Here is a 57671-nt window from a genome sequence, read left to right on the forward strand (position 1 = left end):
GCTCCTCCTCTTGGGCTCGAACCAAGGACCCTCTGATTAACAGTCAGATGCTCTAACCAACTGAGCTAAGGAGGAATTCCAATACGTCTTCAGTGTTATTTTAAAAGGTCACTAACACCCTTTTTATTTTTGCTCCTCCTCTTGGGCTTCCCTCGACTTAGCCTACGGCTTCACTCGGGATAGGCTTCTCGCCCAACAGAAATTTGCATTTCAATTTAAGCTCCTCCTCTTGGGCTCGAACCAAGGACCCTCTGATTAACAGTCAGATGCTCTAACCAACTGAGCTAAGGAGGAATTTCGCAACCATTTTTGCGGTTGCAAATATAGTCGAAAATTTCTATTTCACTAAATAAAGAGTCAAAAAAGTGCGTCGGAATGAAATATTTTATTCCTGTTTATTTTCCGGCCTGGATTCAATAAAAATCTACTCTCTAAAAACCTCGTAAAATTACAAATTCCTGAGGCTATCATTGAGTCGATTTAAGTCTTTAACTGTAAATCGACTGAATAAAATCCTGGTACTTCTCTATGATCGTTTTTCTTTTCAGCTTAAGGGTAGGAGTTAATTCCCCGCCTTCAATGGTCCACTCATTTGGAATTAACCGGAATTTTTTGATCTGTTCTACCGGATTAAAATCCTGGTTGAATTTCGTGACAGATGCGCTAATCAATTCCCTCGCCTCGCTATCGTGCAGTACCTTGTCGTTTCCGGGATAAGGTTTTTCCTGTTCTAAATACCATTTTTTCAAGGCTTCAAAAGCCGGGACCACCAGGGCTCCTACAAATTTTTGTAGTTCCCCTACCACCATGATCTGCTCGATCCAGGGGCTCTCTACCATTTTATTTTCAATAGGCTGAGGTGCAACAAATTTTCCGCCGCTGGTTTTGATGAGTTCTTTCTTTCGGTCAGTGATCTTCAGGAATTTTCCATCTATTATTTTTCCAATGTCGCCGGTACGCAGCCATTCTCCATCCATTACCTCTTCAGTAAGATCGGGTCTTTTATAATAGCCAATCATCACGTTTGGTCCTTTGCACAGAATTTCGCCATCTTCGGCTATTTTGACCTCAACATCCTTCAGCAGTGGTCCCACAGTGCCAAACATCCTGTTCTTTTCGTTGTAACGATTCCCGCTAATTATAGGTGAGGCTTCGGTGAGGCCGTAACCTTCCTGTATCACGATGTCGGCTGCAGTAAAGATCTTCAGCAAACGTACCTGGCATGCAGCAGCTCCTGTAATGATAGATTTGATCTCACCACCAAGGGCCTCTCTCCATTTGCTGAAGATAAGCTTGTTGGCCAACGCGAGCTGCAACTTATAACTCAGGCTTTTTGGCTGATTGATCTCAAAACGCTCTGCCAGGTCCAGCGCCCAAAAGAATAGTTTCTTTTTAATTCCGGTTAGCTGATTTCCTTTGGCGAGAATGCCTTCGTAAATTTTCTCAAGAAGACGGGGGACAGTAGTAAAAAGAGTGGGTTTTACTTCCTTAAGGTTTGCAGCTATTGTATCCATACTTTCGGCATAATAGACCGCTGCCCCGCTGTAAAAGAAGCAATAGGTCGCCATGCGTTCAAAAGCATGGTTAAGCGGCAGGAAACTTATCACCCTTTTTCCCTGAACTCCCACCTCCTGAATAACATCGGCAGCACCAAGGGAGTTACTAACGATGTTGCGGTGTGACAACATAACGCCTTTTGGAGTTCCCGTTGTTCCTGAAGTATAAAGAATACTGGCAAGATCTGTTTCTTTTACAGCCGCTTTTAGCTGTTGAACCTGAGACTTCATCTCTGGTGTAAGCTCCTTCATTAATTGAGTTAGTTGAGGTAGCTCGGGCACTTCCTTAAAAGAATAGACCTGCTGTAAAGCCGGTAAATTCTCCCTAATTTCTTTTATCTTTTTATAAAGAGATTCATCTCCAACGAAGATCATTTTTACACCTGCATCTTCCAGAATGAATTGCAATTCTTTAGTGGTAATATTTGGATAAACGGGAACAGACACAGCCCCAATCTGCTGAATTGCCAAATCCACCATCATCCATTCGGGACAGTTCTGGCTAATGATTCCAATTTTGTCTTTTCCTTCTATGCTGTTGTCACCTGCGGAAAATCCCATTTTCAAAAGTGAGGCACTTATTTGATCTGCTTTTTCACTCACTTCCCGGGTGCTGTATTTTCTCCACTCACCATTTTCTTTAGCAGCAAGCATATCGGGTAGGGGAAAATTCTCAAGTTGATAACTAAGGCAGTCAAAAAGCCGCATTGGATTTTGTTTAGATGCCATTTGGTTCATTTATCATTTAAGTTATAAAAAATCTATTTTCTCCGGGCAGTTGTTTGGGACTATTCCGGGAGTGTAAAAATATCACATATTCAAATTAATAAGGCAGGGCAGCGCCTTTAAATATTGGAGAAAAAAAAGCCGGCAACGTTTTGAATAAAACACTGCCGGCTCAATATAGTTCTAAATTTTTCTAACTCTCTTCTCCAAGTTCTACTGCCCGGTCAAAAGCAGCATAGGCAGCCTCTTTGATCAATTCCTTTACATTATTGTCATCCATGGAATCCAGCGCTGCACGGGTAGTTCCTCCTTTTGAGGCCACCCTGTCCATCCATAGCGTAGGGGAAAGATCATTTTGGTTGAATAATTCCACTGCTCCTTCAAAGGTTTGGCTTACCAGTACCCGGGAATCGTGTTCCGAAAAGCCCATTTTAAGAGCTGCTTCCAGCATAGAGTTCATAAAGTAGAAAACATATGCGGGACCACTACCCGATATTCCTGTCGAGGCATCAATAAAGTTCTCGTTTTTAACATGAATGGACTCTCCGGTTGTATCGAGAAGATTTCTTATCATAAGCAATTCCACTCTTGAGACTTCTTTACTCTCGGTGTAGGAGGTAACTCCTTTTCCTACCTGGGCAGGTAGATTTGGCATTGACCTTACAACTTTTGAAATTCCAAGGCCTTCCTGAATCCTGCCAATGGTAACTCCGGCCATTAAAGAAACAGCAATTTGTTCTTTATGCATCAATGGCTTCATTCTCTCAAATAGTTCTTCGCTGTGAAAAGGTTTTACAGCAATAAAAACCACATCGGCTTCGGGTAAGGCGTCTTCGAGTTTTTCATGAACATCAAAAATTCCCATATCCTTCAGCAGAACGGTCTTGTCTGGCGACACATCATAAATCATCAGCTTTCGCCTGTTTAAAAATGTCGATGATGCCATCCCTTCTGCGTAGGTAAGGCCCATATTTCCTCCTCCAATAACTAAAACTTTCATTACTTTAATATTTTGTAGAGTTTGTGCAAAGACTGTACAGGATCGCTCCTGAAGATAATAAATTCCGAAGTTTCTTTTCTGAATTCCCTTAATCCCTTTAATAATCAGGCCTATACCATATTTTTCTCTTCTAATCTAACCCCGACATTTCGTCAATAACCTGAAAAGGCGTCAGTATCTGAAGCACTTCAGCAGGAAAACTTATGAGTTTAATTAATATATTTGGTCAAAACCGAATAAAATCTAAATTTCACATGAAAAAAATTTCAGGAATTCTATTTTTCTGTTTTCTCCTGATAGGAAACATTTCCGTAGCACAGGAAGATCCTGTGATTGCAAGAATCATACAGGAGGCTGAGGAAAATTCAAAATTGGAAAATCTTGCACATTCGTTAATTGACAGCATTGGTCCCAGACTTGTAGGCACGCCAGAGATGAAAAACTCTCACGATTGGGTGGCAAAGAAGTACAAGAGCTGGGGTATTGAAGCCGAAAATCAGCAGTATGGTACCTGGCGTGGTTGGGAGCGTGGCATTACTCATATTGACCTTGTAGAGCCAAGATTACGCACGCTGCAAGGGAGGCAACTGGCCTGGAGCCCTTCAACCGGAAAAAAAGGTGTAACCGCTGAGGTGGTACTACTGCCTGAAGCTTCTGATTCTACTGCTTTTGCCAATATGCTTTCTAAGGTTAAAGGAAAATTTGTAATGATCTCAGTAAACGAAGCTACCGGAAGGCCTCCATATAACTGGGAAGAATGGGCTACTGAAAAGTCCTGGGAAAAGATGCAGAAGACTATAAAAGAAACCGATTCCCTTTGGAGAGATCGAATTGAAAAAACAGGTTATGGCTACCGGGAATTACCTGGAGCACTTGAAAAGGCAGGGGCTGCAGGAATTGTAACTTCAAACTGGTCTCATGGTTTTGGTGCGAATAAGATTTTTGGTGGATACACCAGTGAAATCCCCACTATAGACCTTAACTTGGAGGATTATGGCTTGCTGTACCGACTAGCCGAAAATGGTAGCGCTCCAAAAATAAAAGTAGTTGCTGAATCTAAAGATCTTGGAGAAGTACCTACGTTTAATACTATTGCAAGAATTAAAGGCAGTGAAAAACCTGAGGAATATATTATTCTTTCAGCGCACCTTGACTCCTGGGATGGAGGAACCGGTGCTACAGATAATGGTTCCGGCACAATAGTAATGATGGAAACCATGAGAATTCTTAAAAAACTTTATCCCAATCCAAAACGCACCATTATTGCCGGGCATTGGGGAGGTGAAGAGCAAGGTTTGAATGGTTCACGCGCTTTTGTAAAAGACAATCCCGAAATTGTGGATAATGTTCAGGCCTTATTCAATCAGGATAATGGCACCGGAAGAGTTAAGAATATTAATGGACAGGGTTTCCTTCACTCCTACGATTATATAGGAAGATGGTTGGAGCCGGTTCCGCAGGAAATTAAGGGTGAAATTGAAACTACCTTCCCCGGGATTCCATCAAGTGGGGGAACTGATCACGCTGCTTTTGTAGCAGCCGGTGCGCCTGCATTTATGCTTAATTCCTTAAACTGGTCTTACTGGGACTATACCTGGCACACTAATTTAGATACTTACGATAAGCTCGTTTTTGATGATGTTAGAAGCAATGTGATCTTAACTGCAATTTTAACTTATATGGCGAGTGAAGACCCTGAAACGACTTCCCGTGAAAGGAGGATTCTTCCGGTTAGCAGAAGAACCGGAGAGCAAATGACCTGGCCTGAGCCTAGAGATGCTAACCGTAAGGGAGGATTGGACTAAAAAGAGTCAAGAAACAAGAATTTTATGAAAGCAATTAAGCTGCAGAAAAATTAAATTTTCTGCAGCTTTTTTATTTCTGTTTGAGAGCCAGATTTGTCAAAGTTTTATCCGTTATGAACGAAAGCATATTTTATAATCAGATTTCATGAAAAGGAACTTTGGTAAATCTTTTAGCAGGCTTCAGGGAAAATCTAAAGCTGCTAAGGTGTCAATAATGGCATTTTTTGACTAGCTCATTTTATTTCAGGTTGAGAGCTTTCTTGCCTTCGCTGACTTCTTTACACGCTTTTTCAAAAAGGATTGGATCGCCACCTACAAGAACTCTGGTGAGTTTATCCATTTCGGAGAGATATTTAGGGCCGAAGCTGGGATTGTTTTTAACGATGTCGGGAGTATTATCAATGACATCTGCCAGTTTAATGGTCTTTGCCTCATTGCTGATGGTTGCCTGTCGCTCCACCTCCTTATCTTTTCTCCTGCGCCGGTTTAAATGGGGATATTTCTCTGTTACATATTCATCTGTAAGTTCTTCTACCAGCTGAGCCACTTTATTTCCAAACTTCTTTTTGATCTCTTCAATTTCCACCGGCGTATCTTCCACCACATCATGCAGGTATGCCGCGCAGATCATTTCGGTAGTATGAGAAACAGTACGAACGGTCTCTGCAACTCTTTTAGGATGTTCTATGTAGAGTTCTTCAGAATATTTTCGCAGTTGTTCTCCATGTGCCTTCCGTGCAAACTCTAAGGCTTTCTCTTCCATATCTTTTATTTTTAAAATAGGGAATTTTTTTGAAGTTGGAAAAGAGGGAATAAGAAAGAGGCCCTTAAAAAGTGAGTAAAATCGTTATTCTGAATTTATTTCAGAATCATTAATGCACGAGAACCTGAAATTAGTTCAGGCTCATACATAATTTGATTTACTTTTTAAGCACCTCCTAAAATGTCATTTTGGGAACTATTGGTTTAGAGGCGCTCCCACAGGAATTGAACAGTCATGCCCCGGTTCTCCATGTGCAGGATTCACGCTTGGGGTTTGATCTACCCTAATAGGCGAAACCGAAGTTGATGGCAACTGGCTGGTAGGAGTAGGGTTGGGAGTACTTCCCGCACTGGCATTCAATGGTGCCCCAACCGGAAGATCACACCTGTGGCCCGGCAAACCATGAGCAGGGTTCACCTGTACTTCTTCGGTTCCTTCGGCTTTAGAAGTGGTTTCGGTAGTTTCCTGTGGTGTAGCTTCGGCAGTCTTCTCTTCGTCTTTGCAGGAAACCATAAGGATCAATCCCAGGACAACTATGATGTAATTAAGCTTTAAATTTTTCATTTCAATTTATTTTATGAGGTTCAGTAATTCTTGTGACGGGATGTTAAGGAGCCCTGCAGACGGTAATCTACGGGGCATTTCCTTCCAGTTTTCATCTTCTTTAAAAACAGCTTCAAAAATGGGTTTTGCTTCGTCCATTCTTCCGCTGTTTGCGAGTGCTACTGCAGTCCAGTACTGCATTTCCAGGTTATCGGGAAACAATTCCATAGCATTCCCATATTCTTCCAGGGCTTTGTCTACTTTATTCGCTTCCATTGCCAGGTCACCCCGGTTCATGAATTCATAGGCGCGGGCAACCTTCAGCAAACGTTCAAGTTCTACCAGGGGTTGTTCATGATCGTCCACGCGAAGGTCGATCTTTTTTTCTTCCCATGCATTCTCCACTTTCTTGGGACCAACAACCAGGATTGCAGCCGACTGACTTCCGCGGATATCTCCCCCGGCAGCCTCGGCAGCCTGAAGCACTTTTAAGACTCTTTCGGCCAGTGGTAGTTTGGCATTGTCTAGGAATGCCTTTTGCATAGCAGGAACTACAGTGGCATTGAGCATCATATTAGCCTGAACGGAATAATTTTGTCCGGTGATATGATCTGCAGCTTCCACGCAGTTTTCGCCCGTATGTGCAGCAGTGTTTCCTGAAGTATCCAAAAATGCCACCTGGCGGTACTCTTTTCCTTCATCTTGTGCCAGCAAAATACCTAATGCTTCTGAAGGTTGTTTCCCCTGTTCCATTAGCTCCAGCCCTTGAGGCCCATAAGCCGGGTTGACAAAGGATTGGGTTGCAACCACTCCCACCCCCGATTTTCCCCAGGACACAATTGAACCAACAGAAAACCAGTGACTCTGTACTCCCACAGCCATTTCTCCGGTTTCCGCATCTCTTGCCACTATGGAATAAGTATGTGCAAAAGCATCTTTCATGATCTCAGGATTTTTAGTCTGAGAATATACGGAAGTGCAGCAAAAGATGGCAAGTAGAGAAAGGATCTTCATGATCAAATAATTTTTTTAAATGTAATAAATATTCCTTTATCGGCTTTTCATACTTCCTTCTCTAAAATTTTAGGATTAAAGACCGATAACTTATCGGAAGTTTTTAAATTTGCACCCCATCCGGCCTCGTAGTTCAATGGATAGAATAGTAGTTTCCTAAACTGTAGATCCAAGTTCGATTCTTGGCGAGGCTACTTTAATTTTTAAAGTTAATACAACCCTGTTGATCTTGTTTTGACAGGGTTTTTTATTCTGAACAGTTGAGAGTTTCACAAGAAAATTTACATCTAATTCCTTACATCCTCCAATAGCCACTCTTCAACTTGCTTTTCTTCCTCCTGATGATGTAATACTGAAATATCTCCTGTAGTTTCAAAAACTACTGCCTTTACCTGTGACAGCCTTATTACATTTGCTTCCCGCAGTTTTGCACGCAGGTCACCTTTTGTAACCCTGGCCTTTTTCAAATTTTCTTCCAGAACCTCTGACCCGTTCATTAATAGAAAAGGTTTATTCTCTACAATATGTCCAAAAAAAGGAAACCTTCTGAAGTAAGCGACCAACTGTTGCAGAAGGTAGATTGATGCCAAACCAATAATTCCCGTTGTGAGGCTTACAGAAGCTAAAAGAAGCGTACTGCCTACAATAGATCCAATTGCGATGGTCATGGCAAAGTCGAAACTCGACATCTTTGAGAAACTACGTTTCCCCGCGATCCTGGTGAAAAGTATCACTGTAAAATAGATGCCAACTGCCGATAAAAATACAGCCAATAAAGATCCTGCTGATACGCCGAAGTACTTGTCCATATCCAAAAGTTTATTCCAAGATAGTAATTCTAATGTTCAATGGAACAAGTCTTGGAGAGGTCTTTGGCTAAATTCATATGTTGAACAGACAAATTGATATATGTCATGTATTAAAATGTCACTGCTCCTTAATTTTAAGTTCTTTATTCTCAATAAATGGTTTTAAGTAAGAAAAGAGCATTACTTGCTACTTTAAGCGCGGTGTTCTTCGGGATCGTTCTCTGGTATTTTTCCTTCCCAACGACTGGAATTAAACATAATTTCCAGCCCCTGCTGGTCTATGGCAGCCAGGTAGTTTCTGTAGCGGGCTATACCCTTTTTTCCCTCTCATTTGTGTTTTCAGTAAGACATAAAGTATTGGACAGGCTTTTTGGAGGACTGGATAAACTTTATCACTTACACCACAGTACAGGAAAACTTGCATTTTTCGTTTTGTTGATTCATCCTTTACTTCTTGCGCTAAGATGGATTCCTGAAAACAATGAAAAAGCATTGACATACTTTCTTCCTTTGCACCAGAAACCGGAAATAGACCTGGGCAGTTGGTCTTTATTAGGACTAACCCTTTTAATCCTGTTAACTATTGTGATCAAATTGCCATACGATAGATGGAAGGTCACCCATAAATTCATGGGTCTTTTTTATGTGCTGGGAATTATGCATGTATTTTACATCGATTCTTTTTTTGAACAAAACACGCTTCTGGCTGTTTACCTGTTGCTGCTCTCTGTTTTAGGAGTACTTGCTTTCCTCTATATGTCGATTTTCTACGGAATACTCTCTAAAAAACATCATTTTGAAGTAAAAGAAATTACCCGTCACAGCTCCCGGATTATGGAAATTTCTCTTGTTCCTCAGGATACGCCATTGGAATTTATTCCAGGACAATTCTGCTTTTTCCGGTTTAAACAAAAAGGTATTAGCAGGGAAAGCCATCCCTATACCATTTGTAGCACATCATCAAATTCTTCTATAGAAATACTTGTGAAGGATCTCGGTGACTATACAACTAAACTCCATAGCCTCCTTAAGACAGGGACCCCTGCCATCTTGGATGGACCTTACGGATGTTTTAATTTTAGGCAGGGAAGTGAAAAGCAAATTTGGATTGCCGGTGGGGTGGGAATAGCCCCATTTATTAGCTGGGCTGCAGTCTTGAATTCAGCTGAAAATACAGGGCTGGAAATTGATCTTTATTATTGCTTTAAGAATAAAAATGATGGTCTCTTTCATGTGGAATTCCAAAAGCTGGAAAAAAAGCATAAGAACTTTCGGATACACAGAATATGCTCAGAAGAGTCAGGTCATTTAAAAGCATCAGACATCCAACAACCCGAAAAAAAGTCCATTTTTATCTGTGGTCCTAAAAATCTGCGTCAAACTTTAGTGAAGGATTTCCGGACCCTTGGAACTCCCGCAAAGAATATCCATTTCGAGGATTTCGATTTCTCATAATAACCTATATGGAGCCTTAAAGACTGAAGTTAGGCTGAATTTGGAGAGAAATGTTCTCTTTTACCATCATTTTTAAAACCTCAGCCTTGTTAAGATAGCTTCTCCGGAATTTGTCTGTTATCCTTAAATAGTAGTAAATTACTGAGGTTTTAGTTTTCCAATATCTTAAAAACGCATTTATATGAGCTTCGGCAAGATCATAATCTTTTTCTTTTTTATTTCAGCAATCCTTTTCAGTAGTTCCGTCCGGGCACAGGAGGATTCTCTTTTTTTTGAAGAAGGAAAGGAACTCATAGTGGGACTAAATCCCGAACCTCCTTTTGTTATTCAGGGTGAAAATGGCACCTGGGATGGTATCAGTATAAGGCTGTGGCGGGCGGTGGCCGATAGTCTGAATATGACTTATCAATTTGCTGAAGTAAATAAGGAAGGAGTGGCGGTAGAACTACTTAATGGAGATGTTGATGTCCTGCTGCTGGGAGATGTAACTTCAAAATCTGAAGCCGATGTTGACTTCAGCCATATTTATTACACCTCAGAGCTTGGCCTGGCTACTTCCAGTTCGATCTCTCTCTCCCGTCTTTCCAAAGCCTTTTTTAATGAACGTTTTTGGAAAATCGCTATTGCATTATCATTTCTATTGCTCATTGTAGGTTCTATTATTTATTTAGTGGAGCGGGGTTCTAATGAAGATCACTTTGGAGGGGATCGCTCTGTGGCTAAGGGAATTGGATCTGGATTTTGGTGGGCAGGAGTGACCATGACAACTATCGGGTACGGAGACAAAGCTCCGGTTACTTTCCTGGGACGTGCACTTGCATTGATCTGGATGTTGATAGCCATGGCTGTTACTGCCGTTCTTACGGCTTCCCTTGTATCGGTCGTTATGGGTAGTTCGGGAGGCAAAAAAATTGAGGCCCCCGGAGATCTTCGGAATATAAAAATAGCTGCGATAGAAGGTTCTGCTGCTTCGCAGTATCTGGATTCGGAAAGAATTGCTTATAAAGCTTTTTCCAATCTTTCAGAAGCTCTGGAGGCTGTAAATAAAAATGATCTCAAGGGAGTGTTTCACACGGTACCGGCATTGAGGTACCATATAAACAATGACCCCGATCTTTCTTTGCGGGTGCAGCCACTAAAGCTCGACCCTCACTATTATGCTTTTGCTGTAGCTCCAAAAAGCCGTTTACGGGAGGAAATTAATCTGGGGCTTCTTACCATCCTCAACACTGCCTTATGGCGGCAGGAGCTGGATCGCTTCATTCCCGAAAAGAAGTAAATTTAAACCTAAAGAAACCTTAAGGTTTCGTGAAATAACTTGCGGTTAACAGTCTAGGAGGGTATAATTGAGTAATTTGAGATCATAACCTTAAAAATAATACAGTTATGAGACGAATTTCTTACAATTTATATAGCGGACTTATAGTTCTGATGTTACTCCTGGCTTCGGGAAATGTAAATGCTCAGGATCAGGAGATGCTCATGGACATGGAAAAGCGAGAAGTAATTAAAACTGATGCAATGGACTCCAAAATGGCCTTTATGAGAGCAAACCCCGAGTTAGAAGGAATGCTTTCTGATGCCGCAGGATATGCTATTTTTCCTAATGTAGGAAAAGGTGCCTGGATCCTGGGAGGAGCTGCCGGGAACGGTATTGTTTATGAAAATGGACAAGTTGCCGGTTATGCCGAACTAAGACAAATAGACATTGGCTTCCAGTTTGGAGGTAAAGCCTTTAGAGAACTTATAGTATTTGAAACTCAGGAAGCTCTTGATAAATTCAAAGAAGGAAATTTTGAATTTGGAGGAAGCGCTTCTGCAGTAATTTGGGATGAAGGTAAAGGAAAAGCCATTACCTTTGAAAATGGAGCCGGAGTTGCAATTATGCCAAAAGCCGGAGCCATGGCAGGTATTTCTGTAGGTGGTCAGGAATTTGATTACCGTGCAGTAGAATAATAATAGTCCATAAAATTAACGAAACCGGATCTTTTAGGTCCGGTTTTTTTTGTGCCTAATTCGGGGTAGAAAAAGTTAGGTTGTGTAACAAAAGTTGCATAAAAAAAGAGTTGGTGGTCTTAAATTTACATTATTATTTAAACCCTTAGTCATGAAGAATTTAGTAATCCTTGGAGCTGGTACCGCAGGTACTATGATGGCAAATCATCTACGTCCAAAATTAAAGAGCTCAGATTGGAATATCACCATTATAGATCAATATAAAACTCACTATTATCAACCCGGATTTTTATTTCTTCCTTTTGATATTTACACCGAAGAGCAAGTAAAAAAACCTGGAAAAAAATTCGTTCCCAAGGGAGTGAATTATGTTCAGAAAAGAATAGAACAAATCTTTCCGGGAGAGAATAAGGTGCAGCTTGAGGATGAAAGCCTTCAGTATGACCTTTTAATAATAGCCACTGGTTCAAAAATTGCTCCTGAAGAGGTTGAGGGCATGAAAGGGGAAAACTGGCATAAGAATGTTTTCGACTTCTACACCTATGAAGGAGCACTTGCACTTCGGAATAAACTAAGAGACTGGAAGGGTGGACATATGGTGGTCCATCTTACCGAGATGCCTATCAAGTGTCCTGTAGCTCCACTGGAATTCGCTTTTCTTGCAGATTCATATTTCCACAAAAAGGGTATGCGGGATAAAGTGAAACTCACCTACGTAACACCACTTTCTGGAGCGTTTACCAAAGAGAAAAGCTCCAGTGCCTTAGGATATTTGCTGAAAGAGAAAAATATCAACCTGGAGATCGATTTCGCCATAGAAAGTGTAGACAATGATAACAATAAGATCATTGACTACGGGGGGCGGGAGGTACCATATGACCTTTTGGTAACTATCCCAACAAATATGGGGGATGATGTAATTGAACGCTCCGGTATGGGAGATGATCTCAACTTTGTACCAACAGATCATCATACGCTTCAGTCCAAAGAATACGAAAATGTGTTTGTAATAGGAGATGCTACTAATGTACCTGCCTCAAAAGCCGGCTCTGTAGCTCATTTTGAAGCAGAAACCCTTACAGATAACATTTTGCTGTACATCGAGGGAAAACCTCTAAAAGCAGAATTTGACGGGCACGCCAACTGCTTCATTGAAACCGGAAAAAATAAAGCTCTGCTTATTGATTTCAACTATAAGCAGGAGCCTGTGGAGGGGACCTTTCCCATTCCCGGTTTGGGTCCGTTAAAATTGCTGAAGGAAAGCGTTTTTAATCACTGGGGAAAACTGGCCTTTAGGTGGATCTACTGGAATATGTTGTTAAAGGGAATTCCAATTCCCCTGGTAAGTCGAAATATGAGCACCAAAGGCAAAAAACTATAGAATTTATAATTTAAAATTTAATATCATGGAAACTTTAATTGCAGGATCAAACGTAAAAGTTAACGAAGAAGGTTATTTACTAGATTTTTCTCAATGGAACCGGGGGGTGGGAGAAGAAATCGCCACAAAAGAAGGAATCACAATGACCCCCCGGCACTGGGAAGTGATCGAATGGATCCAGGAACAGGTAAAGGCAGATAAAGCTCTGTCTATTAGGGGCATTAAAAAAAGTGGTGTACTCGATATAAAAGAATTCTACGCTCTATTCCCCGGTGGACCTTTAAAGATCTCAACAAAGATCGCAGGGGTGCCTAAACCCAAAAGCTGTATCTAATTTAAACCTACTAAAATGAGCAAGACAAAAGTGAAAAAGATGCTCTTCATCTTATCAAAGGCTACCATTGAAAATGTATATGCAGCCTTTATAATGGCCAATGGCGCCAGGATGGAAGGCATAGAATCTGAAATTTTCTTTACCTTCTTTGGTCTGGAAGCCGTACAGAAGAAAAAGTTGAATAAACTACGGGTAGCAACCGTGGGTAATCCAGCCATGCACATGCCCACGATGGTAGGTGGACTTCCAGGGATGGAAGCAATCGCTACTAAAATGATGAAAAAAGAAATGGATAAGCTGGATATGCCGCCGGTAGATGAATTTCTTGAGATACTTTCGGCTTCAGGAGTAAAACTCTGGGCCTGTAAGCTGGCTTATGATATGTTTCATCTAAAAGAAGATGACCTAATCGATGAGCTCGACGGAATTCTGACCATAGGCGATTTTTATAATCGTGCAGATCAGGATGGAGTACAAATGTTATTCATCTAAAGGATCCTAAAACATAGAAAGCAGTAGAAGATCATGCCATTTTTACATGTCTAACCTCACCCTGGTATAAGGAGAATAATTTTCCAGTTACTGTTTTCATGATCGACAGGGTGGTTGAAGCCGGCTGAGAAATCAGCCGGCTTTTTTAGATCCTGCTCAAAAATGCCATTTTTGACTGCTTCTGTTCGTGTTTTATTTTGACCCTTTGCAATCATAAAATACTGTTTTGGACTTGCTGGCCACTAATCATTGTCTACTGGAATCATGCTCCCTGGCCAACATTTTGCATCAATCCGCCGTCCATGACGTAAGTGGAGCCGGTGACATAATCTGAATCTGAGGAAGCAAGGAAAACTGCAAGCTTCCCTATCTCTTCGGGCTTTCCTGCTCTTTTCATAGGGATGTGTTGTACCTGTTCCTCTCTTGTCTTCTTATCCTCAATAGCTTCCTGATTCATGGGAGTAAGGATCATTCCGGGAGCGATATTATTAACATTGATACCTTCTTCGGCCAGTTCCAGTGCAAGCACCCGGGTGAAATTTCGCACCGCACCTTTGGAAGCACAATATTCTGCAGTGCCGGGAGCAGGAATTTCCTCATGGACCGAACTCACGTTAATAATTTTTCCTTTGCTTTTTTGCTTTTTCAGCTCCTTGATAAACCTTCGGGTGCAAAAGAATGTACCGTAAAGATTGATTTTTATAGCCTTATCAAAATTCTCGGTTGGCATTTCGGCAACTTTAAAACCCTGCCCGTCAATGGCAGCATTATTCATTAGGATATGGATCTTCCCAAATTCTGCCAGTGCTTTGTCGAACATGCTTTCAACTTCTTTTTCTTCGGAAATATCCACTTTTAAAACAATTCCTTTTCTTCCCTGCGCTTCGATTTGCTGAAGGGTTTCTTTGGCTCCTTCTTCATCTGTGTGATAAGTGACCACCACGTTTGCTCCTTCTTTTGCGAAGGCTATTGCTGAAGCCTGCCCAATTCCCGAATCAGAGCCGGTGATTAATGCTACTTTTCCATCAAGTTTTCCCATAACTGCTTTTTTTTTGCTGATTTACAATACCTTATTAAGCTAGTAAGGAATTTCTAGAACCTGCGTTAAGGAAACTGTAATATCAAAACCGGGACAAGTAATTCTAATATTTAAAGTTGAGCATAACGCTTATACGGTTTCCGTCACCACCGTGATAGAGTCCGATGTTTCCGGTTAGGGCCAAACCGGCACTAACCCAGAAAGAACCACCATAGTTGTTGTGCCATTGTTCTGAATCTTCCCCGGGTGTCCAAACCCGGCCGTAATCGAATCCGGCAGTGACACCATACACAAAGGGAACAAAACTATTTTCCCAGATTCCGAGCGCTGTTCTCAAATCTGTACTGTGGTAAAATGCCTGTTTTCCATTGAAACGGTGATTTCGATAACCCCTAAGGCTGCGATTTCCTCCAATTGTGGCAGCGTGGTAGATTTCATAATCATCTCCAAAGATCACTTCTCCTCCAAGTTTTGAGGCAATGACTGCGTAACCGCTGGGAATAAGCGGGTAATTAAAAGAAACGGAAGGCTCCAGGTAAGCAAATTCATTTCCAGTACCGTCTATACTCTTTTTGTAACCTGTTGTAACCCGAACATTAGATCCCAGACTGGGATAGGCTGCGTTGTTTTTGCTGTAGAACCTGTAATTAGCTTCCGCTCCGGCATATAACTGCCTGTCAAAAATGTCATTTTCGGGAGATAATAATTGTCCCAGATAAATATCCTGCTCATATTTTACCTTGATGGATTCGATCATGGTTCTGAAATCAAAAACACTTCCGGCGTCATTTCGCCAAATTAATGATGGGGAAAAATGCCATTTTTCGATCCTTATTCGGTTGAAGTCTTTGTCTACTTCATTGCTGTAGTATTGGCTTTCCGATCCACTTCCGAAGTAATTGAGCGTGTAGTTAGGACTGTTATAGCGTGCAGTAATGCCAAAGTTCCAGTTATTGAAGAGGTGGGCAAACTCTCCATCATACCGTAGAGAAAATCCATTGGTAGCAAAGTAGTAATTGGCCAGAAGTTCATGTTGTGTTTGGAAAGGGTTGTTCACCAGCCCATACTTCGTCCAAACCGCTTCTGCACCGAGAGTAAAACCTGCATCGGTTTCAAAGTTGACATAGGGCATCGCTTTGAACGTGCTGTATTTGAATTTTTTATAGTAGAAGTTGTTGATCTCGTATGAATCTACCAACAACTTTCGCGATCCCGGCTGTAAAATTTCACTTTCTGAACTTTTAAAGTCATAGAGCTTTACCTTTCTTTTATTCTGAAAGTCGTAAACATCCTTTCCCGGACCTCCCAAAGTTCTTATCCTTACCAGATCATCGCCAGAACCGGTGACACTAAAAGTGTCCTCTCCTGCCATGCCGTAGATCCAGATGTCCTCTGTCTCTTCTGAATTATATGTTTTTCTGAAGATCTCTTCGCCTTCAGATATTTGGACGATTTCGGTATTTCCATCTTCCTTTCGTGTGATCTTGAAATTCTCATCTTCATCTGTACCTGTGATCACAGTAAATTCATGCATGTGCTCGTAGTATTCGCGGGCGATATCCATTAAATTCCCACGACGACCCTTCAGCTTTTGTTTGATCTCTTCTATACTCTGGTCCTGTGCTGCTGCCGGTAACTCGGCAAAAGCAGCTTCAATTTGTTCATCTGAAATCGTGTTTTGAATGAGTTCCACCTGCTCCTCCCATTGTTCCCAGTTACTTTTAAACAGGATCTGAAGGTCTAAAGGATAACCTGACCAGTTGAACCATTCCACACTGTCAATATCTTCGTCAAAAGTCTGCATCTTTCGAAGGTTTGGCACCGCAAGCTTAATTAACCGAATGAGCGGGCCATCATATTTTGAGAAAGATTGATCCCGGTCCCTGGGAATAGGCACATAAAGCTTTTCCCCATTTTCTTCATACTCGGCCCAACGCCAGTTGTCCTGGTGACGGTCCCAGTCGCCAATCAACATATCAAACAACCTGGCTTTTATATATTCACTTTCAGCAACGCTGGCCTGAGGATTTTCCCGAAGCTCTTCTAAAAGATCAAATGAACTCAGGATCTCCTGTGGCTTTTCGAATTGTGCAAATGACTTGTTCTCACTCCCCGCATGGGCCTGCAATTCATAAAGCTCATCGCCATATTCATCATTATGAATATCCAGTGCAGGCTGGCGCGGCACATAATAGATATCGGGTTTTATGTGAGGCAGGTCAAGAGCTTCAGCAAAATTATCGAGTGCAAATTTTGCATATGGATGGGAGGTGGTGAAGTAGTCTTTAACCAACCTTTCCGGCAGCGTGTTGTTGATCCTGTCTCCTACATAGGAGGTAGGAAGAAGATCGGCTTGTATGTATTGCGAAGGACTTTTTCTCAGGGCCCGTAGTGTATATTCGTTTTCATCTTCATTTATAAACCTAATGGAACGGGATTGTTGCCCGCCTCCTTCTTTTAGAGGAGTGAGGCCGCCATGAATGGTATCAAGGAGCAATACAGGAACTTCGATCCTGGTGTTGTAAACCTCCCGGTAGTGGTCCCCCCATAGAAAACGATAGACTCCGCTTTTGCTGGTCTCTTCGGAAGTATAAATAGAAGCTGAAAATGTATCTTCCAGTTCTTTCCATTGCTCCCCTTCCAGGTCTATTTTGGTATTTCTTTCCCGCGGAATTGTTGTGCTAAATAAAAGCTCTTCAGCTGATTCTTCAACTTTAAAGAACTTCACTTCAGAATTGCCATTTTTGAAGATTGTTAATTTTGCGTAGCCGGGTTCTTGAGAGGCGAAATGACTATCTTCTTTAGCTTTGGCAGATTCTGTTTTTGCCGCAGTAGCGCTTATGATCTGGGGATTTCTGTCATTGGTGAGATATTGCAGGTTCCGATCATTTCCAGAGACAAAGATCACGTCGTCAAACTGGCTTGCAAGGGTTTCGAGTCTTTTCCGGAGTTCACGATACAAAGGATTGTCAAAATTTTGACGGGAAAAAGGAAAGACGTTATTTAAAAAGCCTGAAGTTGATGAACTCAGCATCGGGTGATGTACAGCAACTATTTTAACCTTCCCAAAATTATCTTTTAAGGCATCTTTTACTTCTATGAAAAATCTCTCTTTGGTTCTAATGTCGCAATCCACATTAAAATCACTACTGCTGTCCCAGTCTTCCAGGTACCATTGAGAATCTACAGTAATGAGGGCAATCTCTTCGTTAATTTCAACGTCTTCAACAGGACAACCATCATCTGGTATAAACTCGCGGTCGCTGTTTTCCTGTAAAAAACTTTCCAGGTCGTCCAGACTTTGAGGGGCAGATTCGTTCCATTCGTTTACTCCTGGTACAAAAATGATGTTTCCATTAAAGTTTTTGAGAGGTTGTAAAAGTTGCTTTCTAAGAAATTCCTGTGCCTGTTGCCTTTTTTGATCTCCCTCGGGATATCCCATTTCTTTTGTTATATTTCCCAAAAGTAGAAGGGAAGCGCAGGAATCATTCCTGGACGCTTCTGAAATTTTTTCCAGAAGAGCAGGAGTGGCCATGTCTGCACCCGGTCCTGTGTTTGAAAGAATATAAAAGGAACGGGAAATAGCTAAAGAGTCGTCTTTTTGTTCTTGTGCCAGGGAAGAAACCGACAACAAAAGGAAGAAAAAAAAGGGAATATAAATAGTTCTGAAAAATAGAATGGGGGATACCATGTTTGGGATCATAAGGAACTTTCAGTTTATGTTTTTCTTTTATAAAATCTAATGCCAGACAAATGTTCCAATTTCAGAAAAAAAGCTTCCATTCTACTGGTATTTAACCCGTTTATAACAATAAAAACAGAAATTCCTAAAGAAAATCCTAACCTGCAGGGGTTAAAAGATTAAATCAAGGATTCTCTTTTGAATTTTTGTGGATTGAATATTTCGGAAATTATAATTGTGGAACAGGTTTTCAACGTTTTCACAGTGAAAAAAAAGGTTGGTTTCGGTTTACTTAAGAAAAAATCACTAATAGAGCTTTTGGGAAAAATGCCGGGTAAAGTCTAGGAGGATATTATCAGAAAATTTAAATGCTTTCTTTAAAAATTTCCTTAAATATAAATTGCTGGTATATTTGTTTGAAATGAACTCAGACTTCTTGTGTTGAAGAAAATATTCTTTGTTTTCCTGTTTTTTAGCCTGGCAATAAACGCTCAGGAACTACCTCCTGTCACTAATTTTTCTCCCAGCGAATACGGGGCTGGCAACCAGAACTGGATGATCTCGCAGGGTCCAGATAAAATGATTTACGTTGCTAATAATTCCGGACTGCTTCAATTTGATGGGGAGCATTGGAATCTCTATGAGGTTCCCGGTAAAACCGCAGTACGTTCGGTAATGGTATCAGGTGAAAATATTTACACCGGGGCCTATATGGAATTTGGATATTGGCGCACAGGGAAAGATGGAATACTACAGTATACATCTCTAAAAGATTCAGTCTCAGAAGGACTCATTGACGGAGAGCAATTTTGGGATATTAAAGAGGTTGATGATCATGTTATTTTTCAAAGTCATCAAAGACTTTACAGCTTTAACAAGATATCCGGTAAGGTGACAACTATAGTTACCGAAAAAAATATATCAAACCTTTTCGGGGTTTGGGATAAAATATACTATCAGGTTGCAGATAAAGGTCTGTTCGTGATCGAGCAGGGAATAGGGAAAACATTTATTTCAAATGTAAAAATTGAGAACAAGCCTATTGTAGGATTATTTCCTTACTCATCTGACAAGATGCTGGCAGTGACCCGGGATGACGGAATATTTATTATTACCGGGAACCAATGGGAAGCTTTACCAATAGAAAATTATCCCATGTCTGTAAGTTTCTTTTCGGCGATCTACTTAAAAGATGGAAGCCTGGCGTTGGGAAGTATAGGGGGAGGCTTATACTTGCTCAAAATGGAGGGTGGGGTGGAGTATCATTTGTCGCAGCCTACGCTCCTCAATAACACGCTACTGGCAGTGGCGGAAGATTCTGAAGGGAATATTTGGGGAGGACTGGATAATGGGATTGCGATAATTAATAAAGAAAGTGCTTTTCGCATTTTCGTGGATTTCTTCGGAAAGATTGGGACGGTTTACTGCAGCTTGGTGGTGGACGATCTTATGTATTTAGGTACCAACCAGGGGTTATACTATAAAACAGTAGACTCCGATGAACCATATCGGTTGGTGTCCGGTACAACAGGACAGGTTTGGAGTCTTAATTATCTGGAAGGAAATCTTTATGCAGGACATGACAGGGGCACCTTTAAGATAGAAAAAAAGGATGCTGTGCTAATCTGGGATGGACTTGGGACATGGACCATGGAGGAAATAGGAGATGGAATTTTACAGGGGCATTATAATGGTCTTAGCTATCTACCTTCACATTCAAAAGACTCTACTGCCAAGTACATTAAAAATTTTGATTTTTCTGTACAGCATATGATTGTTGAGAGTGATTCTGTGGTATGGATGAGCCACTTTCACAGAGGAATTTTCCGGATCAAACTTGATGAAAATTTTTCCAGAGTAAAAGAAATTCGGAATTATGAGATCAGTGAGAATTCTGGGCTTGTTCCGCAGATCTTTCAATTTGAAGATGAAATATATTATGCTACTGAAAAAGAAGTTTTTCTATATGATAAGAATTTAAACAAATTTACCAGGGACAATGATCTAAACAGATTGACCGGGAAAGACAATAGGATTAGTGGTGCTTCGGTAGTTCTTGAAGATGGTAGCTGGTGGACTTTTGGTGTAGATAACCTTTACTATGTTAAAAGAGATCCTTTTGAGCAAAAATTAATAGCAAGAGAAGTTGCATTGCCTCTAGATGATCGAAACATCGGGAAAGGATTCGAAAATATTTCATTAATTGGAGAGAATCGTTATCTGGTTGGTTCTAATGGTGGATATATCGAATTTTCTTTACCCCTTGAAAAAGAAGTACTTTCTGGCTCCGTAGTGATAAACAATGTGCGCACATCTTCAAAGAGGGAGGACATCAGTTATCAATCATTGAATGAACCAGATCTAAGGCTCGAGAGCCAAGATAACAATATTCTCTTTAAATACAGTATTCCAAATTATCAAAAACTTGCGAAAACAGAATATAGTTATAGACTTGAGGGCTATTCCTCTAATTGGTCCAGATGGGAGCAGACAAGTACCGCAAATTTTGAGAATCTTTCAGCTGGAGACTACACATTTCAGGTAAAAGGAAGAATTAATGGCAGGGAAACTGCTGTTGAAGAGTATTATTTTTCGATTTCAAGACCTTGGTACAACAGTAATTTGGCTTTGGTTAGTTATCTTATACTGTTTGTCCTGGGGCTTACATTAGTTCACTATTCATATAAAAGGCGCCACAAAAAGATCCTGGAAGAGCGGGAAAAGAATCTTAAAATGAAAAACCTTGAAGCAGAACAGAAGATCATAAAACTTCAAAAGGAACACCTTGAAAAAGACATGACAGAAAAGAATGGGCAGTTGGCAGCTTCCACAATGTCGCTGGTGCGGAAAAACGAATTTCTCTCCAATCTTAAACAAGAGCTTAAGGGAGCGGAAAGTTCCAAGGTTAAAAATGTTATCAAAACAATAGATAATGAATTGAGAGAAGAAGACAACTGGAAGATGTTTAAAGAGGCTTTCAAAAATGCCGACAAAGAATTTTTTGATAAAATTAAAACCAAACATCCCGGACTCACTTCCAATGATCTTCGTCTCTGCGCCTATCTTAGGTTAAATCTTTCTTCTAAAGAAATTGCTCCCCTAATAAATATCTCCGTGAAAAGCGTCGAAATAAAGCGATATCGATTGAGAAAGAAACTTGATTTACCTCGGGAAACCAATTTGACAGATTATATCATGAATTTGTAGCCTATACAAGGAGGTAGGTTACCTATACAACACCTCTACATGTTCTTTATTTAATACCAATTCATCTTTTTTTTAGAGCGCCGAACTATTTATGTTTTCCTGTTTACGTCCCTTTATTTGCGGGTTCATTGTAATCTATACAAGGAACTTTGCTTATGTAGGTTTTTTGTAAAGGTGATTTTTATATTGTCTGTTACATTACTTAATATATTGGTAACATAATTTTAACAACGTATGGAATGGCTGAAATGCATTTTCGACAATCGAAATCGATTTCGATTTTTCAAAGTGCACTACGGCAAAAAGTAAATTTTAAAATTAAATGCACCAACAACTAAATTCAACAGTCAATGAAAATTAAGAATTATTTAGTGATGTTATTTTTGTTCGTTCTGGGTTCAGCGATGGCTCAAACGCAAGAAGTAGCAGGTACCGTAGTAGATGACAAAGGTTTGCCTTTACCGGGTGCCAATGTTATAATCAAAGGTACTACAACAGGAACCCTTACAGATTTCGATGGAAGATTTGCAATTACCGCCTCTCCGTTGGATGTACTCGTTTTCTCCTATGTAGGTTTTGAAACTATCGAAACTGTGGTAGGAGACAAACAAGATTTAAAGATTACTCTTACGCCCAGTGCTGCTGCTCTAGATGAAGTTGTGGTAGTAGGTTATGGTACTCAGAAAAGAAGTGTGGTAACAGGAGCAATTTCTAGCGTGAATGCTTCAGATTTAGAAACGCTACCAATTAATAATGTTGGAGACGCCCTACAGGGTCGTACTTCCGGTTTGACAGTAGCCTCTTCGAGTGGACAGCCTGGATCTGGTTCAACCATTAGGGTTCGAGGAATTACCACCCTAAATAACAATAATCCTCTTTGGATTGTCGACGGGGTTGTTGTGGACAACGGTGGTATTGGTTATTTAAATCAATCTGACATTGCGTCTATTGAAGTTTTAAAAGATGCTGCTTCCCAGGCTATATATGGAGCAAGGGCTGCGAGTGGGGTGATCCTAATTACTACCAAATCTGGAAAAGAAGGTAGAATAAAGGTGAACTATAACACTTATTTTGGAGTCTCTGAACCTGATTCGAGAGTTGACCTGGTAAATGCTACCCAATATGCCGGTTTGAGAAATGAAGCCAGCGTAAATGATGGTGGCCCTATTCTTTTCCCCGACCTAAGTATCTACGGTGAAGGAACAGATTGGCAGGATGCAATTTTTAATGACTCTGCTATACGCCAAAACCATGAACTTAGTATAAGTGGGGGTAATGAAACTTCTACATTTTATCTTTCTTTTGGCTATTTAGACGAAGAAGGTATCGTAGCAACAGATATTTCAAATTTCGAAAGGACTAACCTTCGAATCAATTCTACTCATAAGATCACTCCGTGGTTAACCTTTGGTGAAAATGTTGGTTTTTCGAGAGAAAAAAGTATTGGTTTAGGAAATACTAATAGTGAGTATGGAGGTCCTTTAAGTTCTGCTCTAAACCTTGATCCTCTTACCCCACTTGTTGTTACAGATCCAGTGAGATTAGGCCAATATCCATACAACCAGGATCTTCCCCTTATGAGAGACGCAAACGGAAATCCTTACGGAATTTCAGACTATGTGGGACAGGAAATGGTAAATCCGCTTGCATATATACAAACACGTTTAGGAAATTATGGGTTTGGTGACAATATTGTGGGAAATGCCTTCGTAGAAGCTGAACCAGTTGAAGGTCTTGTGTTTAGGTCAAACATAGGTGCAAAATATTCCTATTGGGGAGGTGAGGGTTTTACTCCAGTAAGTTTTTTAAATACTTCGACAAGTACTGCAGAAACATCTTTTTCCCGTAGTTATAATGATAAGCTTGATTACAACGTTGAAAACACAGTTTCCTACTCCGATGTGATTGGAGAGCATAACTTTACAGTCCTTTTAGGACAGGGTGCATATAAAGAAAATGAAGCCAAAGGAACTTCAGTTACCAAATTTGGTATTCCCGTTGATAATTTTGACGATGCCTCTTTAAACTTTAATGTTCCAGAAGAAGATATTAGTGCCGGAGGATATGAAAATGTACCCCATAAGGTTTCTTCACTTTTTGCAAGGGTTAATTACAATTATGCAGAAAGATATCTTTTTAGCGGAGTCGTAAGGCGAGATGGTTCCTCTCGTTTTGGTGCAAATAATAAGTATGGGGTTTTTCCTTCCGCTTCCGTAGGATGGGTGGCTTCAAGAGAAGATTTTTGGGGACCTGATAATCCGGTGAATTTCTTCAAGTTAAGAGGTAGTTATGGTATAGTAGGTAATGACAACGTGGGTGACCTTACATTCCTTTCTACAATTGGTTCTGGAAGAAATTATGCGTTTGGTGATCAAACTACCCGTTACGATGTGGGATACAGCCCTAACGCTCCTGCTAACCCAGATCTTAAATGGGAAGAGACCAGTCAGTTGAACATTGGGTTTGAATCAAGATTCTTTAAAGGCTTTTCTTTGGAGGTAGATTGGTATAAAAAAATCACCACTGACATTTTACTTTATCCTAGAGTTGCAGCTTATGCAGGAGTTATTGGCAACCCGGCAAGCAACGTGGGTGATATGGAAAACACCGGGGTAGAGATAAATCTTGGATACAAAAAATATATGGATGATTTCGGTTTTTCCATAAACGGGAATGCTTCATTCTTAAAGAATGAGGTTACTTTCCTAGGTGAGGGAGTTGAGTTTCTTGATGGAGGGGTACCTTTCCAGGCCAGTACTTACCCTATTACCAGAACGGCCGTTGGACAGGCAGTAAATTCCTTCTTTGGTTTTAAAACTCTTGGGATTTTTCAAACCCCCGAGGAAGTAGATAATTATCGTAATGAAGGAGGAGGTTTGATTCAACCTAGCGCAGTACCCGGTGATTTTAAGTGGCAAGATTCCAATGGGGATGGAACTATTACAGAGGAGGATAGGGTCTTTATTGGCGATCCAACTCCCGACTGGTCTTTTGGTATAACTTTAAATGCTTATTATAAGAATTTTGATATTACCATTTTTGGACAGGGAGCAGGTGGAAACCAAATTTACCAGGGACTTAGAAGGCTGGATATAGCAAATGCAAATTATCCTGCTAAGGCTTTACAAAGATGGACCGGTCCCGGAACGTCAAATAGTTATCCAAGAATGACAGATGCCGATCCTAACAACAACTATTCTAATCCATCAGATTTCTACCTGGAAGATGGAGATTATTTTAGAATCAAAACAGCTCAGTTAGGTTACTCCCTTCCTGAAAATACATTATCTTCAATAGGATTTGAGAAGGTAAGAGTGTATGTGATGAGTGAAAATCTTTTAACCCTTACAGATTATACGGGATATGATCCTGAAATTGGAGGCGGAGTACTTAGTATAGACAGGGGTATTTATCCTCAGGCCAGATCCTATATGCTTGGAGCATCTATTGGCTTTTAATTGAAAAAGAAAAATTAATTATAATATTATGAGAACAAAAATTAAACTTACAGTACTTGCCTTTTTTTCAGCAGTCGTTTTGATTTCTTGTAGTGATGAATATCTGGAGGTGGAACCTCGTGGAACCAGTTTGGAAGCAAACTACTATAGAAATCAACAAGAGGCATATGCAGGTCTGGTTGCCGCATATGATCCTGTGGGATGGATAGGTGGAAATTATGTAGCAAAAGAATTTGCCTTAAATGTGGCTTCCGACGATTTTTATGCAGGAGGAGGAAATTCACAAGATGTTCCAGCAATTCAAGCCTGGTCAAATTATACTGTTGATCCAGCTGTAGGACCTCAGGAGGAACTTTGGAGAAAAGGTTTTTCGGGTGTATACAGAGCCAACGTGTTGCTTTCTAAATTGCCAGATACTAATATGGATGAACAGTTGAAAGAAAGATATGTGGCCGAAATGAAATTTCTAAGGGCGTATTACTATTTCGACTTGATTAGGTTATTCTACGAAGTTCCTTTATTTACCAAGCCATTAGGCGCTGATGAAATAAATAATGCTCAGCAAGTTGAAAGAGCAGCAGTTTATGCACAGATTGAACAGGATTTAATGGAAGCTATTCCTAATCTTCCTACCTCATTAGACCTTGCTACTGAAGCCGGAAGGGCGACTCAAGGTGCTGCTAAAGCATTACTTGGAAAAGTTTATTTGAATCAGGAAAAATTTGGTCAGGCAGCAGAACAATTTCAAGATGTTAATGGAACCCCGGGAGAAACCAGCCAGTACGGCTATCGTCTTCTGGATAACTTTGGGGACCTTTTTGAAAATGAAAATCAATTTAATTCCGAATCCATATTCGAGGTTGTTCACACTTCGGCTTCAAACTGGGGTGACTGGGGTTGCATTGGATGTACCGAGGGTAACTTCTTAAATCAAATGTCGGCACCTAGGGGATATTCCATAAATGAATCTGGACGTGGTGCTCCAGACTTTATTGCCGGATGGGGCTTTAATGTTCCAACGCAAAGATTGGTTGATGCCTTTATTGCTCAAGATGGTACCTACGACCAAAGGTATAAACATACAATAAGTAACATAGACAGTCTCGCAGGTTTAGGAGTAGTTTCTTATGAAGAGAGTTACCAGGGTACTGGATATTTCTTAAAGAAATTCGCCGGTACGCAGGACGACAGGCATACAGGTGCCGGTAATTATGAAGGAAACTGGCCTCAGAACTTCTATGACATTAGATTGGCCGACACTTATCTATTAGAGGCAGAGGCCCTTGTAAGAGGAGGTGGTGATATGAATAGAGCGCAAGCTTTATTGAATGCAGTTAGGACAAGATCTGGAAACGCTCCTGTAACTGTGAATTTTGATAATATTCTTCGGGAGAGACGTCTTGAATTGGCAGGAGAAGGACATCGCTGGTTTGACTTACAAAGAGCTGGCTTGGCCCCAACATATCTTGAATTTAAGGGATATGTTAGAGAAAAGCACGATAAACTTCCTATCCCGCTGCTGGATCTTACCAATACTTTACTGGAGCAGGATCCTGCTTATCAATAGATAAAGATGATTTTATTAAGGTTATTAAACAGAAAATATGAAAAGTAAAAAAATAAGTTTTGGGATGCTCCTCTTGCTGGTTTTTGCAATGGGATGTAGCGATTCAAGCGGTCTGGATGAGGATACGTCGTTCTTAAATACAGTTAACACTGAGAATATCGATGCAATCTTCGATATTACAAATGATAACTCAGGAAACGTAACAATTACACCTACCGGAGAAGGTGTAGTAAAATACACCGTAGTTTATGGAGATAATTCTGAAATGGACGAATCTGTTACTTTAAATCCGGGAGAAAGTACTACTCATTCTTACGAGGAAGGTTCATATACAGTTAATGTTGTGGCAAAGAACCTTGCTGGAGAAGAAGTTACTGCTGAATTTCCTTTGACCATGACATATCGTGCACCGGAAAACGTGGTCATTAATACCGCCGGTAACATGAGAGTTTCGGCAAGTGCAGATTATGCTGAATCTTTCCTTGTTTATTATGGAGATGTAGAAAATGAAGAAGGTACTCCTCTTGCTATTGATGAGGAATTACCACCTCATACTTACCCTGCAAATGGAGGACCTTACACTCTTCGTGTGGTTGCACTAAGCGGAGGTGCTGCGACTACTGAGGAGACTAAGGAACTATTCGGATTGCCTATTACCTTTGAAAGACCGGGAGTGGCATTCTTTGGTACTTTTGACGATTGGGGACAACAAGCTTTTGAAGTAGTCGAAAATCCAGATCCTTCAGGAAATAATACCAGTACTACCGTTGGCAAATACACTAATGGACATGCTCCATGGAGCGGTACCTATAGCCCATTAAACATTCCTATTGATTTCGGGCAAGGTCAGGTGATTACCATGATGGTCTATAATCCAGACCCTGCTAACATTGGAAAAATGTTTAATATGGAACTTGAGTGGGCCATTGGAGCAAGTGAAGCAAATCCTTATGGAGCTGTAGTTAAAACACCAATTACTACTTCGGGAGAATGGGAATTGCTAACCTTTGACTTTAGCGACATGGAGTCTATTCCAGATGATGCCATGTTTACCCAGATGGTGTTCAGGTTTAATGACTCAGCCGAAGGACAGCAGGAAGTTATCTTCATGGACAATATAACGCTAACAAACGACTAATATGAAAACGAAATTAATAAAGGGAATAAGTCTGATTTTTGCCAGCCTTTTAATTCTGGGTTGTTCAGACACAGATTATGAATTTGGTGATCTTGCAGCACCGTCAAACATTGAACTTCATGCAGATATTGTAGGAGCAGATGACGAAAATCCTTACGGAGGAGGATCGGGGGAGGTTGTCTTAACAGTAACCGCAGATAATGCCATGACCTATGAAATCGACTATGGCACCACTACAGATCCAAATTTTGTGCCTTTTAAAGGTCAGGCTTATAAAAGATTTACTCTACCTGGAGTAAACACATATACTATTTCCATAATTGCCTACGGTCGTGGTGGAACTACTACGTTCGTTACCCGTGAACTTACAGTAAATAGCGTGTATAATCCAGACCCTGAAATCATCACCGCCTTAACAGGTGGAGATTATATGGAAGAAGAAGGTGATGGTGCCAAGACGTGGGTGGTAGATAAATCTGTAACAGGCCATCTGGGAGTGGGACCATGGACAGGTTCAGTTGTTCCCGAATGGTGGGCTGCCGGAGTAGAGGAGAAAGTTGGATCTGCAGACTGTTTATATTCTGCAACCTATACCTTTACTCAGCAAAGTGAAAACAGCTTTACTTTATCTGTAGATGCGCCAGAAGGGGCTTTTACCAAGACCGGTGATCTTACTACACTTCCCAATATTCCAGATTCAGGAGAGGAAGCTTGTTATGACAGTTATGATGGCGGTACCTCCGAATTAACTTTTGGTCCTTCAACAACAGGCCTAGATGCTTCGACACCTTCAACCCAAACAAGTATCAATCTTGTGGGGACTCAGACCTTCATTGGTTATGGAGCAGTACAGAAAGAATATGAAATTCTTGAGATCACACCAGATTACTTGTATCTAAGAGTTCAGGGTACTGAGGTAGGCAATGCCTGGTATATGAAGCTTGTTCCGGCGGAAGAAGTGCCGGCTGAATAATTGCCGAAGAAACCTGAAGATTTCCGGAGGAAATTAATATCCTCCGGAAATTTACCAGGTTTGCATCATCAACTTTATACTTTAAAAATGAATTATCGAAAGCTATTTTTGAAGCTCGGGCCATTCTTTTGCCTAATTTTTTGGATTATTCCAATGAGCTGCAGCAGTTCTGACCCCAATGAAAATGACACCTCGAAGCTTTCTGATCTTACGGTTGAGGTGGAAATTGTTGGTAGTTCTGCTTCCAATCCAAACGGAGATGGCAGTGGAGAGATCAATGTCTCTTTTTCAGCAAAATATGCCAAATCCTATAAAGTCAATTTTGGTAATGGTGAGGTGTTAGAAACTACTTCAAATAAACTTTCCTACACTTATGTAGGAAGCGGAACTAATACCTACCAGTTATTTGTTTCTGCTTACAATGGGAGTGAGTTTATCTCTAAAGGAGAAACAGTGACCATTTTTGTTACTCAAAGTATGATCTTTTCTGAAGAATTCGATTACAGTGGCGCACCCGATGCAACCAAGTGGACCTATGATATTGGCAGGGGCGATAATGGCTGGGGTAATAGTGAATCTCAGTTTTATACAAACCGACCTGAAAACGTCGAAGTAAACAATGGCATACTGAAGATAACTGCCAAAAAGGAAAATTACGAGGGTGCTTCCTATACATCCACTCGTATGAAAACACAGGGTAAATTTAATTTTAGGTATGGTAAAGTTGAGGTAAGAGCAAAATTGCCTCAGGGCGGAGGTACCTGGCCTGCTATTTGGACTTTAGGCTCAAATATTACCTCTGTTAGCTGGCCTGCTTGCGGGGAGATTGACATTATGGAACATGTAGGCAATAATCCTAATACGGTGATTAGTGCTATCCACACACCTTCGAGCTACGGGAACACCCAAAATAAAGCTACTACATCAGTACAGAATGCTACTACAGAATTTCATGTCTATGGTCTGGAGTGGACTCCCGAGAAACTGGTTTTTTCGGTTGATGGTAAGGTGCATTACACCTACAATCCAACAACTAAGAATCCAAGTACCTGGCCTTTTGATTCTAATCAATTCCTAATATTAAATATAGCTGTAGGAGGCACTTTAGGTGGTACAATAGATCCCGGTTTTGTTTCCAGTACCATGGAAATAGATTATGTAAGAGTATATCAATAGAAATTTTTCCTCACAAAAGGGTAAAAAAAGAAAATAATGAAAGGGTTAATAACAACTTTACTTTTGCTCTTCATCTGCGTTGGTTGTAGCGGTGATAGTGAAACAGATCCACCGGCACCTCCTCAACCTCCACAGGTGGAAAATGAGGTGGATTTCTACCTTACCACCGGAGATCAATCCCAAAAATTTAAAAAGCAAACAGGACTTCTTGCTTTTGGAACATTAAATAATACTTATCCTTCTATCGAGATAAGTACGATAGAAACTTATCAAACTGTTGAAGGTTTTGGTTTCACCTTAACTGGAGGTAGTGCAGATGTCATCAACTCCCTCAACAACAGTAAAAAACAGGAATTGCTCCAAAAACTATTTGGGAGTAATGAAGACGGAATTGGAATTAGCTATTTGCGCATTAGCGTAGGTGCCTCAGATCTTGATGCCTCTGCTTTCACATATAATGACCTTCCTGAGGGCCAAACAGATGAAGATCTTTCAGATTTTAGTCTGGAACCCAATATGGATAATGTTATCCCACTCTTACAGGAGATCCTGAAGATTAATCCCGATTTAGGTATAATGGCCACACCCTGGTCCCCACCTGTTTGGATGAAGGACAACGACAGTACTATTGGAGGAAATCTCCAGCCAGAATATTATGATGTCTATGCAGATTATTTGGTAAAATACATTCAGGAAATGAAGAAACTGGGTATACCTATACATGCCCTTACGCCTCAAAATGAACCTTTACATGCGGGGAATAATCCCAGCATGCATATGACGGCATCAGAACAAGCAGATTTTATTAAAAATGCATTGGGACCTGCCTTCGAAAATGCCGGAATAGAAACAAAGATCATCATTTATGATCATAATGCAGATAATCCCGATTATCCTATTTCTGTTCTCAATGATCCTGATGCCAGACAGTATGTTGCAGGTTCAGCTTTTCATTTGTATGGAGGTGATATTTCAGCATTGTCTACAGTACATGATGCTTATCCAAATAAGGATATTTACTTCACCGAACAATACACTTCTTCACAAGGTGAATTTGGAGGTGATTTAAAATGGCATTTGCGGAATGTGATCATAGGATCTATGAGAAACTGGAGTAAAACTGCGCTGGAATGGAATCTTGCTAATAATGCTAATTATGGCCCACATACCGATGGAGGTTGCACCACCTGTAAAGGAGCAGTAACAATAAGCAGTAGCTCTTCCTATACCGAAAATGTTGGTTTTTATATCATAGCACATGCCTCGAAATTTGTTTCTCCCGGCTCCGTGCGCATTTCCAGTAATATTATTGGTGATCTGTACAACGTTGCTTTCAGGACACCATCAGGAGACAAAGTGCTCATTGTACTTAATAATGGCAACAGCTCTCAACCTTTTAATATAGAATTTAAGGGGGAGTGGATCACCAGTTCCCTTAATCCGGGTGCGGTAGGTACTTATGTGTGGGAGTGACCGGGACTAAAAACTACAGCAATGAAAAAATTCATACTTTCTGCCTTTCTTGCAATTTCTCTTGCAGGATTCTCACAAGGAACGAAATCTTCGGAATTTCTTCACACCCGTAATCAAAAGATTGTAGACAGTAATGGCGAAAATTTACTTCTAAGAGGAATAGGCCTGGGAGGTCACATGCTGCAGGAAGGATATATGCTAAAAGTGCCATTTTCAGGACAACAGTATGTGATAAGGGAGCATATTGAAGAATTGATAGGACAGGAGAAAACTGAAGAGTTCTACGAGGCCTGGCTGCAAAACCACACCCGAAAGATAGATATAGATTCCATGAAGAGCTGGGGCTTCAATTCGGTCCGCCTTCCTATGCATTACAATCTTTACACCCTTCCGATAGAAGACGAGCCGGTGAAAGGTGAGAATACATGGCTGGAAAAAGGATTTCAAATGACCGACTCCCTCTTGAGCTGGGCAGAGGCGAATGAAATGTACCTTATTCTGGACATGCATGCTGCTCCGGGAGGACAGGGGCATGATGTAAATATTTCGGACAGGGACCCTTCCAAACCTTCTCTTTGGGAAAGCGAAGCAAATCAACAAAAGTTGGTGGCATTGTGGAAGAAACTGGCAGAAAGATACAAGGATGAACCTTGGATTGGAGCCTATGATATCATCAATGAGCCTAACTGGACCTTTGAAGAAGGGAAACATAAACATGGAATTCAGGATACTTTAAATGCACCTCTTAAAAAGCTTTTAGTTGACATAACACGAGCTATTAGAGAAGTAGACAATAACCATATTGTCATCATTGAAGGTAATGGTTGGGGGAATAATTACAACGGGATCCTTCCGCCGTGGGATGATAACATGGTGATTAGTTTTCACAAATACTGGAACTACAACGACACCGGTTCCATTCAGCAATTCCTTGACTTCAGGGAAAAATACAACACTCCTGTGTGGCTCGGGGAAACCGGAGAAAATTCCAATGTCTGGTTTACAGATGCCATAAGGCTGATGGAGGAAAACAATATCGGATGGGCCTGGTGGCCTCTCAAAAAATTAGGATTTAATAATCCCCTTGAAGTGCTGGTAAATCCGGGATATCAACAAATTCTCGATTACTGGAGAGGAGAAGCTGAAAAGCCTTCCGAAGAAGAAGCTTATGCGGCCTTAATGCAACTCGCCGAAAACACTAAACTCGAAAATAATTATTTTCATAAAGGAGTCGTGGATGCGATGATTAGACAGCCGCATTCAGAAAAAGCCATTCCTTTTGAGAAGATTACGCTCCAAGATGAGGCAGTTCTTAAAGCTGCCAATTATGATATGGGAGAGCTGGGAATAGCCTACCACGATAATGTTGCAGCCAACTATTATATCTCAACGGGCGGAGAAAGGCAAAGCTGGAACAATGGCCGCATCTATCGCAACGATGGAGTTGATATATATCCAAAGGAGCCCAGAACCCAATATGATGACGTCTACGTAGGTGACATGGAAGCTGAAGAGTGGCTACAGTACACTTTCCAGGTATCCAAAAATGGCAATTTTGAGCTCTCTTTCAAAACTGCTGCCGATGCTCCCGGAAAAGCTGCCGTTGAGATCAACGGAAAGAGATATCCGGCTTTTGTTGTTCCCGACAGCGCCGGAAAATGGATTGAAACAGCTATAAAAGACATGTCCCTTCAAAAAGGACAAAACAGGCTGAAAGTTCTAGTCGTAGACGGGGGCTTCAAGCTGGAAAAGATAAAAATAAACCGTCAGGAATAAATTTTTGGACATTTCTGAAAAATGAACAACAAATGAAAATTACACACATAGTTTTAGGATTTGGAATTTTACTAACTACCGGCTGTGGCGTAAAGGCCCAGGATAAGATAACTGCGCCATCAAAGGCAGAAATTGAGACTAAGGTAGATGAGCTTTTGTCTAAAATGACCCTTGAGGAAAAAGTTGGACAAATGACCCAGGTAACCCTTGATGTTATTGGGAAAGGTGACGACCGCTTTACCAGCTATGAGCCTTTTTCTCTGGACCGGGACCTCGTCAAAAAAGCAGTTTCTGAATACCACGTGGGTTCTTTCCTAAACACCGCAAATAACCGCGCCCTTCCAAAAGAGAAGTGGTATGAGGTGATAAAGGAACTTCAGGATATCAACAAAGCTGAAACCAGGTTGGGAATTCCTATAGTATATGGAGTGGATATGATCCACGGCGCAACTTACACCGCCGGGGCTACTATGTTCCCCCAACAGATAGGGCAGGCTGCAAGTCGTAATCCTGAGCTTGTCCAACGCGGGGCTGAGATCACGGCTTATGAAACACGTGCCAGCGGAATTCCGTGGAATTTTTCTCCGGTACTGGATTTGGGAATGGATCCGCGTTTCTCAAGAATGTGGGAATCTTTTGGAGAAGATCCATATTTGGCATCTATTCTGGGAGTAGCGATGATAGATGGTTATGAAGGCAAGAACAACAACATTGGCCATCCTGAGCATGTTGCTTCAACATTGAAACATTTCCTCGGCTACCATGCTGTAACTTCGGGTAAAGACAGAACTCCGTCGTACATCCCTGAAGATGCTCTTAGAGAATACCATCTGCCTCCCTTTAAGGCTGCAGTAGATGCAGGTGCACATACGATTATGGTGAACTCCGGGATTATAAATGGAGTTCCTGTACATGCCAATTATGATCTGCTTACCTCTCTTCTTAAGGAAGAATTAGGTTTTGAAGGATTGGTGGTGACCGATTGGGCCGATATTGAAAATCTGCATCGTCGCGACCGTGTAGCTGAATCTGATCGCGAGGCCATAAAAATGGCTATAAATGCCGGAATCGATATGTCAATGGTGCCTTATCAATATGAGGTGTTTGTAGATAACCTGGTGGATCTGGTAAAGTCGGGTGAGGTTGAGGAGTCGAGAATTGATGATGCCGTGAGAAGGATCCTTAAAGTTAAGCTTGCTCTTAACCTTTTTGAAACTCCTGTAACGCATTACAAGAACTATCCAAAGTTCGGAAGCAAAGAGTTTGAACAGGCTTCCTATGATATGGCTGCGGAATCTATCACGCTGCTTAAAAATGAGGAAAACATACTTCCGCTTGAGAAAAATGTGAAAGTGCTCGTAACAGGTCCGAATGCTAATTCAATGCGTACGCTTAACGGGGCCTGGACCTATTCATGGCAGGGAGAGAAAACACCTGAGTTTGCGGAATCCTATAACACAATCCTGGAAGCGATTCAGAATGAGATTGGAGAGCAGAACGTGACTTTTGTTCCGGGCGTATCTTATGTTGAAGGAGGCAAATATTATGAGGAGGAAAAAGTGAATTTTGAGAAAGCTATTTCCGAAGCTAAGAACGTAGATTACGTGATCCTTGCTGTAGGTGAAAATACTTATACTGAAAAGCCGGGGGATCTTAATGATCTCTACCTGTCTGACCATCAAACGGAATTAGCCAGAGAACTTGCAAAGACCGGTACCCCCGTGATTCTTGTCCTTAACGAAGGGCGCCCCCGGATTATCAGTAAATTCGAAAGAGAAATGGAAGCCATCGTACAAACTTACCTCCCCGGAAACTTTGGAGGAGATGCACTGGCAGATGTTCTCTTTGGAGATGTCAATCCTTCCGGAAAACTGCCGTATAACTATCCTCGTTATCCAAACGCACTGATACCTTACATTCACAAACCTTCTGAAGAACAAGCCAAGGCTGAAGGAGTTTATAACTATGAAGCCGATTACAATCCGCAGTTCTTCTTTGGAGACGGGTTAAGCTATACCACATTTGAATATTCAGATCTTAAGTTGGATAAGAACGAGATCAATACCACCGGAAGCGTCACTGTAGAAGTAAAAGTTACCAATACCGGAAAAAGAGCAGGAAAGGAAGTTGTGGAGCTATACACTTCAGATCTTTATGCCAGCCAAAGTACACCCGATGTAAAAAGATTGAGGAGGTTTGAAAAGATCTCTCTTGAACCTGGTGAAACAAAAACCGTCACCTTCACCCTTAACGCAAATGATCTTGCCTACGTCACTCCAAAAGGAGAATCGCTGGTAGAGCCGGGAGATTTTGAGCTAATGGTGGACGAACTCAAGACCGGGCTTGAGGTGACCAACTAAAAATATTTTTAATCCCTATTACCAAATAAACAAAATATGAAAAAGCGAATATTACTCCTGGCTTGCCTTTTTCCGGCCTTTACAGCCACGGCACAGGATGCTGAAATCAAAAGTTCAGTTAAGAACGTAGAAGCAAAAGTTGATTCTGTACTTTCACTTATGACCCTTGAAGAAAAAGTGGGTCAAATGGTGCAGTATAGCGGCACCTGGGATCTCACAGGCCCGGCAACCGGAGATCAAAACCAGTATCGCAAGGAACAGCTTAAAAAAGGACTCGTAGGCTCTATGCTCAATGTTCTTTCAGTTGATGCCACCCGCGAAGCACAAAAGCTGGTGATGGAAAATTCCCGCATCAAGATCCCTCTTATGTTTGGTTATGATGTGATCCATGGATATAAAACCATGTTTCCCGTACCTCTTGGCGAAACCGCCAGTTGGGATCTTGAGGCTATGGAGGAAACAGCACGAATCTCTGCTCTTGAAGCAGCAGCCGATGGGGTGAACTGGACCTTTGCACCTATGATCGATATTTCCCGCGATGCACGTTGGGGCCGTATTATGGAAGGAGCCGGGGAGGACCCTTACCTCACTTCCCGCGTTGCTGAAGCAAAAGTTAGAGGATATCAAAGTGAAGATCTTTCAAATCCCGCATCTATTGCAGCAACTGCGAAGCATTTTGCAGGTTACGGTTTTGCTGAAGCCGGTCGCGATTACAACACAGTACACGTTGGAGAAAATGAGCTTCACAACACAATTTTACCTCCCTTTAAAGCTGCTGCAGATGCAGGAGTGGCAACTTTTATGAATGCCTTTAATGATATTGATGGAACTCCTGCTACCGGAAACAGGATCCTTCAAAGGGATATCTTGAAAGGAGAATGGGATTGGGATGGATTCATTGTTTCCGATTGGGCTTCAATCGCCGAAATGAGAGAACACGGTTTTGCTGAAGATCTTACTCATGCTGCTGAAATTGCCATTAAGGCAGGAAGTGATATGGACATGGAAGGTGGTGCCTACGAAACCGGACTTGTAGAACTGGTTGAAGAAGGTAAAGTAGATGAGGAGCTGGTAAATGACGCAGTGAGAAGGATCTTAAGAGTGAAGTTCAAACTTGGCCTTTTTGAGGATCCTTACCGTTATTCAGATCCACAGGCAATTAGTAGAATCGATAAAGCCGCTCATAGAGAAGTTGCCAGAGATGTGGCTAAAAAATCTATCGTCCTTCTTAAAAATGAAAAGAACCTTTTACCACTCTCTTCTTCAGTTAAGAATATCGCGGTGATTGGGCCTCTTGCCGATGACAAGAATACACCCATTGGTAACTGGCGCGCTCAGGGAGAAGCAAATTCTGCAGTTTCCATTCTGGAAGGGGTGAGAAATGCTGTGGGGAAAAACGTCAAAGTGACCTATGCTAAAGGAGCCGATCTTGGAGTTGGGGAAAAAAGTTTCCTTAAGCCGCTTGAAATTAATACTACAGACAAGTCAGGTTTTAAAGCAGCTGTAGATGCTGCGAAGAAGGCAGATCTTGTGATCCTTGCCCTTGGAGAAGATGCTTTCCAGAGTGGGGAAGGAAGAAGTCAGGTGAATATTGGACTGGCGGGAGTACAAAAGGAACTTATGAAGGAGATCTATGCAGTTAATAAAAACGTGGTTCTTGTGCTTCAAAATGGAAGGCCGCTCGAAATAAGCTGGGCTTCAGAGAACATTCCTGCAATTGTAGTTGCATGGCAACTTGGTACAGAAAGTGGGAACGCTATTGCCGATGTTCTCTTCGGAAAATACAATCCTTCAGGAAAACTTCCGGTTTCATTCCCAAGAGCTGTTGGTCAGGAGCCATTGTATTACAATCAGAAGATGACTGGCCGTCCAACCAATCCTACAGATGTGACTTATTCTGCTTATACAGATGAAGAGAAAACAGCATTGTATCCATTTGGTTATGGTCTTAGTTATACAACTTTCAAGTACGGAGATTTAAAATTGTCTTCTAATGAAATGACTCAGGATGGATCTATTAAAGTGACTGTACCAGTTACGAATGCCGGAAATAAAGCCGGAAAAGAAGTGGTGCAGCTGTATTTGCGGGATTTGGTTGCGAGCACTACAAGACCAGTGATCGAGCTTAAAGGTTTCGAACTTGTTGAACTGCAACCGGGAGAGACTAAAGAAATAACTTTTGAGATCACTAATGATCTTCTCGAGTTCTACAATGCCGAAAAGAAATGGACTTCAGAACCGGGAGAATTCCGGGTCATGGTAGGTGGAAATTCAGTAGATCTGAAAACAGATACCTTCAGGTTAAATTAGATTTAGGAGTCTCAAAAATGTCATTTTTGGGACTCTTCTTTTTGATATCAAAAAAATTGATGAACATGAAAAAATTAATTAGGAATATATTTTTGGGGCTTTTATTTCCTGCGGCCGGTGGTGCTTTTGCACAGGATCTTCCTGTAAAGACAGAAACAGATACTATCTTTTTTGAAGATTTCTCCGGAAGTTCCCTCGATCGTGAGAAATGGAATGTCATGGGGACCGACTTTTGGGTGAATAACGAGCAGCAGATCTATGTGGATACTTCTGCAACAGTTTATACCGTAAGTGGTGCCGACGCCAAGGGAGTTGAAAATGCACTTGTTCTTAAAGCGCATTACAGCCCCAATTACATAAATTATAAGGGGAACGATTTCGATTTTATCTCCGGAAGGATCAATACCAGGGATAAAGTGATGTTTACCTACGGGACTGCAGCTGCCAGAATGAAATTACCCGAAGGCGCCGGCTATTGGCCAGCTTTCTGGGCACTTGGTGGCGGTGACTGGCCTGCAACAGGTGAAATAGATATCATGGAATATGTGGGAGAAACAGACTGGATCGGGGTTGCCCTACACGGCCCCGGTTATTCCGGAGAGACTCCGCTAGTCAACAAATATTTCTTTCCGGAAGGGGAAGATGTGACCGATTGGCATGTATATTCGGTAGACTGGACTCCTGAAGGCTTTGACTTCAAAGTTGACGGCAGGTTAATTTATCGCGTCACAAAACCTATGGTGGAGAACTATGGGAAATGGGCTTTTGATAATCCTAAATTCCTTATTCTGAACCTTGCACTGGGTGGGGCATATCCGTACAAGACTAATGGTGTGGAAGAACCTTATAACGGACTTCCCGCTTCAACGGTAGAACTTATCAAAGAAGGAAAAGCAGAAGTACTGGTAGACTGGGTGTTGATAACCCAATAAAAGAATAGAGTTAGCCGAAAATCCTCTCCAAAAATGTCATTTTTGGAGAGGATTTTTTTATAGAAGGTTTCAACCCATTCAGGGTTCCAAACCCTGAAAGGGTTTATTCAACTAAGTCTTGGCTCTTGATTCTTGCAGCGAAGCGGTCTTAGGTCTTTTTAATTCAGATTCCTCCTTTCAATAAAGAAACGCTTCAAAAGTTCTGAAGCTTCCTCCTCTAAAATGCCATTTTTAACCTTCGTCTTTGGGTGCAGTTTTCCTCCCATTTTTCTGTAGCCCCGTTCTGGATCTGAGGCTGCAAAAACCAGGTTGGAGATCTGGCTCCAGTACAGCGCCCCGGCGCACATTTGGCATGGTTCCAAAGTAACATACATGGTGCAGTCGATGAGGTATTTTCCGCCAAGGAAATTTGCGGCAGAGGTAATAGCCTGCATTTCGGCATGAGCGGTTACATCATTAAGAAGTTCTGTAAGGTTATGGCCGCGGGCGATGATCTGTTGATTTGCCACGATCACCACACCTACAGGAATTTCCCCTTTTTCATAGGCTTGCTGCGCCTCCTCTAAAGCCTTCCGCATAAAATAGCTGTAGTCAAAAACTAATTGCATATTCAAAAATACAATTTCAAAATGTACCTTTGCACAACATGTCAAAAACTCTTCTCGATACTATTAATTCTCCTGCAGATCTGCGGAAAATTGCCCCCGAAAAGCTTCAGCAGCTGGCGGCAGAATTACGGAAATTTATTATTGAAATAGTAGCCACCAAAGAAGGTCATCTTGGGGCCAGTCTTGGGGTTGTGGAATTAACTATTGCCCTTCATTATGTTTTCAATACACCGGAAGATCTGTTGGTGTGGGATGTGGGGCATCAGGCTTACGGGCACAAGATCCTTACCGGAAGAAGAGATTCTTTTCACACGAACAGACAGCTGGACGGTATTAGTGGATTTCCCAAAAGAAGCGAAAGCGAATATGACACTTTTGGAGTGGGACATTCTTCAACTTCCATTTCGGCTGCACTTGGAATGGCTTTGGCTTCCAGTTTAAAAGGAGATTTTAAAAAACAACATATAGCAGTTATAGGAGATGCTTCCATCGCGAGCGGGATGGCTTTTGAAGGTTTAAATCATGCCGGAGTGACCAATGCAAATCTGCTGATTATCTTAAACGATAATGCAATAGGTATTGATCCGAGCGTTGGGGCTTTAAAAAATTATCTTACTAAAGCCAGGGTTGGATATAAGCCGAAGCAGAGTAACATTATTGAAGCTCTCAATTTCCAATATTTCGGTCCCGTAGATGGTCACGATCTGGAGAGTCTTACGAGTACCCTGGAGATGCTTAAAGAAATTGAAGGTCCAAAGTTCCTTCATGTGATCACCAGGAAAGGAAAAGGCCTTAAAAAGGCGGAAGAAGACCAGGTGAAGTATCATGCGCCGGGGAAATTCCTTCCCGATACCGGGGAATTGCTTCCCTATGAAACAAATGGGTTGCCGCTCAAATTTCAGGATGTTTTTGGGTTTACCCTGGTGGAGTTGGCAGAAAAGAATGAGAAAATTATAGGGATCACCCCTGCCATGCCAACGGGAAGTTCCCTTAAATACATGATGCAGGCTTTTCCCGACAGGGCCTTTGATGTGGGTATAGCCGAGCAGCATGCAGTAACGCTTGCAGCGGGAATGGCCACGCAAGGATTTACCGTTTTTTGCGCCATTTATTCCACATTTTTGCAAAGAGCTTATGACCAGGTGATCCACGATGTGGCACTTCAGGATTTGCCGGTGATCTTTTGTCTTGACAGAGCCGGATTGGTAGGAGAAGATGGGGCGACACATCACGGTGCTTTTGACATAGCTTATTTAAGAGCTATCCCCAATATGATGATCTTCGCACCCTTTGATGAGGTGGAACTCCGAAATATGCTTTACACAGCTCAAAATCAAAAATTTGCTCATCCACTGGCAATTCGCTACCCGAGAGGAAGAGGTTTTGTAGAAGACTGGGAGATGCCATTCGAAGAAATCCCTTTTGGAAAAGGCAGGAAGTTAAAAGAAGGTAGTTCTATTGCCGTTCTCAGCTTTGGTACATTGGGAAAGAATGTAGAGAAAGCAATTCAGAGTCTGGAAAACCCGGCAGAAATAGGGCATTACGATATGCGCTTTGTAAAACCTCTGGACGAAGAGCTTTTACATGAGATCTTTTCCAACTATGGCAACATAGTTACTGTTGAAGATGGGGTAATAAAAGGCGGTGCAGGTTCGGCTATAATGGAATTTGCGCAGGCCAATAAATATTACCTACCAATCACAGCCTTAGGACTGCCCGATCAATTTATAGACCATGGAAATGTGGATGAATTGCAAGAAATAGCAAAAATTGACGTTGAGAGTATTAGAGAATGTCTTTACCGCCTACTTAAAAAATAGAAATTGCCTAATGCATAAGTTCCTCCTTTGCCTCCTTTTCCTTTTTACAACCACTTTTAGCTTCGGAAGGGGGATAATTGATACCACAAAAGTTAATATCACAGTAGTTGATACCACAGCAGTTGATACAACAAAAGTTAATACCACAAAAGTTGATACTACAGTAGTTGATACAACCGTAGTTGATACCACAGTGGCTGATACTACCAAGGTTGTAAACGAAAAGATCAATTATTGGGAGAAAACGAACAAGGTAGGGATCAACCTTAGTGAAGTGGCCTTTATCAACTGGAATTCGGGTGGAAATAATTCCTTTTCTGCATTAATGCATGGGCTTGTGGGAAGGAAATACAAGAAAGAACTTTTGAACTGGAATTCAACACTCGTAATTAAATACGGATTCAATGCGCAGGAAGGAAGGGAGCTCCGGAAGACCGAGGATAACCTGGAGATCAATTCAAACTTTGGGTATCGCCGCGATTCAATTTCCAACTGGTATTATTCGGCTAAATTTAACTTCACCACCCAGCTCACATATGGATACCGTTACCCGAATACCGAAGCACCCATTTCGAAATTCATGGCTCCGGGTTATGCTTTTTTGGGGGTTGGAACCGAATATTCTTCTCCAACAGAAGATCTCACCGTTTACATTTCCCCGGTCACCCAAAAATCTACTTTTGTGCTGGATCAACGTCTGGCCAATGAAGGGATGTTTGGGGTAACCCCTGCCATTAAAGACGAGGAGGGGAATGTTATAAAAGATGGGGAAAGGGTGAGAACCCAGCTAGGTTTCCTTGTGAGTAGCGAATTTTCGAAGAAGATCTTTGAAAATATTGCGCTCCAAAATAATTTAAGGTTGTATTCTGATTATCTCAATAAATTCGGAAATATTGATATCGACTGGGAGCTTAATCTTGACCTGCAGGTAAATGATTATGTAAAAGCAAATGTCGGGTCTCATTTAAAATACGACGACGATGTTAAGTTTAAGCAGGATCTGGATGGAGATGGGGAACTGGAAACGGGAGGACCTAAGGTACAATTCAAACAACTTCTTGGGGTAGGAGTGGTCTACTCCTTTTAATCCTCAAGATCTATTGCTTTTATAACTTTTTGAATGTTGGTAGTTCCTGCTCCTGTCATCTTAAAAATGTAAAGTCCCCGGGCTGCTGAAGTAAGATCTAATTCCACGGGTTGATTTGCCTCCAAGGGAGTCGTGACAACCTGTACAAGCCTCCCCTGGAGGTTGTAAACGAATACTTCAGCGTTTTGAACATTCTCGCCTGAAATGATCTTATAAGTTCCTGCTGAAATGGTGGGGTAAACCTGAATTTTGTTTTCCCTTACCACGACTTCCCCCCGTTCTTCTGCTTCCTCTATGGCAGTTTTGAACTGACCTGAGAAAATTCCGCGGCCATAAGAGGCAGCATAAGCCTCATTTTTACCTTTTTTGAGATCCAGATCTGTAACCTTCACGTCACTCATTCCATTATATGACTGTGTCCAAACCGGTTGACTGCTATTAAAATTCTCAGTAGCCCAAATACCCAGCTCTGTTCCAATGATCACTTCATCTTCATTTAGTGGGTTGGGCAGGATGGAGAGCACCGGTAAGTCGGGAAGATTCCCTTCCTTATTTTCCCAGGTAGGACTGGCGGCATTGGCATTGGCAGTGTACCAGATACTCTTTACTCCGTAGTTGTAAAATGTAACATATAATTGATCTTCAGTTTCTCCATATTCAACATCAGAAATACTTCCAACAAATTGTGGTCCTGTGATCTCTTTCCAGGTCGCATTTGAAGGATCGCCATGGGCGTTTTCAACTTTAAGTAGTTTTGAGTTAATAAGTCCCAGAAGCACTGTGCTGCTCTGGGTTGAAAAAGGTGAAACTGTGATGGCGCTAATGGAGGTGTCTAAAAGTGGATTTTTAAGAGAGCTTCTGGGTGCAATGGGAGAATCCCGTTCAATTCCATTATCTCCTAAAGTTTCAATTTTAGTGAGATCTTCGTACCTGTAAAGAACCCCTTCAGGTCCATTCGAATAAAGAATATCCAGGTTGGAATCCAAAGCCTGCGGATTTATAAAAAATCCATCTCTATCTTCATTATTTGCTATTAGAGAATATCCTTCTTTTTCATAATTGTAAAGGACAATAAGATCATTGTAGATCAAATTTGCAATAAAATATTCTGTATTTACCTGATCATAGAAGGAATGTGCTCCATCTCCTCCAAGAATGCCCAGGGAAGCAGGATTTCCATTTTCGAGCAATAAACTTCCGTTATCCTGGGTGCCTCCAAGGAAATAATCCCCGCTTGCAAATGAAGCCGGAGCTACAGCAACAGAGTAGAACTGCGTGGTAATATAATTCACCTCGGGCGTAATGAATACTTTAGAAGTACTTGCCGATGCAAGGTCACGTGCGAAGGAAACGCCGCCGTCATGTCCAAAAATTGCCTGGTTGGTATTGTTCGGTCTAAACTTCATCACGTGATGATCTGCATGGACTTCAGAAACCGGAAGTTCGTCCAGGTTATCATTGTCTGCCCATTTTGAAATTTGCTCCCAGGAATCGCCGCTGTTGGAGGATCTAAAAAGGTCTATTCCTCCTACATAGACGATTTCGTCGTTTGTGGGGTCAGACTCTATCATGAGATTGTAAAAGGCCTGTCCTCTTGCAAAATCATAGGGAGGAATGTCAAGATCGGCGTCGTTTGGTTCATTGAGCCGGGAGATAGTTTGAAAGGCATCTGTAGTGATCCAAAGGGATGCTTCTTCCATTCGATCTTCAGCAAGAATATAGAATTTTCCAGGATCTGTGGCAGAAGCTTCTATCTCTGTGCGGTAAACTTCGGGTATGGTGGTTATCTCAGACCAGGTTGTACTTGTTCCCTGTTCACGCATAAAAATTTTTCCGCCGAAAGAATTTTCCTCTCCCGGGGAATAAGTTGTAGATGCCCAGATATTTCCGTTAGCATCTGTTTCAAAATCATTGAAAGATTCCTCTTCAACAACTTTGTTCCAGGAAGATCCACCGTCTTTACTTCCGTAGAGACCTCGTTCAAAAAATCCCAATAAATTCTGCGGATTTTGGGCGTTGGCATAGAGGTGTGTGGAAACCCCTATAAAGATCTCGGTGCTGCTGCCATTATCCCAGGCCTCAATGTCATTGATGTAATAAACTCCTCCAATTGCCCTAATATTTGTTCCTCCTCCCGAATTTGAGAATTCCTCAACGTCCAGTACTTTATTCCAGGTTTTGCCGCCATCTGTAGTTTTATAGACTCCGGTACCTACCACATCTCCCCCTGTGTATTGCTCCCCGGTACCGGCATACCAAATATTTGAATCTCTTGGGTCAACCGTAAGACAGGAAACATTTAAATTGGCCGGTAAACCTTCTACCTGTTTCCAGGCCGAGGATTCACTGGTGATATTATTATTTACCCAAAGACCTCCACTTATAGCACCGGCAAATACTTTATTGCCCGAGGGATCATTAGGGTCAAATAGCAATACCCTGGTGCGGCCTCCCACATTATTAGGCCCTCTGGAAACCCATGGATGTTCATCACTGTCCCCGGGAGATTTGCTAAAATTCTTGTTTTGTCTTTTCCTTAGAAGTTGTTCGTGAAGTTCCCTGACCTTATAGGGTTCAGGGTATCCCAGGGCAGGATTCATGGTGAGATAAGCCATTTCCTCATAATATTTTTTTGGAGGAAGAGCTCTTTTAATTCTTTCAAGGCGGGAAAATCCCTTGTCTTTGTCGGGCTTATTTTGCTTCAGAAATCCAGAATGTTTCTCCCTGATTTCAGAAATATTATTTGTGGAGATATCTTCCGGGATAAGGTACAGGCCAAAAACTACGGCAAACAACAGAACCGGAAGTATAAAATTTATACGTTTATTCATATAGGGATAACTAGCTAACTTCCGAGGAAATCGATTCTGCAAAATACAAAAATTAAATTTTCAAGCCTTTAAACTTTTTAAATGAGGCAACAATATTGCTGTCGGTTAAAGAGGAAATATAGCTACATGTCTTAATTAGCTTGTCATATACCGGTAAATCTTCAAAGTGACCCGCTTCGGGAATTAGTTTAAGCACCAGTTTGTTGTAATTGGTTTGTTCCCCATTCACTGGAAGTAAGGCATCTGTATAAGTGTCGAGAAGGTGAGACAGCATTTGGTAACCGGCAATTTCCTTACTTATCACCTCTTCACTCTGGTAGATCTTATCAATACTTATTTTGATGATATCGGTTATTTGCGCTTCATATTTGCTCCTGTCAAATAATGCCTCATGGAATTCCCCTTTTAAGATGGCTTCTTCATATTGCATAAAGATCTCCACGGCTTCTGTAAGAAGAGTATTAATTGCTAAAGCCCTTAGATAACTAAGCCTGTCTGCCCGGGTTTGCAGATTGTGGTATTTCTCGGTAATTATTGAATCTTTTACCAGATTGATCAAATATTCCAGCGCATATTCCTCCTGAATAAGCCCCAAATTGATCCCGTCTTCAAAATCTATGATGGTATAGCAAATATCATCGGCTGCTTCCACAAGAAAGGCGAGGGGATGCCTGCAGTAACTAATATTCTTTCCCCTACTCGTGGAAATAAGTCCCAGTTCCTGTGCTACCTCTTCAAAAAAGGCTTTTTCTGACTGAAATATTCCAAACTTCTTATCGGCTATTCGCGAAGTGGGTTTATGCGGAAGGGATTCCTTGGGGTATTTTATAAAAGCTCCTAAAGTAGCATATGAAAGCCTTATGCCGCCGGGAATGCCGGGGCGATCTTCTGTGAGGATTTTAAAACCATTGGCATTACCTTCAAATTTCGTTAGATCCTGAAATTCTTCAGGTGTAAGCATTTCCTGAAACCTTTTTCCATTGCCATTGCTGAAGTATTCGCCAATAGCCTTTTCACCCGAATGCCCAAACGGCGGATTCCCAATATCATGTGCCAAAGCAGCAGCGGCTACAATTGCGCCAAAATCATTCATCTGGTAGCCATGGGTCTTTTCCAGCTGCGGATGCTTCTCCAGGATCTTTTGCCCGGCAAGCCGACCTAAAGAACGCCCTACTACAGAAACTTCCAAACTATGCGTGAGGCGGGTGTGAACAAAGTCTGTCTTTGAAAGCGGAATCACCTGCGTTTTATCCTGCAAACTCCTAAAAGCTGAAGAAAAAATGATACGATCATAATCCACTTCAAAACCTAACCGGGTCGCATTTTGTTCTTTTCGTAATCTTTTATTCGTGTCTCCTGCTTTTCTCAGCGAAAGCAGCTGCTCCCAGTTCATCATTTGGTATATTTTTTCAGTAAAGCTTCAAAAATAAACAATGAGCAATAAACAATAATCAATTAACAGGTAATAAAAAAGAAAGCATCAAATTCCAGGCACCAAATTCCAATTTGGCGATTAAAAAGGAAGTGATAACGATTGTCATTTCGACAGAGCAACTGCTTTTGGGAAAAAGGACATACGACGAGAAATCTGTCATTGGAGAACAGTCTTGAGGTTTTCCGGAGAAGTAATTTTATAAACTTTGGTAAATCTACTTTCAATCTTGAACTGTAAAAATGAAGTGAAAACGATTGTCATTTCGACAGAGCGTCTGCTTTTGCGAAAAAGGAGATGCGACGAGAAATCTTTTTGAAAGATTTACCAAAGTCCCTTTCATCAATACTTGGTGAACGATTAGCTTATTTGTGAAGATGGTTTAAAACTTCGGTAAATCTGAAGCGTGCAACATGCAACCTGGAACAGAAGAACCCGCAACTCCTAAAGTTAATATCCAAATTGTCATTTCGACAGAGCAACTGCTTTTGCGAAAAAGGAGATGCGATGAGAAATCTTTTCATTGGAGAACAGTCTAAAGGTTTTCCGTAGAAGTAATTTCATAAACTTTGGTAAATCTACTTTCAATCTTGCACAAGATTTACCAAAGTCCATTTCATCAATATTTGGTGAACGATTAGCTTCTTTGGGAAGATGATTTAAAACTTTGGCAAATCTGTCTCACGTCTCAGATCTCATATCTAATATCTCACTTCTACGACCCGCACATCAAACAATCATCTCCTTCTGCTTCTTTGGAGCTGGCAATAAGGGCTCGGAGCTCTTCCGGACTCAGAGAGGTTCCCTCAGGAACCGGTATAGTCGATGGTTTTGGTGCTTCAGCAGGAATTTCTTCTTTCTTTTCCTCTTTTGCCAGGGTAAATTTGATGGCGTCAACCGCACTTTTGGTACGCAGGTAGTACATCCCGGTTTTTAGTCCGCTTTTCCAGGCGTAGAAGTGCATGGAGGTGAGTTTGCCGTAATTCGCATTTTCCATGAACAGGTTGAGCGATTGGGATTGATCAATAAAATAGCCGCGGTGACGGGACATATCAATTATGTCCTTCATACTTAGCTCCCAAACAGTTTTGTAGAGCTCTTTAAGATCATCTGGAATTACGTCTATATTCTGCACAGAACCATTGGATCGTAAAATGGCATTTTTGACATTCTCTGTCCAAAGGTTTCTTTCTACTAGGTCTTCCAGTAAATGCTTGTTCACCACAATAAATTCGCCTGAAAGTACGCGACGGGTGTAAATATTTGAAGTGTATGGTTCAAAGGCTTCATTGTTTCCAAGGATCTGTGAAGTGGAAGCAGTGGGCATAGGCGCCACTAAAAGGGAGTTGCGAACGCCATTTTTGAGCACCTGTTTTCGCAGTTTTGCCCAATCCCATCTTCCGCTAAGGTCTTCATCATTGATCCCCCACAAATTGAACTGGAACTGACCTTTGCTCATTGGTGAACCTTCATAGCTTGAATAAGCTCCTTCATCTTTGGCCATTTCCATAGATGCAGTAACTGCAGCAAAATATAGCGTTTCAAAGATCTCCTGATTCAGCTTTTTTGCTGCGTCACTGGTAAATGGAAGTCTTAGTTTGATAAAAGTATCAGCCAGCCCCTGGACTCCAAGCCCCACAGGGCGGTGCCTGAAATTGGAGTTTTCGGCTTCCTTCACGGGATAGAAATTTCGGTCGATCACCTTGTTGAGGTTGCGGGTAACTCTTTTAGTGATCCTGAACAGCTCCTTGTGATCGAATTCATTCCCTTTGATAAACATGGGCAATGCGATAGAAGCCAGATTACACACTGCAACTTCATCTTCACTGGTATATTCCAGGATCTCTGTACAGAGGTTTGAGGAACGGATGGTGCCAAGGTTCTGCTGATTTGACTTCCGGTTGGCAGAGTCCTTGTACAGCATGTAAGGCGTGCCGGTTTCGATCTGCGACTCCAGGATCTTCTCCCACAGGTCGCGCGCTTTTATTGTTTTACGACCTTTGCCTTCAGCTTCATATTTTAAATATAGTGCTTCAAATTCATCGCCGTGGATGTCATAGAGTCCGGGGCATTCGTGCGGACACATAAGTGTCCAGCTTTCATTCGCTTCCACCCGTTTCATAAAAAGATCGGGCACCCACATCGCATAGAAAAGGTCGCGGGCACGCATTTCTTCTTTTCCATGGTTCTTTTTGAGGTCCAGAAAATCAAAAATATCGGCATGCCATGGCTCTACATAAATTGCGAAAGAACCTTTACGTTTTCCGCCACCCTGGTCTACATACCGCGCCGTGTCATTGAACACCCGAAGCATGGGCACAATCCCATTGGAAGTTCCGTTGGTTCCGGAAATATAAGAACCTGTAGCTCTCACATTGTGAATAGATAAGCCAATTCCGCCGGCAGATTGTGAGATCTTGGCAGTTTGTTTCAGCGTATCATAAATGCCATCAATGCTGTCGTCTTTCATGGTGAGCAGAAAGCAGGAAGACATTTGCGGCTTTGGCGTTCCCGCGTTAAAGAGAGTAGGCGTGGCGTGGGTGAAATATTTCTTGGACATGAGCTCGTAAGTCTCAATAGCAGCCTCAATATCATCGGGATGTATCCCTATGGAAACCCTCATGAGCATGTGCTGAGGTCTTTCAGCGATCTTTCCGTTGATCTTCAGTAGATACGAACGCTCCAGGGTTTTAAAGCCGAAATAGTCGTACTGGAAATCCCGGTTGTAGATGATCGTGGAATCCAGGAGCTCCTTATTCTGCTGAATCACCTCATAAACATCATCGGCCAAAAGGGGGGCTTTCTGACCGGTGCGGGGGTTTACATACTCATAAAGATCTGTCATCACCTCCGAAAATGTTTTTTTGGTGTTCTTATGCAGGTTAGAAACCGAAATCTTGGCGGCAAGTTTAGCATAGTCCGGGTGAGAAGTGGTCATGGTGGCTGCGATCTCGGCAGCAAGGTTGTCCAACTCACTTGTGGTTACGCCATCATATAATCCTTCGATCACTCTCATTGCCACCTTAACAGGATCGACAAGCTCGTTTAATCCATAGCAAAGTTTTTTGATCCTTGCGGTGATCTTATCGAACATTATGGGTTCTCTGCGGCCGTCTCTTTTTTCTACGAACATAACTTGAAGATTTAAATGAGGTAATAAGAATTCCGGGGGTTCAAAAAACCCTGAAAAATTTAAAGAATAAGCCGCAATGCTGAAAAGCTACTGCGGCCTTGAAAAGTTTTTAGAAATCGGCGTCGAAGCTGATCTTATCTGCGTCTTTGTCTTTGTTCATCACTCCTGCTTTCTGATACTCGCCAACTCTTTTTTCGAAGAAATTGGTTTTTCCCTGCAGGTTGATCATATCCATAAAATCAAATGGATTTGCAGTACCGTACTCTTTCTCACATTCAAGTTCAACCAGCAATCTGTCGGCTACAAATTCCAGGTATTGAGTCATCAATTTGGAATTCATTCCAATAAGACTCGCCGGGAGAGACTCAGTGATAAATTCGCGTTCAATGTTTAGAGCATCAACAATGATCTCTCTAATCCGTTCTTTTGGCACCTTATTCACCAGGTGGTTGTTGTGCAGGTGCACGGCAAAGTCGCAGTGAACCCCTTCATCTCTTGAGATCAACTCATTTGAAAAAGTAAGGCCGGGCATTAATCCGCGCTTCTTAAGCCAGAAGATGGAACAAAATGCGCCCGAAAAGAAGATCCCTTCTACAGCTGCAAAAGCGATAAGCCTTTCAGCAAAAGAATCAGATTCTATCCACTTCAGGGCCCAATTGGCTTTTTTCTGAATGGCTGGAAATACTTCAATAGCTTTAAAAAGCTGATTTTTTTCCTTCTCATCCTTGACGTAGGTATCGATGAGCAGGGAGTAGGTTTCAGAATGGATGTTCTCCATCATGATCTGGAATCCATAAAAGAATTTAGCTTCAGAATATTGAACTTCGTTGACAAAGTTCTCTGCTAAATTCTCGTTTACGATTCCGTCTGAAGCGGCAAAAAAGGCAAGAATGTGCTTGATGAAATATCTTTCATCCGATGTTAATTTTTGGTTCCAGTCAGTAAGGTCCTGGTGCAGGTCAATTTCTTCTGCAGTCCAGAAACTTGCTTCCATTTTTTTGTACCAGTCCCAAATGTCGTGATGTTTGATTGGGAAAATCACGAACCGGTCCTTGTTCTCTTGTAAAATGGGTTCTAACTGAGCCATAATTTATTTAGTTTGGTTGGTTTTGGAAAATTGGTTATAACAAATATTGTGAATTATGTAAGAGTTTCTCCTACAGCAGCAGAAAGCTTTTCAACAAAGTTTTCAACATGACAAGTAATTTTTGTTATTGAATTTTTGTTAAACCAGGGATGCAGATAAATAAAAATGAGGAAGTTAATGCCTGTTAAAGGATTTAAGAACAGCTAATGGTAACAGGGTTTTTAACTATAAAAGAAAGGCCGAAAATGCCATTTTTAGAGGGGTTGTATTTCGAGTCTTTTCCCTCCTGCAGCAGCCGATTCGTAGATCTTTTCGAGCACAATTATATCTTTTAATCCATCTTCCCCTGGAGCGATCATTGGCCGGTCATTTAGAATGGCCAGGGCATCATCATCCATCTGTACCGCCTGTTGATTTTTGCCCATGGGTGGCAGGATTTTACCATCGCTGGTTCCTCCTTTTACCCCGCTGTAAGATTGGAAGGGCTGTAAATAATAAGAGCCATCGCGGCAGGAGATCTCCAGGTTGTTCATGTTTTCCCCGAAGCTTGTGCGGCAGTGAGCAGTAATTCCATCGGGAAACTCGAGGGTGAATTCCATAGTTTCATCAACTTCACTAAAAAGTTCGGGCCTGCTGGTCGATGACTTCGCCGAAACTGCAATGGGTTCCCTGCCCGTGGAGTAGCGGGAGGTATTTAGAGGATACACTCCCATGTCGTACATGGCGCCGCCGCCCATATCCGCTTCTGTACGCCAGCCGGGATTACTGCTGAAGAAACCTGCCTTGGCCGTTAAATTCTGAATGCTGCCATAAGGATTCGTCTCTGCCCACTTCATCATTATGCGGTTATTCTTTTCATGCTGAAGGCGATATCCTATAGCCAGTTTGACTTTATTCTTTTCGCAGGCAGCAATCATTTCCCGGCATTCTTTGGCATTCATTGCCATAGGTTTTTCGCACCATACATGTTTTCCTGCATTGGCCGCTATGATGGAGTATTTTGCGTGCATTGAATTTGGAAGTACGATGTAAATGACATTAATATTGTCATTTTTGGCAATCTCGTGCATGTTCTCATAATTGTAGACATTGGCATCGGGAATGTTGTATTTTTCCTGCCAACGCGGAATTTTTTCGGGACTGCCCGTTACGATACCGCGGAGTTCACAATACTCCGTTTGCTGCAAGGCAGGAGCAAGTTGGTGTGTGCTGTAGCCTCCAAGACCGACAAGGGCTACGCCTAACTTTTTTTTACCTCCCGCAAAAAGTATGTTGGGAATAGGTAAGCTTAGGGCGGTTAGTAATAAACCCGATTTTTTAAGGAATGTGCGACGGTTGTCCATAGTTATGGTTTGAACAACTTAAATTAAGAAATTCAGAAGAACTTTTTTAGCTATAGCAAAGAATCTCCCGAAATTCCCTGTTTAAAATGGCTAAGAAAATTTTACCTGCCTCCCATGTTCATACCTTGATAATTAGAGGTTTTTACGGAAAAGGGTTTTTTTTCAATTCCCGTGCAGGTCATGCTGACATTTTTTTCGGGATTATTTTTATCTTTCATCTCCATTGCCATCATTAATCCGGTGCCATCTTTGATCCAGTCAGCATTAAGTCCCTTCGGAACATTCTTTTGATTTTTCTGGTAAAGATCTCTAAAACTTACTCCTGCCTCTTCGGTAACATAGAATTCAAATATATTATCGGCATTTTCAGAGCGATAGCCCTGGCATTCATAGCCCAGAATGGTTTTCGTTCCAATTTCTTTAAATTCCATATCCCCATAAGGATTTTCCAGGTCCATATCCTCTTCAGAAACGTTGTTGCGGGTGGCCATTACCATCTTATTTCCATCTGAATTCATGTACATAACAGTCAGATTATTTTTGTTGTCGAGGACGGTGAACATATTTTCTGCCTGCGGGATTTTTACACCCACATAAGGTGCATTTTCTTTAATGTGATAAACCATGTCCATTTCCCCTTCGGTGGTATTCATTTTAAGGGTGTATTCCCAGTCAAAATCATAACCTTCAGGAATTTCAGACGGATCCACCATATCCATACCCATTGGGAAACTGGAATTTCCAAGCTGGTTTTCCCACATTTTGTTGAGAGACTTATCTGTTTCTTCGGCAGCTTTATTTGAAATGTTTTCTGTTGCTGCATCTTCAACTTTTTTTTCAACCTTCTTTTTAAGCTTTTTGAGAAATTGTGCTTCTGCTGGCGTGGTTCCGGTTATTAATAAAATGGCAAGAACTAAATAAATAAGATTTTTCATAACTGTAGAGTTTTGAGATTTGAGCCTTTGTGAAACAAAGAGGCTAAACTTTTTTCAGAAATGGGGGATTCCTGCTTTAGGGGAAGATAGTAGCAGAAATGTAGCATAAAGTTAAGAAAAATTTAATTAAAATCAGCGATCAACCTTTTGATTGTCAGGTGTATGAATGTTGTTAAGGAAAATGCCCGCTAGTATTGTACAATTAAGGGAATAGGCATCATTTAAAAAGGCGGCGAACTCTACTGTAAAGACTTTGAACAGGTAATTTCTTTATCGATGAGAGGAGTGATAATGTAACTTTTGTCCATCCTCATGATGTTCAGACCACCAAGAGATGTTTTTCAGCATTTCCGCTCACGGGGTTCCCATCGGGAGGGAAATACCTCATTTTCTTTCCGGCTTAGATCATGCTCAAAAAAGATCTCGTTCCAGGTTTTTTCTGGGAGGGAGTTGATTCCAGATTTGGGGGCGTTGTAGGCTTAAGGTAGATATGAATTTTTTTACCGGAGTGATTAAGCTTCCTGCTCCTTTAGCTTTTCGGCTACTTTTTCAAGTTCGGCATACCAGTCCTCCCCGTATTTTCTTATAAGGGCTTCCTTTACGAACTTGTATACAGGTACCTGAAGTTCTTTTCCAAGGGTGCAGGCATCGTCACAAATATACCAATGGTGGTAATTAACTGCCGAAAATTCTGAATAGTCCTGAGTTCTAACAGGATAAAGGTGACAGGAAACAGGTTTTTTCCACTTGATATCTCCCTGATTATAAGCTTCTTCAATTCCGCATAAGGCGGTGCCTTTCTGGTCAAAAGTGACATAGGCACAGTCTGCATCATTTATAAGAGGGGTTTCGTATTCCCCGTCTTTTCCAATAATGGAAGTTCCCTGTTTTTCAATTGCTTCAATTCCTTCTTTTCGAAGGTAAGGTTTTACCAGAGGGTAAATATCTTCAAGGATATGGGTTTCCGCTTCTTCCAGTGGTGCCCCGGCGTCACCCGCAATACAACAGGCTCCTTTGCAGGCAGAAAGGTTACACACAAAATCCTTTTTAAGGATCTCTTCTGAAACTATAGTTTTTCCAAGCTGAAACATTTGGCAAAGATAATTTTTTCAGGCAGTTAACTTCAGGTTTAATTCTGTTAAAATTTTAAAGTATAATCCAAGTTGTTTCATTTCAAAGTACTTTTGCAAGCTAGTTTTTCAATATGGAATTAAATTTCAGGGAAATAGCGACCGCAAGTATGATCCTCTTTGCAGTTATTGATATTATTGGTAGTATTCCAATTATTATTGATCTGCGGAAGAAGGCCGGTCATATACAAAGTGAGAAAGCTACCGTAGTTGCAGGGATCTTGATGATCGCCTTTCTTTTTGTTGGAAAGGAAATCCTGAATTTGATTGGGATTGATGTGAATTCCTTTGCAGTGGCGGGTGCCCTCATCCTGTTCTTCCTCGCATTGGAGATGATCCTGGGTATTCAGCTTTATAAAGATGATGCGCCCGAAACAGCAGCTGTTGTGCCTTTGGCATTCCCGCTTATCGCCGGTGCCGGTACCATGACTTCCATTTTATCACTCCGGGCAGAATATGCCACTACAAACATTATTGTTGCCATAATTATAAATATTATTTTTGTTTACATAGTCCTGAAATCTTCTGGAAAAATTGAAAATTTCCTCGGGAAGCAGGGGATTAACGTGATCCGGAAGATCTTTGGGGTCATTCTTTTGGCAATAGCCGTAAAACTTTTCGCTACCAATATTAAGAGCCTGTTTATATGAAAATCCTCATTTATTTTTTACTTGTACTGGCCGCAGGCCTCATTGTATATAACGCAACATTTTTAGACTTCCAAGACACCTTTTCGGGAGATAGTAAAACAGCCTTAATAGGTATACTTGCTTCGAGTATTGTTGTGGTTCTCATGGTGATTCTTCTTATGTCCAGGGCGATATCCAAGAAGAGTGGAGAATAGGGATTTTGATGCTCTTATTGTAGGTGGTGGTGCGGCAGGTCTATCCTGCGCCCTATTACTTGGGTCTGCTCTTTCCAAACCATTTTGTGCAGATAAAAGAGTAGGTATTATTGCGCATCAACGTGCGTCGCATCTTTCCAGTGCTTTACTTAATAATGTGCTGGGTGTACCTGCGGGTTCTGCGGGGAAAGATATTCTTTCTTCAGGAGTGCAGCAGCTGGAAACTCTTTATCCGGAGGTGGAGATCATTCAGAAAGAAAAGGTGCTGAAAATGACATTTTCAGAAGGTAAATTCCAAATTCTCACGAATAAGAATTCTTATACTTCTTCAATAGTAGTTTTAGCTACGGGATATGCCAAACCCTTCACTATTGATGGCCTGGAAGAATATCTCGTGCCTCATAAAAAATCAAAACCCTCAAAAGACAGGGTCCAGCTTTCAAATATGGATCACTTTGTAAAGCCGGGTCTCTATGTTGCCGGCTCCCTGGCAGGTCACAGGAGCCAGTATGCCATTGCCTGCGGAAGTGGTGCGGCAGTGGCAACAGATATTCTCACGCTTTGGAATGATGGGGAACAAACAAAGGTTCACGACAAGCTTAAGTAAGCTAATTTTTGAATTCCCGGTCTGCCGAAAGTTTAATTATTTTCTCAATTGCAGGGTCCTCTTCATTAAGGATTTGCTCAAAGGCAGTACTTCCAAACAGTTGCTGAGCCATAGCCGCTTTTAAATAAAGCTTAAGAGTAGGCAGGTAATTTTTGAAGCGCATATCGAAGTTCTCACGTCTCATAAAGTCTCTGAATTCCTCCACAATGGCATTTGTGATCACTTCTCTTTGCATAAAATCTTCAAAACTAAGAGAGTTGTAATATTTACGGTCCTGTTCAAGAACTTCAAATATAAAACTATCCATATACCCATTGCGAAGCATAAGGTTTAGACTTTGCTTTTCAAAATTGGTGTCTTTGGGAATAAAAATATCTGGAATTATCCCACCACCACCGTAAACTATCTTTCCGCCGGGGGTGACGTACCGTAATGAATCGGCTACATGAATACTATCTGCGCTCACCAGCTCCCCATTCCTGTAGCGATTGAGATAATCGGCAAAATATTCTTCGCTGCCATGATCATAAGGCCGCTGTATAGACCTTCCGGTAGGGGTATAATACCTTGCGATTGTAAGCCTTACTGCACTGCCATCTCCCAGTGCCATCTCTCTTTGGACCAGGCCTTTTCCGTAGGATCTTCGTCCAACAATTACACCTTTGTCATTGTCCTGAAGAGCTCCCGCTATGATCTCGCTGGCCGAAGCCGAATTCTCGTTAATAAGTACGTATAGTTCCCCTTTTTCAAAATTCCCTTCTTCTGTGGCGAAGGTTTTTTCAATTGCCCCCTTTTTGTTTTTGGTAATAAGCACCAGCTTATCTTCGGGAAGGAATTCATCTACAATTTTTGTCGCCTCGGCAAGGTAACCGCCGGGATTGTCGCGTAAGTCAAGGACTATTTGACTTGCCCCCAGTTTCTTCAGTTCAAGAAGTCCGGTCTTGAATTCTTCATAGGTAGATTCTGCAAAACGATTGATTTTAATATAGCCCAGCTCCTTTGTAAGCATATAAGCTGCATCCACACTTTTAAGAGCAACTTTCCCGCGTTTCACATCAAATTCAAGAAGATTTGGGACACCTTTTCTATGCACTTTTAAAAGCACCCTTGTATTTTCTTCTCCTTTAAGTTTACTGGTAATGGAGTCTACATGAATATTGGAATCAAAAAGAGGTTCCCCATTCGCATAGAGGATCCTGTCGCCTCCTTTAATGCCCACTTTTTCGCTCGGGCCGCCTTTCATAGTCTGGATAACGGCAATGGTGTCATTAATGTTTCTAAAGCTCACCCCAATTCCTACAAAATCCCCTTTCATGCTTGCACTTAAATTCGCATATTCCTCCTGTGGGATGTAAACTGAATGAGGGTCAAGATCTGTAAGAATGCCGTTTACGGTAACGTCTACAATGCTGTCCATATCTACATCGTCCACGTACTCGTATTCAATGTAATCAATTAAACGGGCCAGCTTTTCTTTTTTCTTATTAGTTTTGAGGAAAGGTCCAGAGCTGTAACTGGAAAAATCCAAGGCTGCGCCCAGTAGTACACCAAGTGCACAGGCGAATCCCAAAAGTAAGGGTAAATATTTTTTGTTATAGTTTTTCAACCGTCGAGTTCAGTTATTTGTTCTATTTCAACTCCTGCTTTTTCTAAAAAATTTAATCCTGAGTTGTCTTTATAATCAATACTGTAGACAAGACGTGTAATGCCCGACTGGTGAATGAGCTTGCTACAATCTTTGCAGGGAGACATAGTAATATATAGTGTAGCTCCTTTGCAGGATTGAGTGCTCCCGGCAACTTTTAAAATTGCGTTCGCTTCGGCGTGCAATACATACCATTTGGTATACCCGTCTTCATCTTCACACGGATTTTCAAAACCGGTAGGTG

The 57671-nt window shown here is 41.5% G+C and carries 41 protein-coding genes and 3 tRNA genes (1 of these 44 only partly in view); 24 read left to right on the forward strand and 20 right to left on the reverse strand.

Going from position 1 to position 57671, the window contains the following annotated elements; all coding sequences use genetic code 11:
* Nucleotide 1: 1 nt before the first annotated feature.
* The 4 genes from LA313_RS07055 to proC form a co-directional block, all read right to left on the reverse strand.
* Nucleotides 2-75, reverse strand: a tRNA-Asn gene (locus tag LA313_RS07055).
* Nucleotides 76-220: 145 nt separating this feature from the next.
* Nucleotides 221-294, reverse strand: a tRNA-Asn gene (locus LA313_RS07060).
* Between the two features lie 194 nt (nt 295-488).
* Complete coding sequence (locus tag LA313_RS07065; protein ID WP_228913975.1) at nt 489-2285, reverse strand: AMP-dependent synthetase/ligase; 1797 nt, start codon at nt 2283-2285, stop codon at nt 489-491.
* 190 nt (nt 2286-2475) lie between these two features.
* Nucleotides 2476-3282, reverse strand: a complete 807-nt coding sequence (gene proC, locus LA313_RS07070; RefSeq protein ID WP_228913976.1) for a pyrroline-5-carboxylate reductase — start codon at nt 3280-3282, stop codon at nt 2476-2478.
* A 254-nt stretch (nt 3283-3536) separates the two neighbouring features.
* On the opposite strand from proC, the gene LA313_RS07075 reads away from it, so the two are divergent.
* Entirely contained in the window at nt 3537-5087 is a 1551-nt protein-coding gene (locus LA313_RS07075) for a M20/M25/M40 family metallo-hydrolase (RefSeq protein ID WP_228913977.1), read from the forward strand.
* 238 nt (nt 5088-5325) lie between these two features.
* Here LA313_RS07075 and LA313_RS07080 read toward each other — a convergent pair whose 3' ends face one another.
* The 3 genes from LA313_RS07080 to LA313_RS07090 all read right to left on the reverse strand — a co-directional run bounded on the left by LA313_RS07080 (nt 5326) and on the right by LA313_RS07090 (nt 7407).
* Nucleotides 5326-5850 (reverse strand): HD domain-containing protein, encoded by a 525-nt coding sequence (locus tag LA313_RS07080; protein ID WP_228913978.1) that lies wholly within the window; start codon nt 5848-5850, stop codon nt 5326-5328.
* A gap of 195 nt (nt 5851-6045) precedes the next feature.
* Nucleotides 6046-6414 carry a hypothetical protein gene (locus LA313_RS07085; protein ID WP_228913979.1) on the reverse strand — a complete coding sequence of 123 codons (369 nt, stop codon included), beginning with the start codon at nt 6412-6414 and terminating at the stop codon, nt 6046-6048.
* 6 nt (nt 6415-6420) lie between these two features.
* Nucleotides 6421-7407, reverse strand: a complete 987-nt coding sequence (locus LA313_RS07090) for a DUF1028 domain-containing protein (RefSeq protein ID WP_228913980.1) — start codon at nt 7405-7407, stop codon at nt 6421-6423.
* Nucleotides 7408-7529: 122 nt separating this feature from the next.
* Here LA313_RS07090 and LA313_RS07095 point away from each other — a divergent pair.
* A tRNA-Arg gene (locus LA313_RS07095) sits at nt 7530-7601 on the forward strand.
* Between the two features lie 93 nt (nt 7602-7694).
* On the opposite strand, the gene LA313_RS07100 is transcribed toward LA313_RS07095, so the two are convergent.
* On the reverse strand, nt 7695-8216 hold the full coding sequence (locus LA313_RS07100; protein WP_228913981.1) for a DUF421 domain-containing protein: 522 nt from the start codon (nt 8214-8216) through the stop codon (nt 7695-7697).
* Between the two features lie 156 nt (nt 8217-8372).
* On the opposite strand from LA313_RS07100, the gene LA313_RS07105 reads away from it, so the two are divergent.
* From LA313_RS07105 to LA313_RS07130, 6 genes are all read left to right on the forward strand, one after another.
* The gene (locus LA313_RS07105) at nt 8373-9671 is read left to right on the forward strand and encodes a ferredoxin reductase family protein (RefSeq protein ID WP_228913982.1); all 1299 of its coding nucleotides are present in this window, start codon (nt 8373-8375) and stop codon (nt 9669-9671) included.
* Nucleotides 9672-9852: 181 nt separating this feature from the next.
* Nucleotides 9853-10950 (forward strand): ion channel, encoded by a 1098-nt coding sequence (locus tag LA313_RS07110; protein ID WP_228913983.1) that lies wholly within the window; start codon nt 9853-9855, stop codon nt 10948-10950.
* Between the two features lie 107 nt (nt 10951-11057).
* Nucleotides 11058-11627: a lipid-binding SYLF domain-containing protein gene (locus LA313_RS07115; protein WP_228913984.1), complete on the forward strand. Its 570-nt coding sequence runs from the start codon at nt 11058-11060 to the stop codon at nt 11625-11627.
* A gap of 151 nt (nt 11628-11778) precedes the next feature.
* Complete coding sequence (gene sqr, locus LA313_RS07120; protein ID WP_228913985.1) at nt 11779-13008, forward strand: type III sulfide quinone reductase, selenoprotein subtype; 1230 nt, start codon at nt 11779-11781, stop codon at nt 13006-13008.
* A 25-nt stretch (nt 13009-13033) separates the two neighbouring features.
* Nucleotides 13034-13342: a TusE/DsrC/DsvC family sulfur relay protein gene (locus tag LA313_RS07125; RefSeq protein ID WP_228913986.1), complete on the forward strand. Its 309-nt coding sequence runs from the start codon at nt 13034-13036 to the stop codon at nt 13340-13342.
* 15 nt (nt 13343-13357) lie between these two features.
* Nucleotides 13358-13834: a DsrE/DsrF/DrsH-like family protein gene (locus tag LA313_RS07130; RefSeq protein ID WP_228913987.1), complete on the forward strand. Its 477-nt coding sequence runs from the start codon at nt 13358-13360 to the stop codon at nt 13832-13834.
* 262 nt (nt 13835-14096) lie between these two features.
* On the opposite strand, the gene LA313_RS07135 is transcribed toward LA313_RS07130, so the two are convergent.
* Together LA313_RS07135 and LA313_RS07140 are read right to left on the reverse strand one after the other, a co-directional pair.
* Nucleotides 14097-14873 carry an SDR family NAD(P)-dependent oxidoreductase gene (locus LA313_RS07135; protein WP_228913988.1) on the reverse strand — a complete coding sequence of 259 codons (777 nt, stop codon included), beginning with the start codon at nt 14871-14873 and terminating at the stop codon, nt 14097-14099.
* A 103-nt stretch (nt 14874-14976) separates the two neighbouring features.
* Complete coding sequence (locus LA313_RS07140) at nt 14977-18576, reverse strand: metallophosphatase (protein ID WP_228913989.1); 3600 nt, start codon at nt 18574-18576, stop codon at nt 14977-14979.
* 420 nt (nt 18577-18996) lie between these two features.
* Here LA313_RS07140 and LA313_RS07145 point away from each other — a divergent pair, with 420 nt between their 5' ends.
* From LA313_RS07145 to LA313_RS07195, 11 genes are all read left to right on the forward strand, one after another.
* Complete coding sequence (locus LA313_RS07145; RefSeq protein WP_228913990.1) at nt 18997-21762, forward strand: helix-turn-helix and ligand-binding sensor domain-containing protein; 2766 nt, start codon at nt 18997-18999, stop codon at nt 21760-21762.
* A 350-nt stretch (nt 21763-22112) separates the two neighbouring features.
* Nucleotides 22113-25220: a SusC/RagA family TonB-linked outer membrane protein gene (locus tag LA313_RS07150; protein WP_228913991.1), complete on the forward strand. Its 3108-nt coding sequence runs from the start codon at nt 22113-22115 to the stop codon at nt 25218-25220.
* Between the two features lie 28 nt (nt 25221-25248).
* Nucleotides 25249-26787 (forward strand): RagB/SusD family nutrient uptake outer membrane protein, encoded by a 1539-nt coding sequence (locus tag LA313_RS07155; RefSeq protein WP_228913992.1) that lies wholly within the window; start codon nt 25249-25251, stop codon nt 26785-26787.
* Between the two features lie 37 nt (nt 26788-26824).
* Complete coding sequence (locus tag LA313_RS07160) at nt 26825-27925, forward strand: hypothetical protein (protein WP_228913993.1); 1101 nt, start codon at nt 26825-26827, stop codon at nt 27923-27925.
* Nucleotide 27926: 1 nt separating this feature from the next.
* On the forward strand, nt 27927-28898 hold the full coding sequence (locus tag LA313_RS07165) for a hypothetical protein (protein ID WP_228913994.1): 972 nt from the start codon (nt 27927-27929) through the stop codon (nt 28896-28898).
* 153 nt (nt 28899-29051) lie between these two features.
* Nucleotides 29052-30074 carry a glycoside hydrolase family 16 protein gene (locus LA313_RS07170; protein WP_228913995.1) on the forward strand — a complete coding sequence of 341 codons (1023 nt, stop codon included), beginning with the start codon at nt 29052-29054 and terminating at the stop codon, nt 30072-30074.
* A gap of 36 nt (nt 30075-30110) precedes the next feature.
* Complete coding sequence (locus LA313_RS07175) at nt 30111-31547, forward strand: glycoside hydrolase family 30 protein (protein ID WP_228913996.1); 1437 nt, start codon at nt 30111-30113, stop codon at nt 31545-31547.
* Between the two features lie 21 nt (nt 31548-31568).
* Entirely contained in the window at nt 31569-33323 is a 1755-nt protein-coding gene (locus tag LA313_RS07180; RefSeq protein ID WP_228913997.1) for a cellulase family glycosylhydrolase, read from the forward strand.
* A 32-nt stretch (nt 33324-33355) separates the two neighbouring features.
* A complete protein-coding gene (locus LA313_RS07185; protein WP_228913998.1) occupies nt 33356-35683 on the forward strand; it encodes a glycoside hydrolase family 3 N-terminal domain-containing protein in 2328 nt (775 codons plus the stop codon).
* A gap of 36 nt (nt 35684-35719) precedes the next feature.
* Nucleotides 35720-37993, forward strand: coding sequence for a beta-glucosidase BglX (gene bglX / locus LA313_RS07190; protein WP_228913999.1), 2274 nt, complete (start codon nt 35720-35722; stop codon nt 37991-37993).
* A gap of 65 nt (nt 37994-38058) precedes the next feature.
* Nucleotides 38059-38925 carry a glycoside hydrolase family 16 protein gene (locus tag LA313_RS07195; protein WP_228914000.1) on the forward strand — a complete coding sequence of 289 codons (867 nt, stop codon included), beginning with the start codon at nt 38059-38061 and terminating at the stop codon, nt 38923-38925.
* A 158-nt stretch (nt 38926-39083) separates the two neighbouring features.
* Here LA313_RS07195 and LA313_RS07200 read toward each other — a convergent pair whose 3' ends face one another.
* The gene (locus tag LA313_RS07200) at nt 39084-39533 is read right to left on the reverse strand and encodes a nucleoside deaminase (RefSeq protein WP_228914001.1); all 450 of its coding nucleotides are present in this window, start codon (nt 39531-39533) and stop codon (nt 39084-39086) included.
* Between the two features lie 38 nt (nt 39534-39571).
* Between LA313_RS07200 and dxs the strand changes: the two genes are divergently transcribed.
* Both dxs and LA313_RS07210 read left to right on the forward strand, forming a co-directional pair.
* Nucleotides 39572-41353, forward strand: coding sequence for a 1-deoxy-D-xylulose-5-phosphate synthase (dxs, locus tag LA313_RS07205; protein WP_228914002.1), 1782 nt, complete (start codon nt 39572-39574; stop codon nt 41351-41353).
* Between the two features lie 10 nt (nt 41354-41363).
* On the forward strand, nt 41364-42440 hold the full coding sequence (locus LA313_RS07210; RefSeq protein ID WP_228914003.1) for a DUF3078 domain-containing protein: 1077 nt from the start codon (nt 41364-41366) through the stop codon (nt 42438-42440).
* Here the strand turns inward: LA313_RS07210 and LA313_RS07215 are convergent.
* From LA313_RS07215 to LA313_RS07245, 7 genes are all read right to left on the reverse strand, one after another.
* Nucleotides 42437-45271, reverse strand: a complete 2835-nt coding sequence (locus tag LA313_RS07215) for a T9SS type A sorting domain-containing protein (protein WP_228914004.1) — start codon at nt 45269-45271, stop codon at nt 42437-42439. The genes LA313_RS07210 and LA313_RS07215 overlap by 4 nt on opposite strands.
* 52 nt (nt 45272-45323) lie before the next feature.
* Nucleotides 45324-46664, reverse strand: a complete 1341-nt coding sequence (locus LA313_RS07220) for a deoxyguanosinetriphosphate triphosphohydrolase (protein WP_228914453.1) — start codon at nt 46662-46664, stop codon at nt 45324-45326.
* A 754-nt stretch (nt 46665-47418) separates the two neighbouring features.
* The gene (locus LA313_RS07225; protein WP_228914005.1) at nt 47419-49836 is read right to left on the reverse strand and encodes a ribonucleoside-diphosphate reductase subunit alpha; all 2418 of its coding nucleotides are present in this window, start codon (nt 49834-49836) and stop codon (nt 47419-47421) included.
* 109 nt (nt 49837-49945) lie between these two features.
* A complete protein-coding gene (locus LA313_RS07230; RefSeq protein ID WP_228914006.1) occupies nt 49946-50923 on the reverse strand; it encodes a ribonucleotide-diphosphate reductase subunit beta in 978 nt (325 codons plus the stop codon).
* 254 nt (nt 50924-51177) lie between these two features.
* A complete protein-coding gene (locus LA313_RS07235; RefSeq protein ID WP_228914007.1) occupies nt 51178-52266 on the reverse strand; it encodes a Gfo/Idh/MocA family protein in 1089 nt (362 codons plus the stop codon).
* Between the two features lie 101 nt (nt 52267-52367).
* The gene (locus LA313_RS07240) at nt 52368-53201 is read right to left on the reverse strand and encodes a DUF4412 domain-containing protein (RefSeq protein ID WP_228914008.1); all 834 of its coding nucleotides are present in this window, start codon (nt 53199-53201) and stop codon (nt 52368-52370) included.
* A 512-nt stretch (nt 53202-53713) separates the two neighbouring features.
* On the reverse strand, nt 53714-54292 hold the full coding sequence (locus tag LA313_RS07245) for a DUF3109 family protein (RefSeq protein ID WP_228914009.1): 579 nt from the start codon (nt 54290-54292) through the stop codon (nt 53714-53716).
* 113 nt (nt 54293-54405) lie between these two features.
* Here LA313_RS07245 and LA313_RS07250 point away from each other — a divergent pair, with 113 nt between their 5' ends.
* The 3 genes from LA313_RS07250 to LA313_RS07260 are packed head-to-tail and all read left to right on the forward strand — an operon-like array spanning nt 54406 to nt 55782.
* On the forward strand, nt 54406-54981 hold the full coding sequence (locus tag LA313_RS07250) for a MarC family protein (protein WP_228914010.1): 576 nt from the start codon (nt 54406-54408) through the stop codon (nt 54979-54981).
* Nucleotides 54978-55175: a hypothetical protein gene (locus tag LA313_RS07255; protein ID WP_228914011.1), complete on the forward strand. Its 198-nt coding sequence runs from the start codon at nt 54978-54980 to the stop codon at nt 55173-55175. Before LA313_RS07250 ends, LA313_RS07255 begins: the two co-directional genes overlap by 4 nt.
* The gene (locus LA313_RS07260; RefSeq protein WP_228914012.1) at nt 55165-55782 is read left to right on the forward strand and encodes an FAD-dependent oxidoreductase; all 618 of its coding nucleotides are present in this window, start codon (nt 55165-55167) and stop codon (nt 55780-55782) included. Before LA313_RS07255 ends, LA313_RS07260 begins: the two co-directional genes overlap by 11 nt.
* A 1-nt stretch (nt 55783) precedes the next feature.
* On the opposite strand, the gene LA313_RS07265 is transcribed toward LA313_RS07260, so the two are convergent.
* Nucleotides 55784-57388 carry a S41 family peptidase gene (locus LA313_RS07265; protein WP_228914013.1) on the reverse strand — a complete coding sequence of 535 codons (1605 nt, stop codon included), beginning with the start codon at nt 57386-57388 and terminating at the stop codon, nt 55784-55786.
* A protein-coding gene (locus tag LA313_RS07270) for a deoxycytidylate deaminase (RefSeq protein WP_228914014.1) crosses the window boundary here: on the reverse strand, nt 57385-57671 show its 3' portion. It continues 145 nt past the right edge of the window; the window shows 287 of its 432 coding nt (coding positions 146-432); its start codon lies off the right edge, out of view; the stop codon is at nt 57385-57387. The genes LA313_RS07265 and LA313_RS07270 overlap by 4 nt, the downstream gene beginning before the upstream one ends.

This window comes from Salinimicrobium sediminilitoris (genome assembly GCF_020866905.1).
GTDB lineage: Bacteria > Bacteroidota > Bacteroidia > Flavobacteriales > Flavobacteriaceae > Salinimicrobium > Salinimicrobium sediminilitoris.

Excerpts from the sequence above, each read along its gene's own strand:
- LA313_RS07065 (WP_228913975.1), bottom strand. The coding sequence starts at position 2,285 with ATGGCATCTAAACAAAATCCAATGCGGCTTTTTGACTGCCTTAGTTAT.
- proC (WP_228913976.1), bottom strand. The coding sequence starts at position 3,282 with ATGAAAGTTTTAGTTATTGGAGGAGGAAATATGGGCCTTACCTACGCA.
- LA313_RS07075 (WP_228913977.1), top strand. The coding sequence starts at position 3,537 with ATGAAAAAAATTTCAGGAATTCTATTTTTCTGTTTTCTCCTGATAGGA.
- LA313_RS07080 (WP_228913978.1), bottom strand. The coding sequence starts at position 5,850 with ATGGAAGAGAAAGCCTTAGAGTTTGCACGGAAGGCACATGGAGAACAA.
- LA313_RS07085 (WP_228913979.1), bottom strand. The coding sequence starts at position 6,414 with ATGAAAAATTTAAAGCTTAATTACATCATAGTTGTCCTGGGATTGATC.
- LA313_RS07090 (WP_228913980.1), bottom strand. The coding sequence starts at position 7,407 with ATGAAGATCCTTTCTCTACTTGCCATCTTTTGCTGCACTTCCGTATAT.
- LA313_RS07100 (WP_228913981.1), bottom strand. The coding sequence starts at position 8,216 with ATGGACAAGTACTTCGGCGTATCAGCAGGATCTTTATTGGCTGTATTT.
- LA313_RS07105 (WP_228913982.1), top strand. The coding sequence starts at position 8,373 with ATGGTTTTAAGTAAGAAAAGAGCATTACTTGCTACTTTAAGCGCGGTG.
- LA313_RS07110 (WP_228913983.1), top strand. The coding sequence starts at position 9,853 with ATGAGCTTCGGCAAGATCATAATCTTTTTCTTTTTTATTTCAGCAATC.
- LA313_RS07115 (WP_228913984.1), top strand. The coding sequence starts at position 11,058 with ATGAGACGAATTTCTTACAATTTATATAGCGGACTTATAGTTCTGATG.
- sqr (WP_228913985.1), top strand. The coding sequence starts at position 11,779 with ATGAAGAATTTAGTAATCCTTGGAGCTGGTACCGCAGGTACTATGATG.
- LA313_RS07125 (WP_228913986.1), top strand. The coding sequence starts at position 13,034 with ATGGAAACTTTAATTGCAGGATCAAACGTAAAAGTTAACGAAGAAGGT.
- LA313_RS07130 (WP_228913987.1), top strand. The coding sequence starts at position 13,358 with ATGAGCAAGACAAAAGTGAAAAAGATGCTCTTCATCTTATCAAAGGCT.
- LA313_RS07135 (WP_228913988.1), bottom strand. The coding sequence starts at position 14,873 with ATGGGAAAACTTGATGGAAAAGTAGCATTAATCACCGGCTCTGATTCG.
- LA313_RS07140 (WP_228913989.1), bottom strand. The coding sequence starts at position 18,576 with ATGATCCCAAACATGGTATCCCCCATTCTATTTTTCAGAACTATTTAT.
- LA313_RS07150 (WP_228913991.1), top strand. The coding sequence starts at position 22,113 with ATGAAAATTAAGAATTATTTAGTGATGTTATTTTTGTTCGTTCTGGGT.
- LA313_RS07155 (WP_228913992.1), top strand. The coding sequence starts at position 25,249 with ATGAGAACAAAAATTAAACTTACAGTACTTGCCTTTTTTTCAGCAGTC.
- LA313_RS07160 (WP_228913993.1), top strand. The coding sequence starts at position 26,825 with ATGAAAAGTAAAAAAATAAGTTTTGGGATGCTCCTCTTGCTGGTTTTT.
- LA313_RS07165 (WP_228913994.1), top strand. The coding sequence starts at position 27,927 with ATGAAAACGAAATTAATAAAGGGAATAAGTCTGATTTTTGCCAGCCTT.
- LA313_RS07170 (WP_228913995.1), top strand. The coding sequence starts at position 29,052 with ATGAGCTGCAGCAGTTCTGACCCCAATGAAAATGACACCTCGAAGCTT.
- LA313_RS07175 (WP_228913996.1), top strand. The coding sequence starts at position 30,111 with ATGAAAGGGTTAATAACAACTTTACTTTTGCTCTTCATCTGCGTTGGT.
- LA313_RS07180 (WP_228913997.1), top strand. The coding sequence starts at position 31,569 with ATGAAAAAATTCATACTTTCTGCCTTTCTTGCAATTTCTCTTGCAGGA.
- LA313_RS07185 (WP_228913998.1), top strand. The coding sequence starts at position 33,356 with ATGAAAATTACACACATAGTTTTAGGATTTGGAATTTTACTAACTACC.
- bglX (WP_228913999.1), top strand. The coding sequence starts at position 35,720 with ATGAAAAAGCGAATATTACTCCTGGCTTGCCTTTTTCCGGCCTTTACA.
- LA313_RS07195 (WP_228914000.1), top strand. The coding sequence starts at position 38,059 with ATGAAAAAATTAATTAGGAATATATTTTTGGGGCTTTTATTTCCTGCG.
- LA313_RS07200 (WP_228914001.1), bottom strand. The coding sequence starts at position 39,533 with ATGCAATTAGTTTTTGACTACAGCTATTTTATGCGGAAGGCTTTAGAG.
- dxs (WP_228914002.1), top strand. The coding sequence starts at position 39,572 with ATGTCAAAAACTCTTCTCGATACTATTAATTCTCCTGCAGATCTGCGG.
- LA313_RS07210 (WP_228914003.1), top strand. The coding sequence starts at position 41,364 with ATGCATAAGTTCCTCCTTTGCCTCCTTTTCCTTTTTACAACCACTTTT.
- LA313_RS07215 (WP_228914004.1), bottom strand. The coding sequence starts at position 45,271 with ATGAATAAACGTATAAATTTTATACTTCCGGTTCTGTTGTTTGCCGTA.
- LA313_RS07220 (WP_228914453.1), bottom strand. The coding sequence starts at position 46,664 with ATGAACTGGGAGCAGCTGCTTTCGCTGAGAAAAGCAGGAGACACGAAT.
- LA313_RS07225 (WP_228914005.1), bottom strand. The coding sequence starts at position 49,836 with ATGTTCGTAGAAAAAAGAGACGGCCGCAGAGAACCCATAATGTTCGAT.
- LA313_RS07230 (WP_228914006.1), bottom strand. The coding sequence starts at position 50,923 with ATGGCTCAGTTAGAACCCATTTTACAAGAGAACAAGGACCGGTTCGTG.
- LA313_RS07235 (WP_228914007.1), bottom strand. The coding sequence starts at position 52,266 with ATGGACAACCGTCGCACATTCCTTAAAAAATCGGGTTTATTACTAACC.
- LA313_RS07240 (WP_228914008.1), bottom strand. The coding sequence starts at position 53,201 with ATGAAAAATCTTATTTATTTAGTTCTTGCCATTTTATTAATAACCGGA.
- LA313_RS07245 (WP_228914009.1), bottom strand. The coding sequence starts at position 54,292 with ATGTTTCAGCTTGGAAAAACTATAGTTTCAGAAGAGATCCTTAAAAAG.
- LA313_RS07250 (WP_228914010.1), top strand. The coding sequence starts at position 54,406 with ATGGAATTAAATTTCAGGGAAATAGCGACCGCAAGTATGATCCTCTTT.
- LA313_RS07255 (WP_228914011.1), top strand. The coding sequence starts at position 54,978 with ATGAAAATCCTCATTTATTTTTTACTTGTACTGGCCGCAGGCCTCATT.